53 protein-coding genes (1 of these 53 running past the window's edge) are annotated in these 57671 nt (G+C 45.8%); 43 read left to right on the forward strand and 10 right to left on the reverse strand.

All coding sequences use genetic code 11. The features are described from left to right. From ACQEXT_RS12255 to purF, 7 genes are all read left to right on the forward strand, one after another. A partial coding sequence (locus tag ACQEXT_RS12255; protein WP_426952265.1) for a FimV/HubP family polar landmark protein occupies nucleotides 1-1596 on the forward strand: 1596 nt, incomplete at its 5' end. A 97-nt stretch (nucleotides 1597-1693) separates the two neighbouring features. Beyond that, entirely contained in the window at nucleotides 1694-2488 is a 795-nt protein-coding gene (truA, locus tag ACQEXT_RS12260; RefSeq protein WP_331427545.1) for a tRNA pseudouridine(38-40) synthase TruA, read from the forward strand. A 175-nt stretch (nucleotides 2489-2663) separates the two neighbouring features. Further along, the gene (gene accD / locus ACQEXT_RS12265; RefSeq protein ID WP_138973769.1) at nucleotides 2664-3590 is read left to right on the forward strand and encodes an acetyl-CoA carboxylase, carboxyltransferase subunit beta; all 927 of its coding nucleotides are present in this window, start codon (nucleotides 2664-2666) and stop codon (nucleotides 3588-3590) included. Between the two features lie 44 nt (nucleotides 3591-3634). Next, nucleotides 3635-4900 carry a bifunctional tetrahydrofolate synthase/dihydrofolate synthase gene (gene folC / locus ACQEXT_RS12270; protein ID WP_426952266.1) on the forward strand — a complete coding sequence of 422 codons (1266 nt, stop codon included), beginning with the start codon at nucleotides 3635-3637 and terminating at the stop codon, nucleotides 4898-4900. After that, nucleotides 4901-5440, forward strand: a complete 540-nt coding sequence (locus tag ACQEXT_RS12275; RefSeq protein WP_138973771.1) for an SPOR domain-containing protein — start codon at nucleotides 4901-4903, stop codon at nucleotides 5438-5440. A gap of 63 nt (nucleotides 5441-5503) precedes the next feature. After that, nucleotides 5504-5995, forward strand: coding sequence for a CvpA family protein (locus tag ACQEXT_RS12280; RefSeq protein WP_138973772.1), 492 nt, complete (start codon nucleotides 5504-5506; stop codon nucleotides 5993-5995). Nucleotides 5996-6030: 35 nt separating this feature from the next. Continuing rightward, entirely contained in the window at nucleotides 6031-7545 is a 1515-nt protein-coding gene (purF, locus tag ACQEXT_RS12285) for an amidophosphoribosyltransferase (RefSeq protein WP_331416403.1), read from the forward strand. A 129-nt stretch (nucleotides 7546-7674) separates the two neighbouring features. On the opposite strand, the gene znuB is transcribed toward purF, so the two are convergent. Continuing rightward, entirely contained in the window at nucleotides 7675-8460 is a 786-nt protein-coding gene (gene znuB / locus ACQEXT_RS12290) for a zinc ABC transporter permease subunit ZnuB (protein WP_138973774.1), read from the reverse strand. After that, nucleotides 8453-9238 carry a zinc ABC transporter ATP-binding protein ZnuC gene (znuC, locus tag ACQEXT_RS12295; protein WP_426952267.1) on the reverse strand — a complete coding sequence of 262 codons (786 nt, stop codon included), beginning with the start codon at nucleotides 9236-9238 and terminating at the stop codon, nucleotides 8453-8455. Before znuC ends, znuB begins: the two co-directional genes overlap by 8 nt. A gap of 81 nt (nucleotides 9239-9319) precedes the next feature. Between znuC and znuA the strand changes: the two genes are divergently transcribed. From znuA to ACQEXT_RS12320, 5 genes are all read left to right on the forward strand, one after another. Beyond that, the gene (gene znuA, locus ACQEXT_RS12300; RefSeq protein ID WP_426952268.1) at nucleotides 9320-10198 is read left to right on the forward strand and encodes a zinc ABC transporter substrate-binding protein ZnuA; all 879 of its coding nucleotides are present in this window, start codon (nucleotides 9320-9322) and stop codon (nucleotides 10196-10198) included. 205 nt (nucleotides 10199-10403) lie between these two features. Continuing rightward, entirely contained in the window at nucleotides 10404-13718 is a 3315-nt protein-coding gene (locus ACQEXT_RS12305; protein WP_426952269.1) for a helix-turn-helix domain-containing protein, read from the forward strand. Nucleotides 13719-14231: 513 nt separating this feature from the next. Then, nucleotides 14232-14459, forward strand: a complete 228-nt coding sequence (locus ACQEXT_RS12310; RefSeq protein WP_269377836.1) for a FeoA family protein — start codon at nucleotides 14232-14234, stop codon at nucleotides 14457-14459. Then, nucleotides 14459-16735, forward strand: coding sequence for a Fe(2+) transporter permease subunit FeoB (gene feoB, locus ACQEXT_RS12315; RefSeq protein WP_426952333.1), 2277 nt, complete (start codon nucleotides 14459-14461; stop codon nucleotides 16733-16735). Before ACQEXT_RS12310 ends, feoB begins: the two co-directional genes overlap by 1 nt. Beyond that, nucleotides 16732-16962: a FeoC-like transcriptional regulator gene (locus ACQEXT_RS12320; protein WP_138973778.1), complete on the forward strand. Its 231-nt coding sequence runs from the start codon at nucleotides 16732-16734 to the stop codon at nucleotides 16960-16962. Before feoB ends, ACQEXT_RS12320 begins: the two co-directional genes overlap by 4 nt. A gap of 70 nt (nucleotides 16963-17032) precedes the next feature. On the opposite strand, the gene ACQEXT_RS12325 is transcribed toward ACQEXT_RS12320, so the two are convergent. After that, a complete protein-coding gene (locus tag ACQEXT_RS12325) occupies nucleotides 17033-17461 on the reverse strand; it encodes an HIT family protein (RefSeq protein ID WP_426952270.1) in 429 nt (142 codons plus the stop codon). Between the two features lie 125 nt (nucleotides 17462-17586). Next, complete coding sequence (gene argS / locus ACQEXT_RS12330) at nucleotides 17587-19320, reverse strand: arginine--tRNA ligase (RefSeq protein WP_426952271.1); 1734 nt, start codon at nucleotides 19318-19320, stop codon at nucleotides 17587-17589. A 245-nt stretch (nucleotides 19321-19565) separates the two neighbouring features. On the opposite strand from argS, the gene ACQEXT_RS12335 reads away from it, so the two are divergent. Further along, complete coding sequence (locus tag ACQEXT_RS12335) at nucleotides 19566-20165, forward strand: VOC family protein (RefSeq protein ID WP_138973781.1); 600 nt, start codon at nucleotides 19566-19568, stop codon at nucleotides 20163-20165. Here the strand turns inward: ACQEXT_RS12335 and ACQEXT_RS12340 are convergent. Beyond that, nucleotides 20157-22931, reverse strand: a complete 2775-nt coding sequence (locus ACQEXT_RS12340; protein WP_426952272.1) for an insulinase family protein — start codon at nucleotides 22929-22931, stop codon at nucleotides 20157-20159. The two genes, ACQEXT_RS12335 and ACQEXT_RS12340, sit on opposite strands and share 9 nt — an antisense overlap. 312 nt (nucleotides 22932-23243) lie before the next feature. Between ACQEXT_RS12340 and sixA the strand changes: the two genes are divergently transcribed. The 23 genes from sixA to ACQEXT_RS12455 all read left to right on the forward strand — a co-directional run bounded on the left by sixA (nucleotide 23244) and on the right by ACQEXT_RS12455 (nucleotide 44528). Further along, nucleotides 23244-23708: a phosphohistidine phosphatase SixA gene (sixA, locus tag ACQEXT_RS12345; protein WP_426952273.1), complete on the forward strand. Its 465-nt coding sequence runs from the start codon at nucleotides 23244-23246 to the stop codon at nucleotides 23706-23708. Nucleotides 23709-23898: 190 nt separating this feature from the next. After that, entirely contained in the window at nucleotides 23899-25992 is a 2094-nt protein-coding gene (gene flhA / locus ACQEXT_RS12350) for a flagellar biosynthesis protein FlhA (protein ID WP_426952274.1), read from the forward strand. Between the two features lie 29 nt (nucleotides 25993-26021). After that, the gene (gene flhF, locus ACQEXT_RS12355; RefSeq protein WP_426952275.1) at nucleotides 26022-27497 is read left to right on the forward strand and encodes a flagellar biosynthesis protein FlhF; all 1476 of its coding nucleotides are present in this window, start codon (nucleotides 26022-26024) and stop codon (nucleotides 27495-27497) included. Nucleotides 27498-27510: 13 nt separating this feature from the next. After that, nucleotides 27511-28398, forward strand: a complete 888-nt coding sequence (locus tag ACQEXT_RS12360) for a MinD/ParA family protein (protein ID WP_171052268.1) — start codon at nucleotides 27511-27513, stop codon at nucleotides 28396-28398. Then, complete coding sequence (locus ACQEXT_RS12365) at nucleotides 28391-29125, forward strand: RNA polymerase sigma factor FliA (RefSeq protein ID WP_138973786.1); 735 nt, start codon at nucleotides 28391-28393, stop codon at nucleotides 29123-29125. Before ACQEXT_RS12360 ends, ACQEXT_RS12365 begins: the two co-directional genes overlap by 8 nt. Nucleotides 29126-29170: 45 nt before the next feature. Continuing rightward, nucleotides 29171-29539 (forward strand): chemotaxis response regulator CheY, encoded by a 369-nt coding sequence (gene cheY, locus ACQEXT_RS12370; RefSeq protein WP_006879571.1) that lies wholly within the window; start codon nucleotides 29171-29173, stop codon nucleotides 29537-29539. A 39-nt stretch (nucleotides 29540-29578) separates the two neighbouring features. Next, nucleotides 29579-30298: a protein phosphatase CheZ gene (locus tag ACQEXT_RS12375; RefSeq protein WP_269377825.1), complete on the forward strand. Its 720-nt coding sequence runs from the start codon at nucleotides 29579-29581 to the stop codon at nucleotides 30296-30298. A gap of 9 nt (nucleotides 30299-30307) precedes the next feature. Then, entirely contained in the window at nucleotides 30308-32509 is a 2202-nt protein-coding gene (locus tag ACQEXT_RS12380) for a chemotaxis protein CheA (protein ID WP_426952276.1), read from the forward strand. Between the two features lie 24 nt (nucleotides 32510-32533). Next, complete coding sequence (locus tag ACQEXT_RS12385) at nucleotides 32534-33652, forward strand: protein-glutamate methylesterase/protein-glutamine glutaminase (protein ID WP_426952277.1); 1119 nt, start codon at nucleotides 32534-32536, stop codon at nucleotides 33650-33652. Nucleotides 33653-33661: 9 nt separating this feature from the next. Continuing rightward, the gene (locus ACQEXT_RS12390; RefSeq protein ID WP_138973790.1) at nucleotides 33662-34438 is read left to right on the forward strand and encodes a ParA family protein; all 777 of its coding nucleotides are present in this window, start codon (nucleotides 33662-33664) and stop codon (nucleotides 34436-34438) included. Then, on the forward strand, nucleotides 34431-35438 hold the full coding sequence (locus tag ACQEXT_RS12395; RefSeq protein ID WP_426952278.1) for a chemotaxis protein CheW: 1008 nt from the start codon (nucleotides 34431-34433) through the stop codon (nucleotides 35436-35438). Before ACQEXT_RS12390 ends, ACQEXT_RS12395 begins: the two co-directional genes overlap by 8 nt. Before the next feature lie 37 nt (nucleotides 35439-35475). After that, nucleotides 35476-35970 carry a chemotaxis protein CheW gene (locus ACQEXT_RS12400; protein WP_004413313.1) on the forward strand — a complete coding sequence of 165 codons (495 nt, stop codon included), beginning with the start codon at nucleotides 35476-35478 and terminating at the stop codon, nucleotides 35968-35970. Further along, entirely contained in the window at nucleotides 35970-36464 is a 495-nt protein-coding gene (locus ACQEXT_RS12405; RefSeq protein ID WP_331416386.1) for a DUF2802 domain-containing protein, read from the forward strand. Before ACQEXT_RS12400 ends, ACQEXT_RS12405 begins: the two co-directional genes overlap by 1 nt. Before the next feature lie 193 nt (nucleotides 36465-36657). Further along, nucleotides 36658-37278 carry a cytochrome c biogenesis heme-transporting ATPase CcmA gene (gene ccmA, locus ACQEXT_RS12410; protein WP_426952279.1) on the forward strand — a complete coding sequence of 207 codons (621 nt, stop codon included), beginning with the start codon at nucleotides 36658-36660 and terminating at the stop codon, nucleotides 37276-37278. Nucleotides 37279-37280: 2 nt separating this feature from the next. Beyond that, a complete protein-coding gene (gene ccmB, locus ACQEXT_RS12415) occupies nucleotides 37281-37949 on the forward strand; it encodes a heme exporter protein CcmB (protein WP_138973794.1) in 669 nt (222 codons plus the stop codon). A gap of 102 nt (nucleotides 37950-38051) precedes the next feature. Continuing rightward, the gene (locus ACQEXT_RS12420) at nucleotides 38052-38804 is read left to right on the forward strand and encodes a heme ABC transporter permease (protein ID WP_138973795.1); all 753 of its coding nucleotides are present in this window, start codon (nucleotides 38052-38054) and stop codon (nucleotides 38802-38804) included. A 2-nt stretch (nucleotides 38805-38806) separates the two neighbouring features. Next, on the forward strand, nucleotides 38807-39013 hold the full coding sequence (gene ccmD / locus ACQEXT_RS12425; protein ID WP_426952280.1) for a heme exporter protein CcmD: 207 nt from the start codon (nucleotides 38807-38809) through the stop codon (nucleotides 39011-39013). After that, the gene (gene ccmE, locus ACQEXT_RS12430; RefSeq protein WP_138973797.1) at nucleotides 39010-39495 is read left to right on the forward strand and encodes a cytochrome c maturation protein CcmE; all 486 of its coding nucleotides are present in this window, start codon (nucleotides 39010-39012) and stop codon (nucleotides 39493-39495) included. The genes ccmD and ccmE overlap by 4 nt, the downstream gene beginning before the upstream one ends. Continuing rightward, nucleotides 39492-41450 (forward strand): heme lyase CcmF/NrfE family subunit, encoded by a 1959-nt coding sequence (locus ACQEXT_RS12435; protein WP_426952281.1) that lies wholly within the window; start codon nucleotides 39492-39494, stop codon nucleotides 41448-41450. Before ccmE ends, ACQEXT_RS12435 begins: the two co-directional genes overlap by 4 nt. Continuing rightward, complete coding sequence (locus tag ACQEXT_RS12440) at nucleotides 41450-42004, forward strand: DsbE family thiol:disulfide interchange protein (protein ID WP_426952282.1); 555 nt, start codon at nucleotides 41450-41452, stop codon at nucleotides 42002-42004. Before ACQEXT_RS12435 ends, ACQEXT_RS12440 begins: the two co-directional genes overlap by 1 nt. After that, nucleotides 42001-42483, forward strand: coding sequence for a cytochrome c-type biogenesis protein (locus ACQEXT_RS12445; RefSeq protein WP_269377806.1), 483 nt, complete (start codon nucleotides 42001-42003; stop codon nucleotides 42481-42483). Before ACQEXT_RS12440 ends, ACQEXT_RS12445 begins: the two co-directional genes overlap by 4 nt. After that, nucleotides 42483-43700: a c-type cytochrome biogenesis protein CcmI gene (gene ccmI, locus ACQEXT_RS12450; protein WP_138973801.1), complete on the forward strand. Its 1218-nt coding sequence runs from the start codon at nucleotides 42483-42485 to the stop codon at nucleotides 43698-43700. The genes ACQEXT_RS12445 and ccmI overlap by 1 nt, the downstream gene beginning before the upstream one ends. Nucleotides 43701-43766: 66 nt before the next feature. Beyond that, nucleotides 43767-44528 carry an MlaA family lipoprotein gene (locus ACQEXT_RS12455; RefSeq protein ID WP_426952283.1) on the forward strand — a complete coding sequence of 254 codons (762 nt, stop codon included), beginning with the start codon at nucleotides 43767-43769 and terminating at the stop codon, nucleotides 44526-44528. A 71-nt stretch (nucleotides 44529-44599) separates the two neighbouring features. On the opposite strand, the gene ACQEXT_RS12460 is transcribed toward ACQEXT_RS12455, so the two are convergent. The 4 genes from ACQEXT_RS12460 to ACQEXT_RS12475 form a co-directional block, all read right to left on the reverse strand. Next, entirely contained in the window at nucleotides 44600-45871 is a 1272-nt protein-coding gene (locus ACQEXT_RS12460) for an outer membrane protein transport protein (RefSeq protein WP_426952284.1), read from the reverse strand. 318 nt (nucleotides 45872-46189) lie between these two features. Continuing rightward, on the reverse strand, nucleotides 46190-47509 hold the full coding sequence (locus ACQEXT_RS12465) for an outer membrane protein transport protein (RefSeq protein WP_426952285.1): 1320 nt from the start codon (nucleotides 47507-47509) through the stop codon (nucleotides 46190-46192). Nucleotides 47510-47774: 265 nt separating this feature from the next. Then, nucleotides 47775-48503 (reverse strand): DUF3379 domain-containing protein, encoded by a 729-nt coding sequence (locus tag ACQEXT_RS12470; protein ID WP_426952286.1) that lies wholly within the window; start codon nucleotides 48501-48503, stop codon nucleotides 47775-47777. Beyond that, entirely contained in the window at nucleotides 48496-49071 is a 576-nt protein-coding gene (locus tag ACQEXT_RS12475) for a sigma-70 family RNA polymerase sigma factor (protein WP_269377902.1), read from the reverse strand. The genes ACQEXT_RS12470 and ACQEXT_RS12475 overlap by 8 nt, the downstream gene beginning before the upstream one ends. Before the next feature lie 600 nt (nucleotides 49072-49671). On the opposite strand from ACQEXT_RS12475, the gene fadI reads away from it, so the two are divergent. From fadI to ACQEXT_RS12490, 3 genes are all read left to right on the forward strand, one after another. Then, a complete protein-coding gene (gene fadI / locus ACQEXT_RS12480; protein ID WP_426952287.1) occupies nucleotides 49672-50979 on the forward strand; it encodes an acetyl-CoA C-acyltransferase FadI in 1308 nt (435 codons plus the stop codon). Continuing rightward, nucleotides 50979-53099: a fatty acid oxidation complex subunit alpha FadJ gene (gene fadJ / locus ACQEXT_RS12485; protein ID WP_426952288.1), complete on the forward strand. Its 2121-nt coding sequence runs from the start codon at nucleotides 50979-50981 to the stop codon at nucleotides 53097-53099. The genes fadI and fadJ overlap by 1 nt, the downstream gene beginning before the upstream one ends. Nucleotides 53100-53200: 101 nt before the next feature. Further along, nucleotides 53201-53749 carry an NAD(P)H nitroreductase gene (locus ACQEXT_RS12490; protein WP_426952290.1) on the forward strand — a complete coding sequence of 183 codons (549 nt, stop codon included), beginning with the start codon at nucleotides 53201-53203 and terminating at the stop codon, nucleotides 53747-53749. Between the two features lie 42 nt (nucleotides 53750-53791). Here the strand turns inward: ACQEXT_RS12490 and ACQEXT_RS12495 are convergent, their stop codons facing one another. Continuing rightward, the gene (locus ACQEXT_RS12495; protein ID WP_426952292.1) at nucleotides 53792-54667 is read right to left on the reverse strand and encodes a LysR family transcriptional regulator; all 876 of its coding nucleotides are present in this window, start codon (nucleotides 54665-54667) and stop codon (nucleotides 53792-53794) included. A gap of 245 nt (nucleotides 54668-54912) precedes the next feature. Between ACQEXT_RS12495 and ACQEXT_RS12500 the strand changes: the two genes are divergently transcribed. The 4 genes from ACQEXT_RS12500 to dnaX all read left to right on the forward strand — a co-directional run. After that, complete coding sequence (locus tag ACQEXT_RS12500) at nucleotides 54913-56013, forward strand: response regulator (protein ID WP_426952294.1); 1101 nt, start codon at nucleotides 54913-54915, stop codon at nucleotides 56011-56013. Between the two features lie 346 nt (nucleotides 56014-56359). Then, nucleotides 56360-56716, forward strand: a complete 357-nt coding sequence (locus ACQEXT_RS12505) for a YbaN family protein (RefSeq protein ID WP_138971003.1) — start codon at nucleotides 56360-56362, stop codon at nucleotides 56714-56716. A 174-nt stretch (nucleotides 56717-56890) separates the two neighbouring features. Beyond that, nucleotides 56891-57436 carry an adenine phosphoribosyltransferase gene (gene apt / locus ACQEXT_RS12510; protein ID WP_426952296.1) on the forward strand — a complete coding sequence of 182 codons (546 nt, stop codon included), beginning with the start codon at nucleotides 56891-56893 and terminating at the stop codon, nucleotides 57434-57436. 29 nt (nucleotides 57437-57465) lie between these two features. Next, nucleotides 57466-57671, forward strand: the 5' end (the start) of a protein-coding gene (gene dnaX, locus ACQEXT_RS12515) for a DNA polymerase III subunit gamma/tau (protein ID WP_426952298.1). 1912 nt of this gene lie beyond the right edge of the window; only the first 206 of its 2118 coding nucleotides appear in the window; its start codon is at nucleotides 57466-57468; its stop codon lies beyond the right edge, outside the window.

Below are 57671 nucleotides of genomic sequence, written 5' to 3' on the forward strand. Positions count from 1 at the left end.
CTTGAGCTGCCGGAATACAGTGAAGAAGACGCATTAGCGGATGCAGAACTTGAACCTGCACAACAGCTCACAGAGCCTCAAGCAGAAGATGAAGCGTTTGAGTTGGATGACCTAGACTTGCCAGAGTTTGGTGAGGAAGAGGCATTGGCTGATGGGGCAGAAGCCCCAGCTCTCGAACCTGAAGCGCTTGTTGCTGAGTCAGTTGAAGAGCCGTCGCTGGAAGAGCCAGCCATGGTGTTCGATGAGCTTGAGCTGCCGGAATACAGTGAAGAAGACGCATTAGCGGATGCAGAGCTTGAACCTGTACAAGAGCTTGCAGAGCCACAAGCAGAAGATGAAACGTTCGAGTTGGATGACCTAGATTTACCAGAGTTTGGTGAGGAAGAGGCATTAGCGGACTCAGAACTTGCATCAGAGAAGCTTTATCAATCACCACAAGTGGATGATGAAAACATCGAACTGGACGACTTTGAATTGCCAGAATTTGGCGAGGAAGAAGCGTTAGCTGAGATGAGTGAATCGCACGGTCTGGCAAGCGAAGAACAACTTCAACAGCCTGCTGAAGAGCAAGAGATTGATTCCCTTGAGCGACCAGAATTCGGTGAAGAACAAGCCATTGCTGATGTTGAACTCGAATCGGAAAGTGTTCATCAAGCTCCGCAAGTAGATGATGAAAACATTGATCTGGATGATTTCGATTTACCTCAGTTTGGAGAGGAAGAAGCGCTTGCTGCACTGAATGTGTCGGAAGCACCAGTGAGTGAACCGCCATTTGAAGAGCCTGTTGGCGAGCAAGCGATTGAGTTTGATGCACTTGATTTGCCTGAGTATGGTGAAGAAGAGGCGTTAGCGGATCTGGATTCATCGGCTGAAGATCTCTCAGAGCAGCATGATGACTTTGCACTTGAACCCGTTGAACTGCCAGATCTCGAAGAAATACCAGCAGAAAGCGCTGCACGTGTTGATGCACAGGATATGGCACATCAGCAGTTCGATGAAAAAGCCTTTGATGAGCTGCTGGCGGAAGATGATCAGCCACACGGTGGATTCTCATTTGACAAGCCGATTGATGCGGTGACTTCTGACAGTGCAGGCATGGATATCGACGCGATGCTTGAAATTGGTGAAGACTGGAATGGTTTTAGTCTTTCTCCAGAGCAGCAGGCTACGATTTCGGACGAAATCCCTGATGATGAAAAAGATATCTGGTCTGTCGACAATACCCTTGAGCAGGCACTGGACGAGGATTGGGAAGATCAACCAGACCTTGACGAGTTTAATCCTCAGGAGCATACATTCCGCACCATCGACGAATTGATGGCGGAAGTCGAGTCAGAAGAGCAGCAAGAGATCGATGACGAACTCAAACTTGATGTTGGTCTACATGATTTTCCTGATGTTATTGGTGATATCGGCGATCACACTGATGTTGATGCGAACTCCGAGGCCGCGGGTAAACTCGATTTAGCCAAAATCTACATCGAAATGAGTGATTCACAGGGCGCAATTAAATTGCTTGAAGAAGCAATAGTTGACGGCAGTGATGAAATTCGACGTGAAGCGAAGAGTTTGATTGATGCGATAAACAATCGCTAATTGGTGAAATGACTAAGGGGGCAGTTTAGCCCCCTTATTTTTTGGTATATACTTCCCGCCCCATTCTTAGGTCAATCAATCCTGTGAGAACATCCCGATGAGAATTGCTTTAGGCATCGAATACAATGGTACTCAATACTATGGCTGGCAACGCCAAAGAGAAGTGAATAGTGTTCAAGAGAAGTTAGAACACGCATTAAGTATCGTTGCTAACCATCCAATTGAAGTCCAGTGTGCAGGACGGACCGATGCAGGTGTTCATGGGACAGGTCAAGTTGTCCATTTTGATACAACCGCAACACGTAAAATGGTGGCTTGGACAATGGGAGCCAACGCTAACTTACCCGATGATATCGCAGTACGTTGGGCTAAAGAGGTACCGGACGAGTTTCATGCCCGTTTTTCCGCTACAGCACGCCGCTACCGCTATATCATTTTCAACAGCGCACTGCGTCCGGGTATATTGTCTTCGGGTGTGAGCCACTATCACGGTGAGCTTGATGAAAAGAAGATGCATCAAGCCGCACAGTATCTGTTAGGCGAAAACGACTTTACCTCCTTTAGAGCGACACATTGCCAATCTCGCAGCCCATGGCGAAACATGATGCACATTAATGTGTCGCGTCATGGTCAGTATGTTGTTATTGACATCAAAGCGAACGCATTTGTTCATCATATGGTGCGCAATATCACTGGTAGTTTGATTTGTGTTGGTCGAGGAGAGCAGGAGCCGCAGTGGATCGAGTGGTTGCTTGCAGCCAAGGATCGCAAGTTGGCGGGAGCGACGGCGAAAGCGGAAGGCCTGTACCTCGTTGACGTTGATTACCCTGATGGGTTTGAATTACCAAGAGTGCCGATTGGGCCACTATTTTTGCCTGATAATCTGAACTAATTCGTGATAAATTGTCGAATGAATCAGGTCTTTAGTGTGTGAGAAATTGAGTCAGGAAATAGGTACAACCAGTTTTTTGTCTACACTTGGCATTTAATATGCTTTAATCCTCACGCGTAAATTCAGAATTTGTATCCTTCGCATTGAGCGCAGGAGTAGAGAGAAAAGGTCTTCCATGAGTTGGCTTGAAAAGATTTTAGAAAAAAGCAACATTGTTAGTTCACGTAAAGCGTCTATTCCTGAAGGGGTTTGGACCAAATGTACTTCATGTGAGCAGGTGCTTTACCACGCTGAACTAGAGCGTAACCTAGAAGTATGTCCGAAATGTGATCATCACATGCGTATGAGAGCACGTCGTCGCCTTGAAACATTCCTAGACGAAAATAATCGTGTAGAGATTGCTGACGAGCTTGAGCCGCAAGATAAACTGAAGTTCAAAGACTCGAAAAAGTATAAAGATCGCATTTCAGCAGCTCAGAAGAGCAGCGGTGAGAAAGACGCGCTGGTTGTAATGAAAGGCGAACTATTAGGTCAGCCTATCGTAGCTTGTGCATTTGACTTCTCATTCATGGGCGGTTCAATGGGTTCAGTGGTTGGTGCTCGTTTTGTTCGTGCAGCTGAAGCGGCAATGGAGAACAACTGTGGTTTAGTTTGTTTTTCTGCCAGTGGCGGCGCGCGCATGCAAGAGGCATTAATGTCTCTAATGCAAATGGCGAAAACCAGTGCTGCGCTAGAGCGTCTGTCAGCGAAAGGTCTTCCATTCGTATCGGTAATGACTGACCCAACTATGGGTGGCGTTTCGGCAAGTTTAGCGATGCTTGGTGATATCAATATTGGTGAGCCAAAAGCATTGATCGGTTTTGCTGGCCGTCGAGTTATTGAGCAAACGGTACGTGAAGACCTACCAGAAGGTTTCCAGCGTAGTGAGTTCCTGCTTGATCACGGTGCAATTGATATGATCGTTGATCGCCGCGAAATGCGTCAGCGTATCGGTGGCTTAATGGCGAAGATGAACAATAAACCATCACCATTGGTGGTTTCTGTTAACGATTCACCAAATGAAGCTGCTTATTCTGTACCAGAAGCGGACGAAAAAGGGTAAAGTAACTCACTAACAAGCAACCACAATTTATTGGTTAAAGTTAGATGAGTCTAAGCCAAATTCCTCAAGCCACATCTCCACTATCGATGTGGCTTGATTATTTATCAAACATTCACACCTCTGCGATCGACCTCGGTCTGGACCGTGTCCAAACTGTTGCCAAAGCAGCAAATCTTACCAAACCTGCACCGACCGTGATTACGGTTGCCGGAACTAACGGCAAGGGATCAACCTGCGCATTGATGGAAGCGATTCTATTAGATGCGGGTTATTCTGTTGGCGTGTATAGCTCTCCACATCTTATTCGTTACAACGAACGCGTTCGTATCAATGGTCAGGATCTATCCGATGAAAAACATGCTCAAGCATTTGATTTCATCGAGAAGCAGCGTGGTGAAGTGAGCTTAAGCCTATTTGAGTATGGGACGCTTGCAGCTTTGCGTCTGTTCCAAACTGAGAAAGTCGATATTGTGTTACTTGAAGTTGGGCTAGGCGGGCGTTTAGACGCCACCAACGTGGTTGATCATGATGTATCGATTATCACCAGCTTGGCCATTGACCATGTAGATTGGCTGGGTGACGACATCAATGTTATCGGTTACGAAAAAGCAGGCATCTATCGCAGCGGAAAGCCCGCTATCTGTGGGCAACCAAAAGCACCTGCCACCGTTGCAGCGCATGCAGATGATATCGGCGCTGAGTTGTATCAGGTTGGGATTCAGTACGACTACCAGTTGACGGATCTAAACACATGGCGCTGGGTACATGGCTCTTATCAGTTAGATGATCTACCAGTACCGGGTTTACCACTACAAAACGCCGCTACAGCACTAATGGCACTTGCAACAGCAAACCTTGAGCTGAGTGATGTAAACATCGTCAATGGTCTGCAAAACGCTCAATTGCCTGGTCGAATGCAAATTCTAAGTGATGAGCCAACCATACTGCTTGATGTAGCGCATAACCCGCATTCGGCACAATATCTCGTTTCTCGTGTTGCAGAGCAATATCAGAATAAGACGATTCACACTGTGGTAGCGATGCTGCATGATAAGGATATTAAAGCGACTCTAGAAGCGTTGATGCCGGTTGCCTCTTATTGGTACCCTGCGTCACTGACGGGGCCTCGTGCTGCTTCGGCGCAGGAGCTATGCCAGTACCTACCAAAGGGGATTGCCTATTTTGATGCGCCAGTTGCAGCATTTGAATCTGCACTGACAAAAGCAAAGGCGCAAGATGTCATCCTAGTTGTGGGCTCTTTCCATACGGTTGGAGAAGTCCTCGAGCATTGGCAGAACAAAGGAGAATAAATGGCAAGCAAGTTTCAAAATCGTCTAGTCGGTACCATCATCTTAGTCGCTGTTGGTGTCATCGTTTTGCCGGATGTACTAGACGGCAAGAAAACCCATTACAAGGAAGAGATAGCAAGTATTCCTCTCAAGCCCGAGTTGGATAGTGAGCTTGAAAGCTTCGAAATCCTTGATCCTGTTGATGATTCGCAAAGCCTTCCTCAAACCCCTGTCGAGGTCGTCGAAACGGGCTCTGATGGTGTCGCTGAAGATAAGCCATTACCCGTTGTCGTGAAAGAAATACCTGAGCGCAATGAGTATCAAGATACGGCATGGATTGTTCAACTTATGGCGCTCAAAAATGCCGACAATGCGAACAACTTGGTTAAGGACCTACAGAAGCGAGGCTACCAAGCGCATACTAAGCCGGAAAATGGTTTTACACGAATTATTATCGGCCCAGATGTGTCTAAGAGTAAATTGGAGCGTCAGATCCTAGAACTGGAAAAAATTACCGGTTCAAAAGGTCAATTGCTCAAATTTAAACCGCTAAACCCATAAGAAAACGTTTGCGTCAGCGTTTTTTCTGTTAAAATGCGCGCGAACTTAAGATGTAAGTACAGAATGAATCCGTTAGATATTGTCATTTTAGGTGTGGTCGGCCTGTCGGCTTTGATCAGTTTAGTGCGTGGTTTCGCTAAAGAAGCACTCTCATTGGTTATTTGGTTTGGCGCTTTTTTTATCGCCAGTCAGTATTACGCCAAGTTGGCGGTGTACTTCACCAATATTCAAGATGAGATGATTCGAAATGGAGCCGCAATCGCAGCCTTGTTTATTGCTACGCTAGTGGTTGGTGCAATCGTTAACTATGTGATTGCTCAGCTAGTGCAGAAAACAGGGTTGTCGGGTACAGACAGAGTGTTAGGTGTCGTTTTTGGCGGTCTACGTGGCGTTCTGATTGTGTCAGCAGCACTATTTTTTATGGATGCGTTTACATCGTTTCCAGACTCTGAGTGGTGGAAAGGATCTCAATTGGTGCCGGAATTTAGCCGCGTCATTGCCCCTTTCTTTGAACACTTGCAAGCAACGTCTAGTTTCTTATCTGGCGCGGTATAACGCGCCAGCCATTGTCGAAAATCGAGGGTTAAGACATGTGTGGTATTGTTGGAATCGTGGGCACTACGCCTGTAAACCAGTCTATCTATGATGCATTGACGGTATTGCAGCACCGTGGCCAAGATGCCGCGGGTATTTGTACCATAGAAAGCAATCGTTTTCGTCTGCGTAAGGCGAACGGTTTAGTTAAGGATGTGTTTGAAGCCAAACATATGCAAAGACTGCAAGGTAGCGTGGGTATTGGCCATGTTCGTTATCCAACGGCGGGTAGTTCGAGCGCGTCAGAAGCACAGCCTTTCTACGTGAATTCGCCATTTGGTATCACTCTGGCACACAATGGTAACTTGACCAATGCAGCAGAAATACGTGAGAAATTGTTTGAGAAAGATCGTCGTCATGTGAACACGACTTCCGACTCAGAAGTGTTGCTCAACGTGCTTGCACACGAGATTGATACCGTAAAAGGAAATGTTGCAGCGGAAGATGTGTTCCGTGCAGTGACCAATGTGCACCGTGCTATTCGTGGTGCGTACGCGGTAACAGCAATGATTATCGGTCATGGTATGGTGGCATTTCGTGATCCAAACGGCATTCGCCCTCTATGCCTTGGAAAACGTGAAATCGGTGGTAGTACAGAATACATGGTTGCCTCTGAGTCAGTGGCGTTGGATGCGGTTGGGTTTGACTTCATCCGCGATATCGCACCGGGTGAAGCAATCTATGTTACTTTCGATGGTCAACTTCATACTAAGCAATGTGCTGACAACCCAGTCCTTAACCCATGTATTTTTGAATTTGTTTACTTTGCTCGACCAGATTCGTTTATCGATAAAATCTCGGTATATAGCGCGCGCGTTGAAATGGGTAAGAAATTGGGTGAGCGTATCCGCGATGAATACAGCCATCTGGATATTGATGTGGTTATCCCTATCCCAGAAACTTCTTGTGATATCGCGCTGCAAATCGCACAAGCGATCGACATTCCTTACCGCCAAGGCTTTGTGAAGAACCGTTACGTCGGCCGTACCTTTATCATGCCTGGTCAACAGCAGCGTAAGAAATCTGTGCGTCGTAAGCTCAACGCAATCCGCTCAGAATTTAAAGATAAGAATGTATTGCTGGTTGATGACTCTATCGTACGTGGTACCACATCAGAGCAGATTATCGAGATGGCGCGTGATTCCGGTGCGAAGAAAGTCTTTATGGTTTCAGCTGCACCAGAAATCCGTTTCCCGAATGTTTACGGCATCGATATGCCGAGTGCAAGCGAACTCATCGCACATGGTCGTGACAACGATTCAATCTGTAAACAGATTGGTGCTGATGAACTGATTTTCCAAACACTGGAGGATCTTGTCGCAGCAGTTGGTATGGGTAACAGCGACATCGCTAAGTTTGAAACGTCAGTATTTAATGGTGAATACGTGACGGGTGATATCGATCAGAACTACCTTGATTTCCTTGAATCACTGCGTGGTGATGATGCAAAGACTCAGCGTGAGATTCAGCTAGATTTAGCGAACCTAGAACTGCATAACGAAGGCGCTTAAGAGGGCGCTACGCCCTAAGGGAGAGCTTGCATGTTGCGTAAGCAACTCAAGTTTTCTCGTTCTTTACTCAAAATAAAAAGGGTTGGCGCCAAGCGCCAACCCTTTTTATTTCTTGAATGCTTCAAGCGTTTAACTTCTCACGCGCATTAGTTGGCTTAACATAAACATCGCGGTAGCGCTGATCACGACAGAAGGGCCTGCTGGAGTGTCGTAGTGCCATGATAGAGTTAGACCAAGTAAAACAGCAATAGAGCCAATCAGTGATGCGAACAAGGCCATCTGTTCTGGTGCTTTGGCAAATCGACGAGCCGTCGCCGCTGGGATGATCAACAGTGAAGTCATGATCAGGGCGCCAACAAACTTCATACCAATTGCGATCACTAAACCGACCATTAACATCAGAATCAAACGCATTAGATCGACGTTGTGTCCCTCGACAGCGGCAAGGTCCTCATTGACGGTGGTTGAGAGTAACGAGCGCCAGAAAAAGCCCAATACAGTAGCAACGACGATAACGCCGAGATAAATATATGCGAGGTCTTGCGCTGTTACCGCTAACAGATCACCAAAGAGATAGCTCATTAAATCAATTCGGACGTTATCCAAGAAACTTACAGCAACCAGACCAAGTGATAACGAACTGTGGGCGAGAATGCCCAGCAAAGTGTCAGTAGCGACTTGCTGTTGACGCTGAAGTGTTACCAACAGGATTGCCAAGGCAAGGCAGCAAACCGTTAAGGCTAAGTAGAGATTGACGTCCAGTAAAAAGCCCAAGGCAAGCCCCATCAAGGAGGCGTGAGCGAGCGTGTCACCGAAATAAGCCATGCGACGCCAAACAACAAATGAACCTAGCGGGCCTGCGATCGCAGCGATCCCTAAGCCTGCAAGTATGGAAGGTAGCAAAAACTCAATCATGATGATGGCCGTGTGTATGATGGGAACATTGAGCGCCTTCACCGGCTACGGGTTGACCTGCTAAGTCATGATGATGGTGGTCATGCTGATGGTGATAGAACGCAAGAGATTGTTGCTGGGTATGTCCAAACAGCGCAATATAGCTTGGGTGCTGAGCGATGTCTGCGGGTGCGCCAGAACAGCAAATATGATGATGTAAACAGATAACATCATCGGTTTTTGCCATGACTAGGTGCAGGTCATGGGAGACCATAAACACGGCACAGTTAAAGCGGTGGCGAATAGTATCGATCAAATCATACAAATCGATCTGACCCTGAACATCAACACCTTGGGCTGGTTCGTCGAGAACCAACAAATCAGGTCTTTGTAGCAATGCTCGCGCAAGCAAGACGCGTTGATTCTCTCCGCCAGACAACGAATGCATATTACTCTTCGCCAAATGCTCAGCGCCGACTAATTTAAGGGCATCATTGAGCTCTTGTCGGCTGTACTTGCCAGCCAAACGCAGAAAACGTTCTACGGTAAGTGGCAGGGTGTCATTGAGTTTAAGTTTTTGTGGTACGTAGCCAATTTTGATTCCCTTGGCTTTGGATAAAGTACCGCTATATCGGCGCTGTAGTCCGAGTAAGACTTTTACCAGTGTCGACTTTCCCGCGCCATTAGGTCCGATAAGTGTAGTGATTTCGCCTCTGTTGAGGCGTAGACTTACCTTGTCGAGGACGGTTCGGTCTTCGAATTGAACGCAGATATCAGTAAGTTCGACCAATGTCGGCATGAATGGAACTCATTTGCAATTGTTTATTGTTATAATGTAACATTTGTCATTCCTTTAAACCAGTCTGTAATCTCGCTAGCTATGAAACGTTTTCTAATCGCCTGTACACTTTGGTTTGCAAGCCACTCTGTGGCTAACGCAACACAAGTGTTAACTAGTATTAAACCCATTCAACTGATTGCCATTGAAATCATGCAAAATACCTCATCTCCAGAGGTTATCTTGGCGTCTAATACTTCACCACATGACTATGCTCTGCGTCCGTCAGACGTGAAGCGCATTCGCAATGCTGATGTGATTATTTGGTTCGGAAAGGATCTAGAACCCTTTCTGAGTAAGGTGGTAGAAGGGCAGAGCAATGTCCTCACACTGAGCAAAATTGAAGGTCTAGAACTGAGAGAATATCAAGGTGATCATCATGATCATGATGGTCACGACCACGGCAGTCATGACCCCCATTTTTGGCTGGGTTATAAACCCACGATGCAAGTGGCAAAGGCTATGGCGGATATGTTAGCAGGGATGGATGCTGCTAACGCTCAAGTCTACGCTGATAATCTAAAAGTATTTGAAGACAAACTGGCTGCTCAGCAGCAAGCGATCGCAAAGCAACTTACTCCTATCAAACAGGATGGGTATTTTGTTTTCCACGATGCCTATGGTTACTTTGAACAAGATTTTGGTCTCAATCAGTTGGGTTTTTTTACGGTCAGCCCTGATCGCAAGCCGGGCGCCAAAACGTTGATCTCAATTCGTAAAGCATTAGCCAGTGAGCAGGCGAAATGTGTATTTTCTGAACCTCAGTTCACACCCGCAGTGGTAGAGTCTGTGACCAGAGGCAGCAACGCAAAAGTAGGTGTCCTTGATCCCATTGGCAGCGATGTTCAAGCCGTTTCTGGTGGCTACTTTGTCTTAAAACAGAACTTGGCGGATAGCTTCAGCCACTGCTTGCAGCGTTAACTTTATCGAAAGCCAAAGAGAGCGATTCTCTTTGGCTTGATTGGCATCTGTGAACTGATTGGAAAAGTCACGAGTTTTTTGCCATACGCGCTTGTTAATCTTGATAAATTTCCGATAATTATTGGCACAAAATAAATCAAAGTTCATGCCTTGTGCTGAACGTCCAATGTTAGCCTATTGATTCTTGCTGCTAGGGATAAGCCAATTGAATAAACTCTCGTCGATACTGTTGCTACTACTGCTGTTTTCGGGAGTTTCGCTAGCATCCAATTTCTCTCCCACGGTTTTCTATCCGTTGCCTATGCAGACTCAGGGAAAAGTGTTTGCGGCGAAACAGCTATTCACAGCTCACGGCGGAGGGATATGGCTGCAAGATGTGCGAAATCAAATCTTATTTTTTGATGGTCAGGCGATTACCCCTGAGATGGGCTCAGCACTTGACGAGGATACCGAGCAGGTCGCTTTCGTTGACAATGCCTTCTGGACATTTTTTCAGAATGAAATCTATCGCACCGTACCCAATCGAGAAAAAGAGCTGGTTTTCAGCTTAACCCCAGGAACCGAAATACTTCGAATTGGTGCCACAAAACGCTACATCTGGTTAGCTGATGAGAGCCACTTTTACACCTACCATGTTGATAGCGGTGAGTTTCAAACCTTTTCGTTGATGCAGTTGTACCAATACAACCAGTCAGCGAAAATCACGATTAACGATGCGGCGTTTATTAAGTCTCGTTGGGTGATTGCGACCAATGCGGGGGTTTACTTGTCGAATGGAGACGTTTACGAACACATATCAAGCTCTGCTAGCCATTACGTAGAGAAGCTGCACTATTCAGAAGTACGCGATGAGCTGGTGATCGGCTCGCTAGACGGCATTTTGATTTTTGATCCTGACCAGCCCCAGCAGCCGATCCAGCGGATTGCAGGGAATCACGTATTAAGTATCGCAGAGACGGCGCAAGAGTACTGGATAGGTACCGAAAAAGGGCTGTTTGTCTATGACTTTGTAACAGGTGAAATTCGTCGTTTTGAGCAGGGAGTGTGGGCAGGAAATGGGTTAGCGGGGGAAAAAATTTATTCTCTTCTTAATGACAATGCTGGTGGTATTTGGATTGCGACTGATAGGGGAGTCCGTTATTTCTCCCAATTTTCGGACAATTTTGAGCGTTACCCACACCAATATCTGTCGTTCAGTGACAGCAAAGAAAAGGTAACCAAGCTCCTGCGCAGTAAGAGCCGTGATGGTTACTGGATGTTAACCAATAAAAACGTCTATCGTGTTGAGCTTTCTAGCGCAGGGACACGCGACCTACTATATCAAGGCGTCGTCTATGATCTCGAAGAGAGAAATGGCGTCTTATGGCTTGCGACGGATAAAGGCATTGTTTGTATCGATGCAGGAAGTGGAGAGGTCATTGTTGACAACTTACCTCCGTTCCTAAAACAAACGAGTGTTCGCTTCATCGAAATGGGTCGAGACAATACCGTTTGGGGAGCAAGCAGCAACCAGTTGTGGAGCTATAACACCGCTAGTGAGCAATTGATCCAGTTTGGTTCTGAGTGGATGATCGAAAAGTTTCTGCCTGCTCAGCTCACACACATTTATGAGACATCTCAAGGTTATCTGAGCCTAGGTACTGAGCATGGCATCTACCTTCTAAAAGATGGTCAGGTTCGTTTTGTTGGGGAAAGTATTCCCTATGGCGAGGTCATTGATGTTGAGCAAGTCGAGGATAATCAATTATGGGTCGCGGGTCGATATGGCCTGTATCGCTTGAACTTATATAAAGAGCAAGTTCAGCCAATTACAATGGTTGATGGCCATGTAACTCCCAAGTGTTTGTTAAAAACCGAGCAAGGTATTTGGCTCACTTCATCGGGCGGGCTATCAAAATACGCGAACAATGGCAGCTTAATGCAGCATTACGGTGAGCCGTTTGGCTTGATCAGCAATGAGTTCCTTCCTGGATTTTGTAGCTACAGCACGGATAGTGAGCGTGTACTTCTGCTTGGCTCACGAACCAGTTTGGTCAAAGTGGACACCAACCAGCTTATCGCCAGTAAGCTGCCGGAAATCCAGGTGGTATTTAGTCAAATCAAGCGCAATCAAAAACTCTATTCGTTGGCGAATACGGAAAGTGCTCCGCTCCAGTTGAGTTACAGTGAGTCGGTGTTTTTTCAATTTGGTGTGATGCCGAGAGCCAATGATGTCACGCTTGAATATCGTCTCAATGATGATTCAGATTGGCAGATGCTCGATGGCAGTACCTTAACCATGGAACATATGATGCCCGGAAGCTATCAGTTGGAGGTAAGGGCATTGCATAACGGCACATTACAAAGTCGCAGTGCCCGCTACCAGTTTACGGTGGAACCACCATGGTTTTTGAGCGTGTATGCCATCGTAGGCTATATAGTGCTCGGCATTTTATTGTTGGCATCAACTGCGTATTGGCGTTCAAGAGTGATGTCAAAAGCAAACCGAGCACTAAAAGCTCAGGTCGCACTCAAAACCAATCAAATGCGCCATCAAAGTCGTATCTTGCTCAGTAACAACCAACAGCTACGTAAGCAGTTGCAGGTAAGAAAACTGATTTTTACTCAATCAGTGAGTACGTTAAAAGATAGACTCGAAGCGCAGGCAAAAAATGACAACAGCGATCCTCGATTGCTTGCTTTCTTGAATAGAGAATTAGAACTGCTGGTCAATGTGCGCTCGACTAATGGACAAGCACTTCCAGTTTATAACCTGACACTTATCGTTGAATCGGTGCTGCGCGGCTGGCAAGACGAGTTGCTAAAGGCGGGAGTTACCGTTCAGATTGAGGCGGATACAGATCTGTACGTTAGCGTCGATACTTTTAATCTTGATGAAATCTTTAACTTGTTGTTCGATGGTATTGTTCAGCGTTGCTACCGAAACCAAACAGTGATGATTCAGTTAATGTTGAGGAAAGGTCAGGTGGCATTTTCTATGCTAGACCAAGGCAAAGCGATAGAGGGCAGTAATACCACTTCAACAATGATGCAGAATATTCACTCTCTGGTCGAAAAGAGTGGCGGTAAGTTGGTTATCCACTCTTCTGAGGAGCGTAATCTGCTTGAAATGACGTGGAGCGCTAGTGAAGCCTTCGCAGAAAACTCAATCGTTACTGACGATGATAGTGACGATGATATCGAATTTCAGGATAACGATCCTTGGTTTGAAAAGGTCATTCTCCTCGTGAGTACCCACTATGCTGATCCTGATTTCAGCACTTCATCCGCAGCTAAAATGCTGTTTTTATCCGAGCGTAGCCTACAGAGACGCTTTAAATCCACTTTAGAAAAAACGTTTACAGAATATCTGACCGAAGTTCGATTGGACAATGCATGCCGTCGCTTACTTGCTGGTGAAAAGGTATCTGATGTCGCTTTTGAATGTGGTTTTAATGACCCTTCTTACTTTAGCCAAAGATTTAAACATCGATTTGGCATGTCTCCAACTCAGTTTATTGAAGAGCAAGAACGCTTTTAAACCATCAGATTAACATTGGTGAAAGTACGAGTAGCTGGTAGTGGTGGAATGCGGGCTAGAAGAAGCCGAAGAAAAAAAATATCGTGGCATAGCCGGGGGACTATACCACGGGTGTCAATGACACCTTCGCTTGCTGCCGGAGTGACGCTTTATGCGTCACCTCTGGAATTCAATGTTGTCTTTGGGATGGCCCCTCGACATGAGTAACTATATCCACTCCGACTTATTTTACTTATAAAATTAACGCCATCTTCCATGATAAAAACGACAGCTTTGTTAAGCTATTGTTTATCAATGTTTTATATGCCGTTCGGTATGTGTGGGAGGAATGATTTAAGTCGTGGCGGTGTAGAAAATGGTGAGTTTTGACGAAATTAACGTTAGGCTTTTTGACGTTTTGAACATCGCTATACTTGAAAACATTGATTTCAGACAAGATCTGTTACATGTATGAGAGATAGTATTGAGATCGGTAATAAAAATATTTCTCATTTATATATAGACGGCCTGTTTATGAAACTCTCACAATTACAACAAGGGCAAAAAGCAACCATCAAAGGTTTTTCTGAGCTTTCCAACGACGTAAGAAAAAAGCTGATGGTTATGGGGTTACTTCCGAATACAGAGATTACCTTAATACGTAAGGCGCCAATGGGTGACCCACTGCAAGTTGAAGTCCGTGGTGTCTCTCTAGCGGTACGCACCAAGATTGCAGACGCAATCGCAGTGGAGGTGGAATGATGGAGTATAAAATTCTAACGGTCGGTAACCCAAATAGCGGAAAAACCACCCTGTTTAATGGATTGACTGGTGCCAAGCAGCAAGTGGGTAACTGGGCAGGTGTAACTGTCGAGAAAAAAACAGGTAAGTATTCCCATTCTAGCGACGATTTTCTTCTCACGGACTTGCCAGGTATATATGCGCTTGATAGTGGTAATGATGGCAACAGTATTGATGAGTCAATTGCGTCTCGCGCGGTTCTAACCCACCCAGCCGACCTGATTATTAACGTCGTTGATGCGACTAGCCTCGAACGTAGTCTGTATATGACATTGCAGCTGCGCGAGTTGGGTCGCCCGATGATTGTTGTGCTAAATAAAATGGATGCGTTAAAGCGTGAACGACAAACGATAGATTTGAAAGCGCTAGAAAAAGTGCTCGGTTGTCCGGTGTTTGCGATTTCTGCCAACAATAAATCACAAGTTCAGTCTCTCAAAGAACGTCTCCACAAAGCGCTCATCCAGGGCGTCGCCCTTGACGAACTTCGCCTTAACTACGGCGAAGCATTTGAAGCGTCCATTGCAAGTCTAGAGTCGATGTTTGCAGACCAACCAGAAGTCTCTGCTCGAGCGTTGGCCATTCGAGCGCTTGAAAACGATCTGTTGGTGCTCAACTCATTACCGCAACTTAGCCGCGAGACCATCGTTGCAGAGCAGCGCAAAGCTGAGCTGGATATCGACTTGTTGGTGGCGGACGTAAAATATACGTTTCTTCATCAGCAATGTCAGAAGGTGCGCCGAAGTGAAGGTAAATTAAGTCATAGCTTCACTGAGCGAGTCGACAAGGTTATTTTGAATAAATGGATCGGCGTTCCTTTCTTCTTTGTTGTTATGTACTTAATGTTCATGTTCTCGATCAACATTGGTAGTGCTTTCATTGATTTCTTTGATATTGGTGTTGGCGCACTACTGGTTGATGGTGGGCATTACTTGCTTGATGATCACTTGCCGGTTTGGTTAGTGACGTTGATTGCTGACGGCGTAGGTGGCGGTGTGCAAACCGTAGCGACCTTTGTCCCAGTGATCGCCTGTCTCTATCTGTTCCTCGCTGTGCTAGAGAGCTCGGGCTACATGTCTCGAGCAGCATTCGTACTTGATAAAGTGATGCAAAAAATAGGTTTGCCGGGTAAGGCATTTGTGCCTTTGGTGCTTGGCTTCGGCTGTAATGTACCGTCTATTATGGCAACCCGTACCCTCGATCAGGAACGTGAGCGTAAGCTAGCGGCTTCAATGGCGCCGTTTATGTCATGTGGTGCTCGTCTGCCCGTATATGCACTTTTTGCCGCGGCATTCTTCCCTGAAAGCGGTCAAAACGTGGTGTTTTCACTATATCTATTAGGTATTGTCGCGGCAGTTATTACCGGACTTGTGCTTAAAAACACCCTCTACCCAGGTTCGAGTGACAGCTTGGTGATGGAAATGCCTGATTACGAATTGCCAACAATACGTAATGTGGTGATTAAAACGTGGCAGAAGTTGAAGCGTTTCGTTATGGGGGCGGGGAAAACCATCGTGGTTGTTGTCACAATTCTAAGCTTCCTAAACTCCGTTGGTACGGATGGAAGCTTCGGCAACCAAGACAGTGAAAATTCGGTGCTATCTACCGTATCAAAAGTAGTCACGCCAGTCTTTGCGCCAATTGGTATCGAACAAGACAACTGGCCTGCAACCGTTGGTATCATTACTGGCATTTTTGCAAAAGAGGCCGTGGTCGGTACGCTGAACAGCCTATATGCGCCAAGTAATGAAGAAGCGGGTGAATACGACTTGATGGCTAGCCTTGAGGAAGCCGTGATGTCGATTCCCGAAAATCTTGCAGGACTGAGCTTCTCAGACCCATTAGGTATTGAAGTTGGCGATTTGTCTGACAGCAATGCAGTTGCAGAAGAACAAGAGGTGGATGTGTCTATCTTTGGTAACTTAAAAGGACACTTTGTGTCCGGTAATGCAGCGTTTGCTTATCTTATCTTTATCCTGCTTTACACTCCATGTGTTGCTGCCATGGGCGCATACGTTCGTGAGTTTGGGGTCAAGTATGCTCGTTTTATTGCTGTTTGGACCATGGGACTTGCTTATGGTAGCGCTGCTCTTTATTACCAAGTGACACACTTTGGCGATCATCCAGTCATGAGCGCAGCATGGATCTCAGCGATTATTTTGGCTGGCTTTGTTACCTACCGAGCGCTAAAAGTTGTGGGTAACAAGCAAGTAGAACAGTTAGAGGCGCAAATTGCATGATACTGGCAGAGTTAAAGCAGTTTATTGATCAGCAGGGCAGTGTCTCCCAACGCGAACTGGCAAAAAAGTTCGGATTAAGTGAAGATGGTGTTGACGCCATGCTATCCGTTTGGATTCGTAAAGGGGTGATTTCTCGCCTTGTTGATACTAACGCCGCGAAGCACGTTATGAGGGTTAGGTATACCAAAGTGGATCCTAATGCGCTCGCTTTGACTGTGACCATGTAGACGACACTGAGTGACAATAAAAAACCGTTCATAGCGAACGGTTTTTTTGTATTCGAAACGATTTGAATGTTTAACCGCGCTGGAACAAGCTACTTAGTGATAATACATTGCCGATGCGTGTTTGCAGCTCTGCTTGCTCTTCTTCGCTGCGGAACTGACCAGAAGTGTTCCCCCAAAGCGGGCCAGGCCAAGCAACATCCTGTTTAAAACGGGCGATATGATGGATATGCAGTTGAGGTACCATGTTTCCCAATGCACCCAAGTTGAGTTTATCCGGCTGAAACGTGGCCTCCAAAGCTTGGCTAACGGCTTGAGATTCTAATAGAAACTGCTGTTGTTCTTGCATCGGGAGGTGATGCAGTTCTTTGAGATTGGCGCGTTTAGGCACCAAAATGACCCAAGGTACGGCATTGTCGCGATGTAAAAGTGCCACACACAGAGGAAAGTGACCAATGACTGTGGTGTCCTTTGCCAGTTGAGGATGAAGTTCGAAGCTCATTGTTGTTGTCCGATATTGTGTTAACGACATCAGTATACGTCAGATAAAACAAAAGGTTGACGCTTTCACGTCAACCTTTCAAATTTATTCGAAACTCGAAACTCGAAACTCGAAACTCGAAACTCTTACATACGTTCTAGAGTTTCGATACCTAGTAGCGATAGACCTTGCTTAATCGTCTTAGCCGTTAATGCGGCTAGCTTGAGACGGCTCTGTTTAACAGATTCGTCTTCAGTGTTAAGAATTGGACATGCCTCGTAGAAACTAGAGAACTGACCCGCTAGTTCGAACAGGTAGCTACACATGATATGTGGTTGACCTTCTCGAGCAACTGACTGCACCGCTTCATCAAACTGGAGGAGTTTCGCGATCAGGGCTTTCTCTTTCTCGTCGGTGACTTTGATTTCGCCGCCTAGGTCATCCATAGAGATGCCTGCTTTAGCGAAGATCGAAGATACACGAGTGTAAGCATATTGCATGTAAGGCGCAGTGTTGCCTTCAAACGCTAGCATGTTGTCCCAGTCAAACACGTAGTCTGTAGTACGGTGCTTAGAAAGATCTGCATACTTAACCGCCGCCATTGCAACAGTCGTAGAAATTTTTTGCTTCTCTTCAGATGCTAGGTCAGGGTTTTTCGATTCAATCAGGTTCGCTGCACGCTCTTCTGCTTCATCAAGGAGGTCAGCAAGGCGAACAGTACCACCTGCACGAGTCTTAAATGGCTTACCATCTTTACCCAGCATCATGCCAAACGCGTGGTGCTCTAGAGTGACCTCTTCAGGTACGTAACCGGCTTTGCGAACGATCGTCCAAGCTTGCATTAGGTGCTGATGCTGACGAGAGTCGATGAAGTAAAGCACGCGGTCCGCACCAAGCTCTTCGTAGCGGTATTTAGCACATGCAATGTCGGTAGTGGTATATAGGAAGCCGCCATCGCGTTTTTGGATGATAACGCCCATTGGGTCGCCATCTTTGTTCTTGTACTCTTCTAGGAATACAACTTGTGCGCCGTCATCTTCGACAGCCAAACCTTTTTCTTTTAGGTCTGCAACGATGCCAGGAAGCATGTCGTTGTACATACTTTCACCCATTACGTCATCACGAGTCAGTGATACGTTTAGGCGGTCGTAGTTACGCTGGTTCTGAATCATTGTGATATCAACCAGTTTCTTCCACATTTCGCCGCAGAATTCATCACCACTTTGTAGTTTAACTACGTAGTTACGAGCCTTAACTGCGAACTCTTCGTCTTCATCGTACAGTTTCTTAGATTCACGGTAGAACGCTTCTAGGTCAGCAAGTTCCATTGACACTTCGCCCGCGTCTTTCTGAACACGCTCAAGGTTAGCGATAAGCATACCGAACTGAGTACCCCAGTCACCGATATGGTTAGCGCGAATAACTTTGTGACCTAGGAATTCTAGTGTACGAACAACAGCATCACCGATGATGGTTGAACGTAGGTGGCCAACGTGCATCTCTTTAGCAACGTTAGGCGCTGAGTAGTCGGCAACAATAGTCTGTTGCGCTTCAGCAGCCACACCAAGACGGCTATCCGCTAGTGCTGCGTCAGCTTGCTTAGCCAGAAAATCTTCGCTTAGGAAAATGTTAATAAAACCAGGACCAGCGATTTCAGTCTTGCTCGCGATACCTTCAAGATCCAGAACATCCAATACTTTCTGTGCAAACTCGCGTGGGTTAGTACCAAGTTTTTTTGCAACGCCCATTACGCCGTTTGCTTGGTAATCACCAAACTGAGGTTTTGCAGATTGGCGAACCGCCGCAGGACTTCCTGCAGGTGCGCCAGCGGCTTCAAGAGCCTGAGATACTTTGTCATTAATAAGTGCTTGGATATTCACACGCGCTTCCTTCAATTCTGGGAATTGGTTGGCTATGCATTCTTAGTTATCCGGATGCTTAACGCACAATCACTGGATAATATCCACTGAGTGGAATGAATGCATATCTCGATCTAGTTCATAAATTTGGCGCACATAATACCAACTTTATTGCTGCGCTTATAGGGAGTGAACTGGGAAATTTTCTACTTTTCCTGACGATCTTGTTAGTATTGGGGGAAAATCAACGCATTGGATACCCCAAAATGTCACAGCAGCTGAAAAACGCGCAATTAATGCCTGCGCAGATGAAACTGAACCTCGAACAATTTATGCATAAAATTCAGAGTTTAAGCGATATCTTGCATATAAATCTTGCGCCTTTCCAAGCGGATCATATCGCGTTACGTATTAACGACCGCGAGTTAGCCGAATTAGCACATCAAGAGTGGCAAAAAGAGGGAAAAGTTATCTCTGAAGCTGAGATTAATGGTCGTCCGATCATCGTGATTCAGTTTGATACACCTGTGAAAGGTTTAGATTGGACGATTGAGTGTTTGGAACTGCCATATCCTGCTGAGGGTAAGACGTATCCTGAGCAGAGCTGGGAACATGTAGAGTTTGTGATTCCGTCACAAGCAACGACAGCGGAAGAGTACTTAGCTGATATTCAGCAACAATTTCCTCAACTAAGTCTTGCTTGGGACAGCCTTGCAGATAAGGGCGTGAAAGTAAAACTCTCAAGCCCGAAAGGCGAGGGGGAGCGCTTAAATAACCCAACAGTAGCATTCAAATATCAAGGGGTGTGCATCAAGTTACACCCGCACTCATTAAAGAGCATTGTTGAGTCTGAACAATCAGCCTAACTCGACATCTTTAGGCCTGAGTTGAAACTCTTCGATCGAACCAATCTCTAGGCCTAAGTCTAGCTTCTCGGACTCATGATGCGCATTACCTTGTGTGTGCATTATGAGCCTATTTGCGGTTCTTGGTTTGAGTTCATTGACCACGAACCGAATCATGTCTGTTCTGGTTAGTCTCTTCAACTCATCAAGGACTAAGTCTCTTTGATTGAATTCAATATCTTTATTGCCAATCGCTACCCATAGTCGCTGAGCGCGACCGCGCAGTGTTGTGTCAGGCATGGCTATCTGGTTCCATAAGCCTCGCTTGCTGCTATGCCATTGATATTCATTGAGTTCTAACAATACCATGTAAAATGCATTGAGGAACTCATCAATGGAACGAATCAGTTCCGCAGGCGCTGCATTGGGTGATTGTACATATAGCGCGATACCTGGATGGCGATTAAGTGGCAGGTTGCCCGTCCCAACCATATATCCTAGCTGCTGCTTCGTGCGAATTTCATGGAAGAAGGTCGCAGACATCAAGTGATTTGCAAGTGAATAAAGTGCAATGCTGCGAGGGCTGGTGTCGTCGCATTGGTAGTAAAGAACGGTGGCTGAATCCTCTTGGTCACAAAACACTTCTCGTTGGAATGAGCCATTCTTGCCTAACATGACCAATGGTCTCAGCGCTTCTTCATACTGCTGATTTTGCACTCTCAAAGCATCTTTTAACGTCGTGCCGAGAGACAAAGCGTCTGCCTTGGTCCAATCCCCATAGACAAACATTTCAACATGCAGCTCAGCCAGAATCGAATCAACGAAACTAGACAGTTCATCGACATTGATGGTTTCCAACGCCTCTACCAGAACAGCATAGGGGGGATTGTTTGGCTGCAAAATGCCAGTTAATGCATTGAACAGTTGCGATATAGGGCGATCTTGAGCCGAATTCAACCAGTTTCTTAAAAGCTGTTGTTTTATGTTGTCAAAGCGAGTTTCGCTAAAGTCCCGTTGAGCGAAGCGACTGAGGATCAATCTCATCAATTCAGGCTGCTTTTGACTAAAACCAGAAATGGTGAGGGTTACGCCACCTTGATGGGCATACATGTTGTAGCCCATACCCGCGATCTCAGCTTGGTATGTGTTGGTTGCTAGGCTATCGAGGAACATCTCGACGCAAAGGCGCGTTTTAACAATGTTACGTGGATTGGCGACCGCATGAGGGCTGTCTATCGCAATGTAGATGACCCCTTTAGGCACACGAAATTCCGTGTCTTGCAGGTGCCAGAGTTTGAATCCGGGTAGCTCTTCCAGCACCTGTGGCGTTTCGTGCGGTGTCTCTAACGGCTTCGGATCTAAATCAAAGCAAATAAATGGGTTTTTATCCGGTAGAGCAAAGCTTAGGCTGCTGTTTTCTCTGAAAAACGCTTTTTGTTCGGCTGAGAGTGGCGTAACACCGTAGGGCGTAAAATACCATTTTGCTCTATTTGGGTAGTCATAACCCTTTGCGACGAGAGTCGCTCGTAAATTTTCAGGCGTAAAATAGTCTAATAGTGAGGTCAGAAGCTCAGGATCATAGTGATTCATCATGAAGTCACCATAGATCACATCCTGCTCACGATAGTGCTGCATGTTTATCACTAAATGGCTGACTAAATCGAGCGGTCGAGTCGGTTCTTGGAAACGGAAGGCGGACTCAAGAACGGCCTGTTTCTCAAGGTAGCGCCACTCTGCCATCCCATGTTCCTTAATCAGTGCAAGGTAACTGAATACCGCTTGGATAATGTCGTCGGTATGATCGAGTCCTTTTGGCGTTAACGCACAACTCACTGAAAACTCGCGATAGTTACTACCACTGGTACCGCCTCCGGCTGATAAAGAGGTAATCCAACCTTGCTCTTTGAGAGCCATCATTAGGCTACCACTGCCTTCGTAACCCAATAAATGAGCGAAATAGGTGAGGGGTTTAGATTGGTAATACTGATCCATGCTTGGCATTGGGAACGTCAGTATGAGTTTGCGTATCTCTTTTATCGGTTCAATGTTAACCAAGATGCCCGTCGAATCCTCTTGGCAATAAGGAGCGGTAATCTCTTTATTGACGAGTTTATGATTCGGAATGGCTGTGAATTTTTCAATACACCAAGATTCGAGTTGGTCGAGACCTTGAGGCCCTGTGATGGCTAGCGTCATCAAATCGGCTGAATACTGCTCGAAATGAAAAGCGACGATCTCATCTCGAATTGATTTGCCCTCTCTATCCCCCAGAGTTTCGAGGTTACCCACCGAAAATTTACTAAAGGGATGCTCGGGATTGACCAGCTCCTTTTGAACTTGATAAAGACGGCGAGAATCGTCATTTAATTTGAGTTTGTACTCTGATTCAACGGCTTGGCGCTCTTTGTCCAAGGCTTCCGGATTAAATAGCGGGGCGGTAAAAAATTGACTGAACCTATCGAGACCGGTTGCAAAGGCATTGGGTGAAACGTCAAAAAAGAAACACGTATGTTCTGTTCCCGTCCAAGCATTGTTGCTGCCGCCATGCTGGTTAATATAACTTTGGAATTCGCCAACTTTCGGGTATTTTTCTGTGCCGAGAAATAGCATGTGTTCGAGATAATGCGCCAACCCTTCTCGTTCGACGGGGTCGTCGAAGTGACCAACATTGACTGCTAATGCCGCTGCGGATTTCTGCGCACTGTTATCGTGGATCAATAATACTCGAATGCCATTAGTCAGAGTTAAGTAACGGTATTGATTGGTATCATTTGGACTAATGTGCACGATACATTCTCCGGAAATTAAGCGATGCTACTATGAGCGATAGGGTAATTATGACTCGGATACCGCTGACTGCAAACTATCTGTTTGAGAAATATGAGCAAAATGAGTGATAGAAATAGAATGATCTGACTTTAAAGAGTGTTAAGAAAGTCAGAGTCTTTCATCTTGGAGTTGATATAATTATTCATAGCTCAACAAACTATCGTGGCTAAGAAACATCGTCACACAATAATAAATCAAGCTGCCATACAAGCAGCCACATAACAATAACCGCATCGATGTGTAATGCGGGGATAGCATTAGGAATAAGCCATGAAAATTTTCATTATGCGTCATGGAGAAGCGGAACATTTTGCTGAAAGTGATGAGCAACGAGAGCTGACGGAGCGCGGCAGAAGTGCATCGCTAGCGGTAGCCCGAGTCTGTGCGGATAAAGGTTGCGCTCACTTTGACCGAGTACTTGTAAGCCCTTACATTAGAGCGCAGCAAACTTGGCAAGAAATCTCAGCTTGCTTCACAACTGATCATGTAGAGACATGCCCTGACATCACCCCTTACGGTGATTCTGAACAGGTAGCCGATTACGTTGCTGCATTGGTTGATCTACACAAATTGGAGAGTGTTCTGATTGTTTCGCACCTTCCTCTCGTTGGTTATCTAACCGCTGAGTTTGTTACGGATATGATTCCGCCAATGTTTCCGACATCGGGTCTCGTGTCTATTGACTACTCGCCACAGAAATTAACTGGCGAGTTGATGTTTAATATCCACCCATAGTTCGTTTGTGGCGTACTTCAGCCCAGTTTTTTTGAATTTGGTCGCTGTGTATGCCTAACGTCTCTTCGCGTCAACCTGGTGGGTGTTTGGTTGCCCATCCCTCAGCCATAAATTTGACAGGATTAATGGACTGGATATTGCATAGTCAAACCAAATTGTTCTTTTTATCCAATATTGTAGCTACCTAACTATGAAGTTTTCCCTGCCGTTTGCTGACAAGCTGCCTTCGATTCCACAACGTGCTATGCCAGCGATTGGTGCACCAGTCATGGTTTTGGCTACGTTGGCGATGGTTATATTGCCAATTCCTGCCTTCCTGCTCGACTTGTTTTTCACCTTCAATATCGCGTTGGCCATGGTGGTACTACTGGTAACGGTTTACACCCGAAGACCGCTCGATTTTGCTGCTTTTCCTACCGTGCTGCTGATTGCAACCCTCTTGAGGCTTGCTCTTAACGTTGCTTCTACCCGTGTTGTTCTACTCTATGGTCACGAGGGTGCTGGCGCCGCAGGTAGCGTCATTGAAGCGTTTGGTAGTGTCGTTATCGGTGGTAACTATGCGGTCGGTTTGGTGGTGTTCCTCATTTTGATGATCATTAACTTTATGGTTGTTACTAAAGGTGCGGGACGTATTTCAGAAGTTAGTGCTCGCTTTACCTTGGACGCGTTACCGGGTAAACAAATGGCAATCGACGCCGATCTTAATGCAGGCCTGATTGACCAAGACCAAGCAAGAACAAGACGTCAGGAAGTCACCAAAGAAGCAGACTTTTATGGTTCGATGGACGGTGCGTCAAAATTTGTTAAAGGTGATGCGATAGCGGGTATCTTGATCTTATTCATCAACATCATCGGCGGTTTGTCGATTGGTATGGTGCAATACGGACTTGGCTTTGGTGAAGCGATAGAAATCTATACGCTACTGACGATCGGTGATGGTTTGGTTGCTCAAATACCGTCGCTATTGCTCTCTATCGGAGCGGCGATTATGGTGACGCGCCAAAATACCGATGAAGACATGGGCCAACAGGTCGTGTTCCAGATGTTCGACAACCCTAAAGCACTAATGATCACCGCTGGTATTCTGGGTGTTATGGGGATTGTACCGGGAATGCCGCACTTTGCTTTCCTGTTATTGGCATCGTTGGCTGCGGGCGGCGCATACTGGATTAATTACAAGCAGAAACGCGCTGCGGAAAAAACATCACTTCCAACCACGACCGAACAAGATTCGCCAACGCCTAAGGAACTGTCATGGGATGATGTTCAGCCCGTCGATATTGTTGGGCTTGAAGTTGGCTATCGTTTGATCCCGCTTGTTGACCGAGACCAAGGTGGTGAGCTGTTAGAACGAGTGAAAGGGGTAAGAAAAAAACTCTCTCAAGATTTTGGTTTCTTAATCCCAGCAGTACATATTCGTGACAACCTTGAGCTGACACCGAACAGCTATCGAATTACCCTTATGGGTGTCGCGGTAGGTGAAGCAGAAATCAGACCGGATATGGAACTGGCAATCAACCCAGGTCAAGTCTATGGAATGATTGACGGAGAGCCGACGATTGACCCAGCGTTCGGCCTCGAAGCGGTTTGGATTCGTGAAGAGCAACGAGAGCATGCACAGGCGCTCGGATATACCGTTGTCGATTCGTCAACCGTACTGGCGACTCACTTGAGTCAACTGCTCACCAACAATGCATCTCAGCTCATTGGTCACGAAGAAGTGCAGAATCTTCTCGAAATGCTCGGACGCAGCACGCCTAAGCTGGTGGAGAGTTTTGTACCAGACCAGCTTCAATTGGGTGTTGTCGTAAAAGTGCTGCAAAATCTACTCAATGAGGCGGTACCGATCAGGGACATCCGAACCATAGTTCAAACCTTGTCCGAATACTCCAGTAAGAGTCAAGAACCTGACATCCTGACCGCCGCTGTTCGTATTGCACTTAAGCGACTAATTGTTCAGGAAATCAATGGTATAGAGCCTGAGTTGCCCGTGATTACCCTTATTCCTGAGCTGGAACAAATCTTGCATCAGACCATGCAGGCGTCTGGAGGAGAATCCGCAGGAATTGAACCAGGTCTCGCAGAACGACTACAATCTTCTTTAAGTCATGCAACACAAGAGCAAGAACTTAAAGGCGAGCCAGCAGTCCTTCTGACATCAGGTGTACTACGCTCTACATTAGCCAAATTTGTCAAAAACACGATTCCTTCGTTAAGAGTACTCTCTTATCAAGAAATCCCTGACGAGAAACAAATTCGCATTGTTCAAGCTGTCGGCAACTAGTTCTAATGCGTTGATATACGGAACATAATTTGAAAATTAAACGATTTTTTGCCAAAGACATGCGCACAGCCCTGCTCCAAGTCAAAGGAGAACTTGGTGATGATGCGGTAATCATGTCGAACAAAAAAGTCGCGGGTGGAGTAGAAATCGTCGCCGCGGTTGATGGCGATGGAGCGAATCGTTCTAGTAACAGCTACAACTCGAATCCACGACATGCACCCGTTCGTCAGGCTCCGGCGAGTTTGCCTGCTTCGAATAGAACGTTAGATGAAGATCGAGTCAGTCTCCAATCGCAAGCAGATTCGGGTCGATCCATGACCAAGCGTTTTGCCAGCATGCTTAAACAGTACAGCAATGGTAAATCGGCAACGGATGGTCGTGATGAGGAGAGCAATCCAGACTCCCTATCGGCGCTGCTACAACGGCAAAATGCAGCACGTTATGGTGATCGCGAAAATGTTCAAATTCAGCAAGATTCGCCTTTAGCGAGATTGATTGCCGAAGACCGCAGAATTCAAAAGCCAGCGGCAAAGCTCGATCCAACTCGTTATGAGCGTTCCCGACAGCCTGAAAACGTCGTCGCCAACGAAGACCTAGAAGAGATGAAAGAAGAGATGACCTCTATTCGTCGTCTTTTGGAACATCAGGTTTCGGGACTTATGTGGCAAGAGGTCGAACGTAGAGAACCTTTGCGTGCTATGTTGATCAAACGTCTTGAGCGCATGGGCGTGTCATCTGATCTTGCTGACCAGTTAGCTTGCTATATCCCAGAAGATACGCCACCAACCAAGGCATGGAAGGCGTTACTGGGGCTAGTGTCCGATCAAATTCCTATTGCTAAGCAAGATATCCTTAAACGAGGAGGCGTTGTTGCTCTGTTAGGTCCAACAGGTGTGGGCAAAACAACCACAGTGGCCAAGCTAGCGGCGCGAGCCGCGATGGAATACGGCGCAGATAACGTTGCGTTGGTTTCAACCGATACTTACCGTATTGGTGCGCATGAGCAACTTGCGATTTATGGACGAATTATGGGATGTCCAGTAAAAGTCGCTAAAGATTCCAAAGAGTTAGCCGATGTAATATATCAGTTAAGAAATCGTCGCCTAATTCTTGTTGATACGGCGGGTATGGGTCAGCGTGATGTAAGACTGTCGGAACAATTAGACACCTTGATGCATGAGAGTGGAGAGATGATCCACAGCTACCTAGTTTTACCTGCTACTGCACAGCGAAAAGTACTGCAGGAAACGATTGATCACTTTAAACGTATCCCGTTGTCTGGATGCATTATGACTAAGCTAGATGAGTCACTGAGTTTAGGTGAGTTTGTCAGTGTCACAGTGCAAAACGCGCTGCCAGTGGCTTATATCGCGAATGGACAACGAGTTCCTGAAGACATTGTTATAGCGCAACCAAAATATATGGTCGCTAAAGCAAATGAATTACTTGAGAAGTCGACAGATGATGAACCTCACTACTGGAATAGTGAAGCGGAGAGGTTCTAGGCGGCGGACGATTATGACGAAAATTATGATACAAGACCAAGCTAGCGGATTGCGCCGTTTAACGCAGCCTTCTTTAACAAAGGTCATTTCAGTGACGGGTGGTAAAGGCGGTGTTGGTAAATCAAATGTAACGTTGGGAATGGCTATTTCGATGGCTCGCCAAGGTAAGAAAGTCATGGTACTCGATGCGGACCTTGGTCTGGCTAATGTCGACGTAATGCTTGGCATTCGACCTAAGAAAAACCTTGGCCACGTGCTTGCTGGTGAATGCGAACTCAAAGATGCGATTGTAGAAGGGCCGCATGGAATTAAAATTATTCCAGCAACCTCCGGTACTCAATCGATGACAGAGTTGTCGCACGCACAACATATTGGACTGATCCGAGCATTTGGTAGCTTGGAAGATGAAATGGACGTGCTGCTCATTGACACCGCAGCAGGTATTTCCGATATGGTTGTCAGCTTTTCTCGTGCAGCGCAAGATGTGGTTGTGGTTGTTTGTGATGAACCCACATCGATCACTGATGCTTATGCTTTAATTAAACTATTGAGCAAAGACCATCAGGTACAACGATTTAAAATTGTTGCAAATATGGTCAGAAGCTACCGAGAAGGAAGAGAATTGTTCGCAAAGTTGACCTTGGTCACAGAGCGATTCTTGAATGTGAGCCTTGAGCTCGTAGCATGTATTCCGTTGGATGATAAAGTTAGACAAGCAGTGAAAAAGCAAAAGATTGTTGTCGACGCATTTCCAAGATCTCCAGCGGCATTAGCAATCGGCTCATTGGCAAGCAAAGCACTAACTTGGCCAATTCCGAAAACACCGAGTGGACATCTTGAGTTTTTTGTCGAACGCTTACTGAATAGACCAGAGATGTTAGAGGAACCATTTGGTGAATAAGGCGTTGACCTATGAACAGTACGCAAACCAAAACAGCCAGCGGGTATTTTTAGAGAAATACTCGGTGTTGGTGAAACGTATTGCTCATCATTTGCTAGGGCGATTACCGCCAAGTGTGCAAGTAGAAGACCTTATTCAAGCGGGGATGATCGGATTGCTCGAAGCCCAGAAAAACTACGACGGTAGTAAAGGGGCGAGCTTTGAAACTTATGCGGGTATCCGAATTCGCGGTGCGATGCTCGACGATATTCGCCGTGGAGACTGGGTTCCTCGGTCAGTGCATAAGCACAACCGAGAAGTAAGCCAAGCCATTTCAGAGTTAGAAGGGCAATTAAACCGTGACCCCAGCGATACAGAAGTCGCTCAGCACATGGGCATTAGCCTAGAGCAATACCATACGATATTAACGGATATTAACTGTTCACGTTTGGTCGGGATTGAAGACCTCGGAGTTTCAGAAGACGTCATTACATCCGATGATAGTGACGAAGAGAATGCACCTTTTCAGGGTGTCGCTGATGAATATTTCCGCAAGGCCTTGATAGACTCGATTAAATCTCTACCAGAGAGAGAAGCTTTAGTACTTTCGCTTTATTACGATGAAGAGTTAAACTTAAAAGAAATCGGTGAAGTAATTGGTGTTAGCGAGTCACGCGTTAGCCAAATACTAAGCCAATCAATGCAGCGTCTACGCACAAAGTTGAGTGCATGGACAAATAATGAGTAAAAATCACTGATCTCGAACTCAGTGGAGGCAATTTTGAATAAAAACATGAAGATCCTTATTGTTGATGACTTCTCAACAATGCGCCGTATCGTTAAGAACTTACTTCGTGATTTGGGTTTCAATAATACCCAAGAAGCGGATGACGGCTTAACGGCGTTACCTATGTTAAAAAAAGGTGAGTTCGACTTTGTCGTGACAGACTGGAATATGCCAGGTATGCAAGGTATTGACCTTCTAAAGCATATTCGAGCTGACGATGAGCTAAAACACTTACCAGTGTTGATGATCACGGCTGAAGCTAAACGTGAGCAAATCATTGAAGCTGCTCAAGCGGGTGTTAACGGCTACATCGTTAAACCGTTTACTGCTGCTACATTAAAAGAAAAACTAGATAAGATTTTTGAGCGCTTATAGTCAAGGTATTGACTGAATAGCGTGAAAGGCCAATTCAGAATGATTTCATTAGAACAGGCAAAGCAGCTCGTCGAGCTATTAGAAGATGGTCAACAACAAGAAGCGGATCTTCTTGTTAAAGACATATACGAAAACATCTCAAATCCGATGCTACAAGAAATTGGGGAATTGACTCGTGACTTACATGAGTCAATTAAACACTTTAGCGTTGATGAGCGAATGAGCGAGATCGCCAATGACGAAATCCCAGATGCAAGGGATCGCCTCCAGTACGTCATTGATAAGACCGAAGTCGCCGCGAATAAAACCATGGATGCAGTAGACCGTTGTCTACCCATTGCGGACAACCTGCATAATGGGCTTTTGCAAGTTCGTCCTCAATGGAATGAACTGATGCATGGTCGAATAGAGCTCGCCGAATTTAAAGCTCTGTGTCACCGAATCGACGACCTGTTAGGGGAAGTGGAAGGTGATAGCTCTGAACTTAGGGGACAGCTAACAGAGATTCTAATGGCTCAAGACTTTCAAGATCTAACCGGGCAGATCATTCGACGTGTGATTACCTTAGTCAACGAAGTTGAAGGTAGATTAGTCGAAATTCTGACTGCGTTTGGTTCTAGTCAGTTGGAACAAAGTGCACATAACAAGAACAAAGCATCGACAGACCCTGAGGGACCTATCCTTAATCCTCAAGAAAGGGATGATGCGGTTTCATCACAAGACGAAGTCGACGACTTACTCTCAAGTCTTGGGTTTTAGAGGTAACATATGAGCTACGATTTAGACGAAGACATTCTTCAGGACTTTTTAGTCGAAGCGGGAGAAATTCTAGAACTACTCTCAGAGCAGTTGGTTGAACTAGAAAATAATCCTGAAGATAAAGATCTATTAAATGCCATTTTCCGTGGTTTCCATACTGTTAAAGGTGGTGCAGGGTTCCTGTCGTTGACTGAACTCGTTGATACTTGTCACGGTGCAGAAAACGTGTTCGATATCCTGCGTAATGGCCAGCGTCACGTTGATGCTAGCCTTATGGATACAATGCTTAAAGCGCTGGATACGGTCAATGAACAGTTCCGAGCTGTACAAGATAGAGAACCGTTGCCACGTGCAGAACAAGATCTGTTGGATGAATTGCATCGCTTAAGCAAGCCTGCATCCGCTGATGAAGCAGTCTCCGCTCCCCCTGTTATTGAAGAAACCGTTCAAGCCGAGCCTGTTATCCCTGAGCCCGTCATTGAAACACCGGCACCTAAAGCTGACGTCTCTGCGGGATCTATCGATGAAATTACTCAAGACGAATTCGAAAGACTGTTAGATGAGCTTCACGGTGCAGGAAGTGCTCCTGGCACATCTGCCAGCAAACCAGCTGCACCAGCGACACCACCTCCTGCGGTGAGTGCAGAGATGAGTGGTGATATCACCGATGATGAATTTGAGAAACTGCTCGATGAATTACACGGTGTAGGTAAAGCGCCAGGAGAGAGTGATGCTCCGACCCCGCCGCCTGCGCCTGCACCAGCAGCCCCATCTATGGCTGGCGATAGCGATCTAATGACCGATGAAGAGTTTGAGAGACTTCTTGACGATCTTCATGGTTCAGGCAAAGGCCCGTCAATTGAAGAGCTAGATGCGGCGACTAAGCCTGCTGCCTCTAACCCTGCACCGGCTGCCCCAGTCAAACCAGCTGCGGCGCCACAACCAGCGGTAGCGACTGCGCCAAAAGAACAACCTAAACCGCCAGCGAAGAAAGAAGCCCCAGTTCCGGCGACTCAAGCTAAAAAGCCTCAGGCAGAAGCGACCGTTCGTGTTGATACCTCGACACTAGACATCATCATGAACATGGTGGGTGAATTGGTATTGGTACGTAACCGACTGCTGAGTTTGGGCTTGAATAGCAACGACGAAGAGATGTCTAAAGCGGTAGCAAACCTAGACGTAGTGACTGCTGACCTACAGGGCGCGGTCATGAAAACGCGTATGCAGCCAATCAAAAAAGTATTTGGCCGTTTTCCACGCGTTGTCCGCGACTTAGCACGTAGCTTGAACAAAGACATCACGTTAGAGATGCGTGGAGAAGAGACGGATCTTGATAAAAACCTTGTTGAAGCGCTAGCGGACCCATTGATTCACTTGGTGAGAAACTCAGTTGACCACGGCATTGAAATGCCAGAGGCGCGCGTTGCTTCAGGAAAACCAAGAACAGGTAAAGTGATCCTATCTGCATCTCAAGAAGGTGACCATATTGAACTGGCTATCGTTGACGATGGTAGTGGTATGGACCCTGATAAACTTCGTGGCATCGCCGTTAAACGCGGAATGATGGACGAAGACGCAGCATCACGATTGACGGATAAAGAGTGTTTCAACCTCATCTTTATGCCTGGTTTCTCAAGTAAGGAGCAAATCTCCGATATCTCGGGTCGTGGTGTAGGTATGGACGTAGTGAAAACGGCGATCAATACCCTCAATGGCTCTATCGATATTGACTCAGAAATGGGCAAAGGCACCAAGATCACTATCAAGGTACCGTTAACACTGGCGATTCTACCAACTCTAATGGTAGGCGTTGCGGGTCACCCGTTTGCACTACCGTTAGCGAGTGTGAATGAAATTTTCCATTTAGACCTGAGCCGTACAAACGTTGTTGATGGTCAGTTGACAATCATCGTTCGTGAGAAATCTATTCCACTGTTCTATCTACAAAATTGGCTGGCACCTCGAGCGGGTAAAGTTGAACTGCGTAAAGGCCATGGTCATGTGGTTATTGTGCAAATTGGTAGCCAGCGTGTTGGTTTTGTCGTCGACACCTTGATAGGTCAAGAAGAGGTCGTGATTAAACCTCTAGATAATCTTCTACAAGGAACGCCGGGTATGGCGGGTGCGACAATCACTAGTGACGGTCACATTGCACTTATTCTAGATGTACCAGATTTGCTTAAGCAGTATGCCGCTGCTTCGCGAATCTAAATCGCGAGATATAGAAGGACAAATATGGCGATCAAAGTATTAGTAGTTGATGATTCGAGTTTCTTCCGTCGTCGCGTGAGTGAAATAATTAACGCTGAGGCAAGGTTGGAGGTCATCGATGTTGCCACTAACGGTAAGGAAGCGGTTGAAAAAGCGTTAACTATCAAGCCAGATGTCATAACGATGGATATAGAGATGCCGGTCATGGACGGCATCACCGCCGTTCGAGAGATTATGGCTAAGTGTCCTGTACCTATCTTAATGTTTTCATCGCTGACTCATGACGGTGCGAAGGCAACGTTAGATGCGCTTGAAGCGGGAGCGTTGGACTTTTTACCTAAAAAGTTTGAAGACATTGCGCGTAACCGTGACGAAGCCGTCTCCTTGCTACAACAGCGCGTTATTCAGATTGCTTCTAAACGTGCTTCAATGCGACGTGCGGTTGTTAGACCAGCGGTGACGAAGCCGACAGCTCCTGCTCCGGCAACAGGACGTACACCACTTCGTCCAGCTCCGACGCCAGCGGCAAGACCATCGGTTGCAACCCGATTTAAAGCGAGCGGTAAGAAGTATCAATTGACTGCGATAGGCACCTCTACGGGTGGCCCTGTCGCGCTACAAAAAATATTGACACAATTACCTGGCAATTATCCTCATCCCATTGTTCTCATTCAGCATATGCCAGCGACATTTACGGCCGCTTTTGCTAGCCGATTGAACTCGCTATGTAAGATTCAAGTGAAAGAAGCGGAAGATGGCGATGTATTAAAACCGGGTGTCGCTTATTTGGCGCCAGGTGGTAAGCAGATGATGATTGAAGGTCGTCCTGGATCCGCCAAGTTACGTGTCATTGATGGTGGTGACCGCATGAACTACAAACCATGTGTGGACGTCACCTTTGGTAGCGCAGCTAAGATTTACTCTAACCAAGTTCTGTCAATGGTGTTGACTGGGATGGGTGCGGATGGTCGAGAAGGTGCACGAATGCTGAAAAGTGCAGGCGCGACAATCTGGGCTCAAGATGAAGAAAGCTGTGTTGTTTATGGCATGCCACAAGCCGTTGCAAAAGCGGGGATCTCTACCGAAGATTTACCGCTGGATCGAATTGCTGAGCGTATGTTAGTCGAAGTCGGTCTAGCATAGAGGTCATTCATGATTGTATGGAGTATAGCAAACCAAAAAGGCGGGGTTGGTAAAACGACGACCACCATTACGCTGGCTGGTTTGCTTAGTAAACAAGGTAAGCGAGTTCTCTTAGTTGATACAGACCCTCATGGGTCTTTGACCACTTACCTTGGTTACGATTCAGACACCGTTGCCTCAAGCTTGTTTGATCTGTTTCAGCTAAAAGAGTACACCGAGCAAAGTGTGATGCCATTAGTGATGAGATCCGATATTGAAGGTATCGATTTGATCCCTGCGCACATGTCTTTGGCGACATTAGATCGTGTGATGGGCAACAGAAGTGGTATGGGATTGATTCTCAAGCGTGCGTTATTGGCAATCAGAGGACACTATGACTATGTGTTGATCGATTGCCCACCGATTCTTGGCGTTATGATGGTCAATGCGCTTGCGGCAAGTGATCGTATTTTGATCCCGGTGCAAACTGAATTCCTAGCGATGAAAGGGCTAGAGCGCATGGTACGTACGCTGGCGATTATGCAAAAGTCACGCAATAAGTCATTCAAGGTCACCATAGTTCCGACCATGTATGACAAACGTACCCGCGCCTCACTTCAGACGCTACAGCAGTTGAAGAAAGATTACCCAAGTCAGGTTTGGTCATCGGCAGTACCGATAGACACTAAGTTCAGAGATGCCAGTTTAAAACACTTACCGGTGTCGCACTTTGCTTCAGGTAGCCGTGGCGTGTTTGCTTACAAGCAGTTGCTCATTCATCTAGAGAGGTTGGCCATCGATGACTAACCACTCATCGCTCTCAAGCGAACAAGCGCTAGATGATTACTTCTCTGCTCTCCTTGAAGAGAGTATGGAAGGCGACGAGCAACAAATTGATACGCAGGAATCAATACTATCCGTTGTCCCTGAACCTGATTTAGAGCCAATCGAGTTAGAACCGTTAGTTCAGTCTGTGGAAGAAAAGAGTTACTACCGTCTTCCAACAGAGGAAATTGAAGTACCAAAGTTAGATGATGTCGAGCGTCTGCTTAAACAGCTTGAATCGACCAACCCTGTCGCTGAGTTAGAACTTGAAGAAGTGATGGAGCAAAATACGCTCAACATCGCTCAAGTACAAACCAAGCCACAGATCGAAGAAGTTCAAGAGTGGGACATCGAAGAGATTGCGGTTGAAACTGTTGCCGAGCCCGACATTGTTGTTGAGCAAGAGTTTGACGCTCCTCAAGTAGAAATTGAACAGCCACAAGTGGATGTTGAAACCGTCGCTGACGTTGAACCTCAACTTGAAACACAGTCTGGCAATCGTGGATTAGGTACTTGGCATTCGACTCAGCGGGAAAGCGATTTTCAGGTTCTGTATTTTGACGTGAATAATGTCACTTTTGCCGTTCCACTTGATGAACTTGGCGGTATCCACCGCATTGCTGAACTGAACCATCTTATCGGTCGCCCAGACTGGTATTTAGGCCTTCAGACCAGTCGTGAAGCTCAGCTGGATGTTGTGGATACAGCAAAATGGGTGATGGCTGAAAAGCTCAAAGACGATAGTCACAAAGAAAAGTATCAGTACATAGTCATGCTCGGTGAGAGCATGTGGGGCTTGGCATCCACTGAGTTGATGGGTACCGAGTCATTGAACCCTGAAATGGTACGCTGGCGAGAAACGGCGGGTAAACGCCCATGGCTTGCTGGAATGGTTAAAGAAAAAATGTGTGCTTTGGTCCATGTTGAAGCATTGATAGCTATGCTTAATGCAGGGCTTGATGTCAAAGCACTAGATAGTTAGAACATTTATGCCGATTTAGGCTTAGAGAGGATAAGGTATGTCTCAAACTAATGAAGTAGAAGTAAGAAAAGAGCAGTCTAACGACGAAGTGCTTCAGTGGGTGACGTTCCAACTAGAAGAAGAAACCTACGGCATCAATGTAATGCAAGTACGTGAAGTACTGCGTTACACTGAAATCGCGCCAGTACCAGGTGCACCTGATTACGTGTTAGGTATTATTAATCTACGTGGTAACGTTGTAACAGTTATTGATACCCGCTCACGCTTTGGTTTGATGGAAGGCGAGATCACGGATAATACTCGTATTATCGTTATCGAATCTGAGCATCAAGTCATCGGTATTCTGGTTGATAGCGTGGCTGAAGTTGTTTACTTGCGTTCATCTGAAATTGACACTACGCCAAGCGTTGGTACAGATGAAAGTGCTAAATTCATCCAAGGTGTCAGCAACCGTGATGGCAAGCTGCTTATCCTAGTAGACCTTAACAAGCTACTGACCGATGAAGAATGGGATGAGATGGCTCACCTATAATGGATACGAGTTGGATGACCAGTGCTCCGGTGATTGCCGGAGCGATAGCCTTAATATTGTTGTTTTTAGGCTTAGCGTTATTACGACTAAAGCGTGGACAAACGCGCTCGTCTGAGCATCTTCGTCAACAAAACCGCCATTTAGATAAAGAGCTGCAAAAAACCAATAAACAGTTGTTGGAAGTAAGATCCGTTGTGGTAGGACTTGGGCAACGTGTCAGTGAGCAGCAGGATATCATTCAGCATTTAAACGAGCGTATTACCGAACTAGAGCAAGCGGACAATGATGGTCGCCTGTATTCTCGGGCGAGTAAGATGGTTCAACTCGGTGCTGACGTCAACGAGTTGATTGAAGAGTGTGAACTGCCGAAAGCCGAAGCGGAACTTATGATGTCGTTACAAAATAAAATCGCCGGCAAGGAAAAGGTACCACCGCTAGAAAGCAGTCCCGAAAGACGAAAAACAGCGGAACGAAAGCGCAGTAGCAGACGATAACAAAAAACGAAAAAGTGCCTAAGGGCACTTTTTTTATGTGTGTTTGTAACCATTTAGTGGTATTTACTAAGAGTTATGCTTAATTATTAACAGATTCTTACTTAGTTTCGTGATTCGTATAGGTCTAATTCTGTTTTGAGATGAAAAGGGTGTGGTAAGATACACCTTCGTAGTTTATCTAGTGATCCCACAAATGTTAGAAGTATCTCAATTGACAGCGATAAGAGACGAAAGAGTCCTCTTTGAATCTTTGTCTTTTACGATTAATTCCGGAGAGTTAGTTCAAATTGAAGGAAGAAATGGTACAGGCAAAACCACGCTGCTTCGTATTATTACCGGACTTGGTGATCGCGATAACGGCAGCATAAGCTGGAATGGTGAAGAGATTGAATCGAGTCGGGATCTATTTCACCAAGATTTACTCTTTCTCGGTCACCAGACTGGGGTGAAACGCGAGCTTACTGCTTACGAAAATCTACGTTTTTATCTAAGCATTCATTCACGTCAACCTTATGACAAACACACAATTTATAACGCGTTAACAAAAGTGGGCCTGGCTGGGCGTGAAGATGTTCCTGTCGGTCAGCTTTCTGCCGGACAACAACGACGCGTAGCGTTAGCAAGATTGTGGTTAAGCGATCATAAACTTTGGATTCTGGATGAACCACTCACTGCAATAGACAAGCAGGGCGTAAAGGTGCTTGAATCACTGTTTTTGCAGCATGCGGAAAGTGGCGGCATTGTTATGCTTACCACCCACCAAGACATGTTCGCAGACAACCCAAAACTTAGAAAAATTAAATTGGGTGATTAACCATGTTTGGCACTATTAATAGCATTATCAGACGTGAGCTTCTTATCGCTTTTCGCCGACAAGCCGATATTTTTAACCCGCTGTGGTTTTTTATTATCGTGATTACTCTATTTCCTCTCAGTATTGGTCCTGAGCCAAATTTATTAGCCCGCATAGCCGCAGGTATTGTTTGGGTTGCAGCCTTACTTTCTGCTCTTCTTTCACTCGAGCGATTATTCCGTGATGATTTCCAAGACGGTGCATTGGAACAAATGATGCTAATGCCTGTCCCATTGCCTATCGTAGTGATATCTAAAGTGATCGCCCATTGGCTATTGACAGGGTTGCCTCTGATATTGATTAGCCCGTTGTTGTCTGTTCTCTTGTCGTTGGATTTCAACACTTGGTCAGCGGTTGTTTTAACCTTGTTGGTCGGTACACCAACATTGAGCTTTATCGGCGCGATTGGTGTGGCGCTAACGGTGGGGTTACAAAAAGGAGGGGTTTTGTTGAGCTTATTGGTTCTTCCTCTCTATATTCCGATCCTTATTTTTGCGACATCAGCGATTGATGCCGCTTCATTGGGAATGGCGTACAACGGTCAATTAGCAATATTAGGCGCGATGTTTATCGGAGCAATGACGCTAACCCCGTTTGCAATCAGTGCCGCACTTCGAGTAAGTGTAAATTAGATGATTTCGATCAAGCACGAGTTTTCCCCTTTATATAAATTACAAAACTAATAATTGTTTAACAAATAGTTAGACAAACCTGAAGTAAGAGTGAGATCAACAATGTGGAAATGGCTCCATCCTTATGCCAAGCCTGAGTCAGCTTATCAGTTATGCGGTAAGCTCTTGCCATGGTTCTCTGTACTAGCACTGCTATGTTTATCTGTCGGTACTGTATGGGGGCTTGCCTACGCACCTTCTGATTACCAGCAAGGTGATAGTTTCCGAATTATTTATATTCACGTACCAGCCGCGATTTGGTCTATGGGGGTCTACATGTCGATGGCGATAGCCGCATTCATCGGCATTGTTTGGCAAGTACGTTTATCGGATATGGCAGCATCGGCCATGGCACCAATCGGTGCAGTGTATACCTTCATTGCTCTGATCACTGGTGCAATTTGGGGTAAGCCGATGTGGGGGACTTGGTGGGTATGGGATGCACGACTTACCGCTGAACTGATCCTGCTATTTTTGTACCTAGGTGTGATTGCTCTTTACCATGCATTCGATGACCAGAAAACAGCGGCTAAGGCTGCGGGCATTCTTGCCATCGTTGGTGTCGTCAATCTGCCTATCATTCACTTCTCAGTAGAATGGTGGAACACGCTTCACCAAGGCGCAACGATTACAAAATTTGAAAAGCCATCGATTTCTAACGATATGCTTTGGCCGCTATTACTGAACATTTTCGGTTTTGCCTTCTTCTTTGGTTCACTGGCTATGATCCGCTTACGCAACGAGATCATAAGCAAAGAGAGCCACCGTCCTTGGGTGGTGAAGCTGGCGGCGGATAAATCTCAGAGAGGGAGTTAAACATGCATTTTGAATCTTTGAGTGACTTCTTGGCTATGGGTGGCTATGCAGGATATGTGTGGACAGCGTTTGGTGTGACGTTTGGTGCCATGCTGATTTTACTGGTTGTCAGCCTGCATCGTGGCCGTTCGCTACTTAATGAAGTTCAAGCAAAAGTGGATAGACAAGCTCGTATAGATGCAGCTAAAAATTTGGAGAACACACTATGAACCCAAGACGTAAAAAGAGACTCGGCATTGTTGTCGCGATCTTTGTTGGTATCAGTGCAACCATAGGTTTGATGCTGTACGCACTTAATCAGAATATGGATCTTTTCTATACACCGACTGAACTTGTTAATGGTAAACCCGACGGCACTAAACCTGAAGTAGGCCAGCGTCTTCGTATTGGCGGCATGGTTGTCGTAGGGTCAGTGAAACGTGATACAGAATCTCTGCGTGTTTCATTCGACTTGCATGACGTAGGGCCTAAGGTAACGATTCTGTACGACGGTATCCTGCCAGATCTATTCCGTGAAGGGCAGGGTATTGTTGCACAAGGTGTACTGAAAGATGCGACGACTATCGAAGCATTTGAAGTTCTCGCTAAGCACGACGAAGAGTACATGCCACCTGAAATTGCGGAAGCAATGAAGAAAACGCATGAGCCACTTCAATACACTGAACAACAAAAACAAGGAAGCGATCAATGATTGCTGAAATTGGACATTTTGCCCTAATTGTCTCGTTGGCATTAGCTGTCTTGCTAAGTATTTTGCCAGCGGTTGGGGCATCACGTAACAACATTCTATTGATGAACAGCGCCAGACCTCTGTCTTGGGGCATGTTCTTACTTCTCTTCGTTTCATTTGGTGCATTGCTGTGGGCATTTTATACCAATGACTTTACGCTTAACTATGTAGCCAGCAACTCCAACAGCCAGCTTCCATGGTACTACCGTCTGACGGCAGTATGGGGTGCTCATGAAGGCTCGCTTCTACTTTGGGTGTTAATTCAAGCTGGTTGGACAGTCGCTGTGGCTTCGTTCAGTCGTGGGATGCCTCAAGAATCAGTGGCGCGCGTTTTAGCGGTGATGGGAATGATTACTGTGGGTTTCCTACTGTTTGTTATTCTGACGTCTAACCCGTTCTTGCGTACATTGCCATTCTTCCCAGTGGATGGCCGTGACCTGAACCCACTTCTTCAAGACCCTGGCTTAATCATTCACCCACCAATGCTATACATGGGTTATGTAGGCTTCTCGGTTGCCTTCTCATTTGCAATTGCATCGTTAATGACAGGTCGTCTCGACACGGCTTGGGCACGTTGGTCTCGTCCTTGGACTACAGCCGCATGGCTATTTTTGACGCTAGGCATCGCACTAGGTTCTTGGTGGGCGTACTACGAACTTGGTTGGGGCGGCTGGTGGTTCTGGGATCCAGTAGAAAATGCGTCATTTATGCCATGGCTAGCGGGCACGGCGTTAATGCACTCACTGGCGGTGACAGAGAAACGCGGTACCTTTAAAGCGTGGACTGTACTGCTTGCTATCTCAGCGTTTTCATTGAGTCTGCTTGGCACCTTCTTAGTTCGTTCGGGCATCTTGGTTTCGGTACATGCGTTTGCATCCGATCCCGCTCGCGGTATGTTTATTCTAGGCTTCTTAGTGTTTGTGATTGGCGGTTCGCTGCTACTGTTCGCAGTGAAAGGGGCATCAGTGCGTGTCCGTGGTAACTTTGAACTTGTATCTCGCGAGAATGCTCTACTAGCGAATAATGTGCTGCTTATTGCGGCGCTAGTTGTCGTACTTGTTGGTACGTTACTACCACTCGTTCACAAACAGCTTGGATTAGGTTCAGTATCGATCGGTGCGCCATTCTTTGACATGTTGTTTGCTTGGTTAATGATTCCATTTGCGTTCCTGTTAGGTATCGGTCCTCTGATCCGCTGGAAGCGTGACAATTTGTCTGGCCTAGTTAAACCAATGCTCGTGTCGGGTGTGGTATCTCTGGTCTTTGCTGCTGTGTTTGTTGTTCTTCTATCAGAACATTTCCAGTTTATGGCTTACCTAGGTTGGGTCATGTCTTTGTGGATCCTGTGTCTACATGGTTATGAACTTCATCAACGCGCGACGCATCGTCATTCGTTTGTCGAAGGTGTGAAGAAACTGCAACGCAGCCACTGGGCGATGATGCTTGGTCACCTCGGTTTAGCCGTTACTGTGATTGGTATTGCGATGGTGCAAAACTACAGCATCGAGCGTGACGTAAGGCTTGCGCCAGGCGAACATTTTGAAATCCAAGGTTATGACTTCTACTTCCAAGGTCTACGCGACAAAGATGGTCCTAACTACGATGGTTACATTGCTGACTTTGAAATTACTCGCGACGGCAAGTACATCAACACCTTACATGCTGAGAAACGATTCTATACCACCGCACGCTCTATGATGACTGAAGCGGCGATTGATCGTGGAATCACGCGAGATCTTTACATAGCGATGGGTGAACGTTTAGACGATAACAAGTCTTGGGCGGTACGTATTTACTACAAACCGTTTGTTCGCTGGATTTGGGCTGGTTCGTTATTGATGGCTCTTGGTGGAGCAATTGCGATCAGTGATAAACGTTACCGCTTTAGAAAGAGTGCGAAGAAGCAGGAGGCATAATGAATAAGAAGTTTCTGTTTATTCCCCTAGTGGCGTTCTTGGGCTTGGTGGCAGTCTTTGCCACCCAGCTAGTAAAAAACCAACATGGTGATGACCCAACTAAATTGGAATCTGTGTTAGTTGGCAAAGAGGTGCCTAAGTTCATGTTAGAAGACCTAGCTGAGCCAGGTAAACTCTATGATCAGGCAATTTTTAAAGGCGAGCCGCTACTACTTAACGTATGGGCGACTTGGTGCCCTACTTGTTATGCAGAGCACCAATACCTGAATGAACTGGCGTCTCAAGGCGTCAAGATTATTGGTATGAACTATAAAGATGATCGAGAAAAAGCGGTCGGTTGGCTGAATGATTTAGGCAATCCGTATTTGATCAGCTTGTTCGATGGCAACGGTATGCTTGGGTTGGATCTTGGAGTTTACGGTGCTCCTGAAACATTCCTAATTGATGCGAACGGCATTATTCGCTACCGCCATGTTGGCGATGTGAATACGCGAAACTGGAATGAGAAGCTTAAGCCAATGTATGAGGCAATGTTGGCGGAGGCGAAGCAATGAAAAAGTGGATTCTCGCTATCGCGACCAGTTTGTTGTTTGCGCTGACTGCTCATGCTGCAATTGAAGTGTATGAGTTTGATACATTGGAACAAGAGCAGCAATTTAAAGAGCTTGGCGGCACGCTTCGTTGTCCTAAATGCCAAAACAATACCATCGCGGATTCAAATGCCGAATTGGCTGTCGATTTACGTCAAAAAGTCTATGAAATGACCAAAGAAGGTAAATCAAAGCAAGACATCATCGATTATATGATTGCTCGCTATGGTAATTTCGTCACTTACAATCCGCCGTTTACAATCGCGACTTCAATCTTGTGGTTAGGTCCCATTGCCGTGGTAATGTTTGGTTTTGGTTTCATTCTTATTAGAAGCCGCAAAACCAAGACCAACACAAAAGCCGACAGCCAGCAGTGGGATGCCGATAAAGAAGCACGCCTAAAGGCTCTGCTTAATGAAAAGAATGATGGAGACAAGCAGTAATGACACTATTTTGGATAGCTTCAGTCATTCTTATTGCAATCAGTATTGTCATGATTGCCATGCCTTTCATTAAAAGAAAGAACAACAACGATGCTGAATTGCGTGATGAACTCAACAAAGCGTTTTATAAAGATCGTCTTGAAGAGCTGGAAGAAGAAACTGATGAAGGTTTGGTCGACAACCAGCAAGACTTGATTGAAGATCTTAAGCAATCATTGTTGGACGATATTCCAGCAGATAACGCCAAACAGCAGGAGAGTAACACCTCTGCGCTGGCCGTTATTGTGCCTTCAGCCTTATTGGTTATCGGTCTCTCTTATGGCCTTTACTTTAAGTTCGGTGCTTCGCAAGACGTTATGCAGTGGCAGCAAGTTAGTGCTAACTTACCCGCCTTGTCTAAGAAACTGATGTCTCCTGAAGGCGCAGCGTTAAGTGATGACGAGATGGCTGATTTGACGTTAGCATTGCGTACCCGCCTACATTACCAACCAGATGATTCTACTGGCTGGCTACTGTTGGGACGTATCGCATTGGCGAACCGAGATATCGATACGGCGATCGGTGCGATGAAAAAAGCGTACAACCTCGAAGCTCAGAATACCGACATCATGCTCGGTTACGCGCAAGCGTTGATGCTTTCACAGGATGATGTCGATCAGGATAAAGCACGCAATATACTCGGTAAGCTTGTTCAGCAAGATTACGTCGATTTGCGCGTCTTCTCCTTACTGGCGTTTGACTCATTCGAGCGTAAAGATTTTGCTGCTGCGGTTCGTTACTGGAGCATTATGCAACAGATGATTGGTCCTGAAGACAGCCGTTATGAAATGCTAAGCAGAAGTATCGAAAATGCACAAAAGCAGATGGGTCAACAAGTTGGTACTGGCAAGTCTGTCGCGGTAAGCATTTCGCTTGGTGCTGGTGTGAACGCTGATCCGAACTCATCATTGATTGTATCTGTGCATTCTGCCGATGGTTCACCAATGCCGGTCGCCGCTGCTCGTTACCCATTAGGCACTTTCCCAAGAACGGTAGTGTTGGACGATGGTAACAGTATGCTCCAAGACAGAAAGCTCTCTTCCCTTGATTCTTTAATGGTTCGTGTGCGCATCGATAGTGATGGAAACGTTGCAACGAAAGAAGGGGACTGGTTTGGTGAGAGCGAAGCCGTTAAAATGGGTGAACCAGTTGAAGTTATGATTAATAATCAGTATTAATAACTGTAGGTTATTCATTGCAGTAGGCCGGTGTTTTCACCGGCCTTTTTTATGGAAATTATAATAATGAAGAGTATCAACTCGCGGTTAGGGATTTTACTATGCGCAGTGTTAGCATTGTCTGGATGTGCCAGCACGCCTCCCGATGATGAGCAAGGCTTAAGCCAGCAACAAGCCTATGATCCTATTGAAGGTTTCAACCGTTCAATGTGGACCATTAACTATGATTATCTAGACCCATATTTCGTACGACCTGTCTCTTTGGCCTACGTAAATTACGTGCCAACTCCGATTCGCAGTGGCATCCGTAACTTTTTAGGCAACCTCGATGAACCCTCTAGCATGATTAACAATCTGTTGATGGGCAATGGCAGCAAAGCGCTTGACCACTTTAACCGCTTTTGGATTAACACCACGTTTGGCTTAGCGGGTTTAATCGATATCGCATCAGAGGCGGGCATCACTGACCATAATGAAAAAGCGTTCAGTGACGCAGTGGGTCATTACGGGGTAGGGAATGGCCCTTACGTTATGGTTCCGGGTTACGGCCCATGGACTGTCCGTGAAGCGACAGATGTTGTCGATGGTATGTATGTACCGTTGTCCTTTCTTAATATCTGGGCAGGGCTAGGTAAATGGGCATTAGAAGGAATGGAGACTCGTGCAGTGCTCGTTAACCAAGAAGTGCTGCTTGACAACTCGCCTGACCCGTATGCATTGACTCGTGATGCTTATATCCAGCGTCAGAACTTCAAAGCTGAAGTCGTTACAGATGACTACGATGAGGATCAAGAAGCGTTTTTGGATGAGTATCTCGAAGAGTTCTAAAGCGCTGGATATTGTTGATAAAAAAGGGCTTGGTCATCGACCAAGCCCTTTTTACTAGATATTTCTAATGATTAGAACGTGTAGTTAGCTTGTACACCGATTAGCCATACATCGCCTGAAATCTCACCCTCAAAGTTACCACCAGTAAATGCAGCAAATTCATCTGATTTATCACGTGGTTCTTTAATTGGCGCATCTTTGGCTAGGATATAAGTAAAGCCACCGTCTAGTGAGAATTGGTCAGTGAACTGGTAGCTAGCTCCTAGACTTAACCATGTGCGGTCAGTTTCAGGAATTGTTGTGGTACGGTTTTTATCATCAACAGCTGAAGTGTCATAAGCCACACCAGTTCGTAATGCTAGCTTAGCATCGTATTGATAAGTTGCACCTACAGCAAAGCGGTAGTTGTCTTTCCAGTTTTCCGTTTTTATCGTATCTGGACCAGTCGCGAATTGCGCTTGAAGCTCCTTAAATTTGCTCCAATCTGTCCAGTTGACGCTTGCATGAATCGATACTGTATCCGTTAGTTGGTGGAAGCTTGCAACTTCTAATGTTGCGGGTAGCGGAATTGAAAGTGTTCCTGGCTTCGATGGTGTGTAAGAAACCCCAGATGCAGTACCTTCAAAGTCCATCGTTACTTCTGATTTATAAGCTACGCCTATTCGGTTGTGTTCATTGATATCCCATGCGGCACCTAGTTGGTAACCCCATGATGTATCTTCCCCTTCCATATATTTAAGGGTTGTCACTGAACCATCTACCACGCTTTTAAGACTTGCACCAAAGTGTCCTTCGCCTGTCACATAACGAACACCTGCGCCAACACTGAAGCTGTCAACAACTTGGTAGCCAAGGCTAGCAACTGCTTCTACCGTCTTAACACTGGCTTTGTCACCGAAATGAAGAGCTGTGAAGCTTGATTCTAGTTCAGTTTCCATACCGTAATTAGTGCCAAGAGCAAAGCCAATAGCTAACTTGTCGTTATATTTGTGCGAGAGGTACAGATTAGGGATAACCGCACTATGAGCAATATCTTTTGAGGAGGTTGCACCGCGGCGATCACCCGTAGCAGAATTCGTTGTTACTTCACCGCTGATGTCGATGTTTGGATCAACATAAATCGCACCAGTAGAGATCTGTGTGCCTTCAAGGTAAGTCAGCATAGCAGGGTTGCGCCATTGTGCGCTTGCATTGTCTGCCATTGCTGCTTCGCCAGCGTATGCGCGACCAAGGCCTGTCGCTGAGTATTCTGCTAACTGGAAGCCTGCTGCGTTTACTGCCGCTGATGTTGATAATAGGCTACCCGCCACTGCGATAGATAGGAGAGTCTTATTCATTTTCATTGTAATGTTCGCTGAGTTGATTTGATATCAGTCGAGCGATCATAGGGTTAGAGTTATTACTTTAAAAATTAAAAACAATGTACAGATGGATTTTAGAGTTAAATGCTAACTATAATGCGTAGGTAGATGAAAATGCTGGATGTTAAGAGTGTGTTTCCAAAACTCAGCGAACACATGTGTTGTAGACAAACGTTTTTCGGATACAGGTGTAAGCTTAAATCGGCGTGGTTAATTGATAAAGTATTGCTGGAAGGGGAGTTTAACGCAATAAAAAGGGCCAGTAATTACTGACCCTTGGTATTAGTGCGTTAGCTTAAATTAGAATCTATGTGTGTACTGAACACCGAATAGCATTGCTGTGGCTTTAGTTGTTGTATCAAGTACTAGTAGGCCGTTGCTTAGAGTATCTTGCACTTTCTTTTCTTCACCCACTAGGTAAGTAAAGCCCACATCAATCGCCTGATCTTGGTTGAAGTGGTAAGTTGCACCAGCAGAGAACCATTGGCGGTCAGAATCAGGTACTGACACTGATGTGATTTCATCTTGAACGCCTTCATCAAACATATAACCTACGCGTGCTTCCCAGTTCTCGTTGATGTAGTAAGTACCACCGATTGAGTAGTGGAAGGTATCTTTCCACTTATACTCTTTGATTTCAGTACCATCAGTAGTCACTAGGCGATCAAATGCACTCCAACCGATCCACTGAACGCTGTAGTGAACTGCGAATGGTGTTTCATTGATACGGTGGTAACCAGAGAACTCAAACATATCAGGTAGTGGGATCTTTAGATCGCCAATGCTCGAATCGCCTTGGTAAGAAACAGTACCACTTACTTCTTTTTCTGGGCTGTAATGGTAGCTCAGACCAAAGCGGTTGTTTTCATCTAGTTCGAAAACAGTACCCACGTTGAAGCCCAATGCCCAACCGTCTGCGTCAACATTAACTAGGTCATCAGTCAGTGGTAAGCTCGGAACAACTGAAGAAGTGCCTGGAGATTGACGTTTAAGTTCACCTTCGCCATAGATAATATCTAGGCCGCCACCAACGCTCCATTGCTCGTTGATACGGTACGAAGCTGCAAGTAGGAAGTTCATTGTGGATACATTCGTTACACCACCAAAGGCATCTGCGCCTGGTGTAACAACAGCACCACCAAGGTGGCTAACGTTTGAGCCAGCACCCCAGCTACTATCAAACTCATTGGTAGTACCAAAGTTAGAATACAGACCTAAGCCCAAAGCAAGTTTTTCATTTACTGGGTGAACTAAGTAAAAGTTAGGAACAACAGATGTAGCATCGTTAGTTGTGTCTTGAATGCTTGATTGAGCGTTGCTACCGCCGATTGCAGCACCGTTAGTAGTAAAAGTGGAGTCTTTTACTTCTACTTCAGAATCGATAACGTTAAAACCTACTGAAACTTCAGTACGGTCAAATAGAGACATAGCAGCAGCGTTGCGTGACATAACCGAAGCGTTATCAGCAATTACTGCGTCACCAGCAAATGCACGGCCTAGACCAGTTGCAGATTGAGAGTTAAGTTGGAAGCCTGCAGCGAGAGCGTGTTGCGAAGCTAGAGTTGCGGTTGTGATAGTCACTGCTAAAAGTGATTTTTTAAACAGACGCGTCTTGTTCATTTTTGCTTTTCCTTTTTGGTTCGTCTCTAGTGGACGATATTATTTGAGCAAAAGCTCAGTGGTGGCTGATACTAGACTCAAGTATATGATATAGAAATCCGACCATTAGGTACTTTGGCAATAAAATTGTGTAAATGATGGCTATCTGGCAGGAAAATACTGACAAATGCACCTTTTTAGAGTTAGTGCTCTACTTTTATGCTAAAAAAATGGCCTGAGCGCGTTGCTCAAGCCATGATGTAGGTCACAAAATGTTACCAGTTTGTTAATTTTGAGGTTTAATGATATTTGACAGACTTTCAGCGATCTTAGCCACGTTTTCACCCTCTTCACCGACGAGGATTAAACTGTTTTTTCCCATAGGTTCGACAACCCCAGCCATACCATCTTTTTCAAAGTTGATTGCTTTATCTGATGCGATGCCTGTTAAGAACATCGTGACTTTGCCTTTTTCACCTTGAAATACCATGTGCACTGCGTTTGATTTACCGAACCCACAGTGATTAAGGTAATAAACGTGATAAGGGAAGGTGTCAGACAGTTGATGGTCAAAAGGTATCATCTTGGCGTTGATCTGTGAGGACTCGACGCGTTCATCCAACTTAGAGACAAACGGCTTTTCATCGATCACGTGTTTAATCGCTGTATTGGCCAGACTAGCTTGCGCTGGTGTGATGATAAGATTACCCCAGTTTAGTTGTCCCACGAGCAGGCCTGCAACAAAGGCGACTGAAGCGGCCATTGCCATCGCTTTGCGAGCGAAATTCGGTCTAACAATCTTGTCTTCCAGTGCAGAGCTTTGGTTGAACAAAATTCTATCAGCCAAATCTTCAGGAACTTCAACCGCCATTGCTTTTGCAATGCGTTTATCAAGATCAAGAATCTCATCAGCAAATTGGCGGTTTTGATCGCTTGCTGAGATAGCCGCATTAATTGACTCATCTCGCTGTTTAGGGTCGGACATAATGCGTCGACGGAATTCGAGTTCATCCATTTTGCTGCCCCCTTTGTGTATTGTCTGAATCTAATAACTCTTTCAGTTGATTGCGTGCCCTAAAGAGGCGTGTCATAACGGTATTCTTATTAAGGCCAAGAATGTCACCGATTTCTTCGCCACTAAATCCGCCAACAACTTGAAGAAACAGTGGTTCGCGGTACTCTTCTTCAAGCTTCATTATCTGTGCTTGAACCCATTGAGTTTGATGATGAGGATCATCAGAGGTCTTGGCATCATTACCATGATCTTCGATATCAACCAGATCAAATTGTTTACGTTCGAAGCGGCGTGCATTCTCTCGTCTCAAAATCGTAATGAGCCAAGACTTAGCGGCTTTTTCATCTTGTAAGCTATCGAGTGACTTCCAGGCTCTTAAGCAAGTCTCCTGAACCAAATCTTCAGAAATAGTGGGATCTTTACACAGCCAATATGCGTATCGATATAAGTCACGGTGATAGGCTCTTACAAGAGCTTCATATTTTCTTTGCTTGTCCATATCCGAGTTGACCGGATCTTTGGACTTTTTCTTTCCAAAAAATTGAATAATTGACACATGTGCCTCCATTGTTGCCATGTGATTTCTTATTTTTGTTTTATCCATGCCACAATCATGTCCAATGAGCGGTTACTGGCCACTGCGTTTTTACCGTAATTGCGCATGTTTGGTGTTATTCATCGCCGGATTAGACGTGACCTCACAACTATATTGGGAGATATATAAGTCCAACGACATAGAAATCGAACTAAAATTGATCTACTTCAAAATCTAGCTAACTCTAACGGTTATAGTAACACCTGTCATCTAGTCGGTGTTTACATCGACAAGTTGAGCAAGATGACACTTCCTTTTGAAGGCTGACTTTACTTTCTCCTAATCAGGAAACTGATTATTTCAATTGGCGTAAGTTAATTGCTTTTTTATATATTCCAACCACACAGTTTTGTGTGGTTTTTTTTTGCCTAAAATCTTAGTCAGAGATGGCTGTTAGCTTTGATTTCACTTGGCCCTGACTTATCGACCTACCTATGCTGTATTAATTGTCTCATCTAAACACGGTGAATGTGGAATCTGGCTTGAGTCACGTTTATTCAAACGAGCGTTTGATTGAATTAACAATCTCGTTACAATGATTCTGGTCAGACCTCTATCTATTAAGGAGCAACAATGGGCAAGCAGGAAGTGAAAACTCGCTCAGGAGAACGCGTGGCGATTGTCGCAGGATTGCGAACGCCTTTTGCACGTCAAAGTACAGAATTTAGCCAAGTTCCAGCGGTGGACCTAGGCAAAATGGTGGTGAGCGAAATGCTGGCCCGCACTGAAATCGATCCTAAGCTGATTGAGCAAGTGGTGTTTGGCCAAGTGGTGCAAATGCCAGAAGCGCCAAATATCGCTCGTGAAATTGTATTGGGTACCGGTATGCACATCCATACCGATGCTTACAGTGTCACTCGAGCATGTGCGACAAGCTTTCAGTCTGCGGTGAATGTTGCCGAAAGCATTATGGCTGGCACAATCGATGTAGGTATTGCTGGTGGTGCCGACTCTTCATCTGTCTTGCCAATTGGTGTGTCTAAGAAGCTAGCTGCAAATCTACTTGCTCTGAGCAAAACCAAAACGCTTAGCCAGAAGCTCAATATCCTAAAAACACTTTCTCTTAAAGACTTGATGCCAGTACCGCCTGCCGTTGCTGAATATTCGACGGGTTTGTCTATGGGCCAGACTGCCGAACAAATGGCAAAATCTCATGGTATTACCCGTCAGGCACAGGATGAGCTTGCCCATCGCTCTCATACCTTAGCTGCGCAAGCTTGGAATGAAGGAAAAATTGCCGGTGAAGTGATGACCGCTTTCCCTGAACCTTATAAAAAGTGGATCGCGAAAGATAACAATATCCGTGAAGATTCTACGATTGAAGGCTACGCGAAGCTTCGTCCCGCTTTTGACCGCCAATACGGTAGTGTTACAGCGGCGAACAGTACCCCTCTGACGGACGGTGCTGCCGCCATCATGTTGATGCGTGAAGGCAAAGCGAAGGAACTTGGCTTAGACATCATGGGTTATATTCGCTCATATGCTTTCTCTGCAATTGGAGTTGAAAGCGACATGCTGATGGGGCCATCTTATGCGACGCCAATGGCACTCGATAGAGCAGGAATTCAGCTCTCTGATCTCACCCTAATTGATATGCATGAAGCATTTGCAGCTCAAGCGCTATCCAATGTGAAGATGTTTGCCAGCGATAAATTTGCTCAACAAAAGCTAGGTCGATCTAAAGCAATCGGTGAGATTGATATGGATAAGTTCAACGTACTTGGCGGTTCAATTGCTTATGGTCACCCATTTGCTGCAACAGGCGCACGTATGATTACTCAAACTTTGAGAGAACTGCAACGTCGTGGTGGAGGTCTTGCTCTTAACACCGCTTGTGCTGCAGGTGGTTTGGGCGCGGCAATGGTATTGGAGGTAGAATAATGAGTGAACAAACCGCATTTAACTTATCAATTGATGAACAAAACATTGCTTGGTTAGCTATCGACGTACCGGGCGAAAAAATGAATACACTTCAAGCGGCGTTTGCTGAAGAAATGGAGTCAATATTCACGCAGTTGGCTGAAAAACAGTCGTCACTGAAAGGTCTGATTGTTCACTCCCTCAAGCCAGACAACTTTATCGCGGGTGCCGATGTCCGCATGTTGGACGCGTGCACCAGTGCGGCCGAGGCGCAAGCGTTGGCTGAAAAAGGTCAGCAAATGTTTCAGCAGCTCGCAGATCTACCTTATCCGGTAGTGGCGGCGATTCATGGCCCGTGTTTGGGGGGGGGTTTGGAACTTGCGTTGGCGTGTGATTATCGCGTCTGTACCGATTCTGATAAAACGCGCCTTGGTCTACCCGAAGTACAACTTGGCTTGCTACCAGGTTCTGGTGGTACTCAGCGTTTACCTCGCCTGATTGGTTTGCTGCCTTCATTAGACTTGATCTTAACGGGTAAGCAGTTAAGAGCGAAAAAGGCGAAGAAGCTAGGTGTCGCTGATGCCGTTGTGCCGAAGACGGTTCTGTTAGACGTTGCAAAAAGCTTTGTTGAGAAACATACAGGCAAAAGCAAGACAAAACGTAAAGCGTCGACCAAAGAGAAGTTGATGGCAAATACGGGTCTTGGCCGTAAAGTGATCTTTGAGCAGGCAGCAAAGAAAACACGCGCGAAGACTCGTGGCAACTACCCAGCTGCTGACGCCATCCTAGAAGTCATTCGTTTTGGCCTAGAAAATGGCTTTGAGAAAGGTCAGAAGAAAGAAGCTGAGCGTTTTGGTGAACTGGTTATGACTCCAGAGTCAAAAGCACTGCGCTCAATATTCTTTGCCACAACAGAGATGAAAAAAGAGCACGGTAGTGACGCTGAACCGAAAAAACTACAACGTGCGGCGGTACTCGGTGGTGGCTTAATGGGGGCTGGTATTAGCCATGTAAGCGTAGCCAAAGCAAAAGTACCGGTACGTATTAAAGATGTGTCTAACGACGGTGTATTGAACGCGCTAAAATACAACTACAACTTGTTTGAAAAGCAGAGAAAACGCAAGATTTTGTCGAAAGCTCAGCTTCAGGACAAGATGCTACAGTTGTCTGGTGGTACAGATTTCACCACATTCAACCATACTGACATTGTTATTGAAGCAGTATTCGAAGATTTGCAACTTAAGCAGCAGATGGTTGCTGATGTTGAAGAGAACGCGAAAGATAGCACCATTTTCGCCACTAATACTTCTTCGTTGCCGATCCATCAAATTGCTGAGAAGGCGGCGCGACCTGAAAATGTTGTTGGTCTCCACTACTTTAGCCCAGTAGAGAAGATGCCTTTGGTAGAGGTTATCCCTCATCAAGGGACGTCGGATGAAACCATCTCCAGCGTGGTTGAGTTCGCTCGTAAGCAAGGTAAAACGCCGATCGTTGTTAAGGACTGCGCAGGGTTCTATGTAAACCGCATTCTCGCTCCTTACATGAACGAAGCTGCACAAGTTCTAATGGCTGGTGAGCCTATTGAACAGCTTGATACAGCACTGCTTAATTTCGGCTTCCCAGTTGGTCCAATCACACTTCTTGACGAAGTTGGTGTCGATATTGGCGCTAAAATCATGCCTATATTGGTCAAAGAGCTGGGTGAACGCTTCCAAGGGCCTGATGTGTTTGACAAGCTACTGAATGATGGCCGTAAAGGACGTAAGAGTGGTAAAGGCTTCTACACCTATAAAGGTAAGAAGAAAGACGTCGATAAATCGGTGTATAAATTGCTCGCACTCAAGCCAGAATCCAAACTGGCTGAAAGAGAGATAGCTCTACGCTGCGTGTTACCAATGCTCAATGAAGCGGTGCGCTGTCTTGATGAAGGCATCATCCGTAGTCCAAGAGATGGCGATATCGGCGCGATCTTCGGCATTGGTTTCCCTCCATTCTTAGGTGGTCCATTCCGTTACATGGATCAAGTCGGCATTAAGAAGCTGGTTGAAATTATGAACGAACACGCGCAGAAATACGGCGACCGTTTTGCACCGTGTGATGGGCTGCTCACACGAGCGGGTCTTGACCAAGCATTCTACTGATTATCAAGAAATTTACGCTAGGCGAACCGAGAGGTTCGCCTTTTTTATTTGTGAGAGTTATTATCAAGAAGAAAAAACAAAAACGCTAAAAAGGATGTCAAATGGATGCTCTAGATTTACTGCTCAACCGTCGCTCAATTGCCAAGTTGTCAGAGCCCGCTCCAGAAGGTAAAGCACTAGAAAACATTATTCGCGCTGGTTTACGTGCCCCTGATCATGCAGGGTTGACACCATGGCGCTTTATTATTGCCCAAGGTGAAGGGCTTGGAAAGCTGTCCGAAATTCTGCTCAAAGCGGCGCAAGCAGAGCAAAGCGATCAAGCGGTGATCGACAAAGTAAAGAACGCACCTTTTCGCGCACCTATGGTGATCACTGTTATTGCGAAAGTAACAGAGCATGACAAAGTCCCAGCTTTTGAACAGCATCTATCAGCGGGTTGTGCAGTACAGGCGATGCAAATGGCGGCAGTCGCGCAAGGTTTCCAAGGTTTCTGGCGCTCTGGCGAATGGATGTTCCACCAAGAGGTGCGTAATGCGTTTGCTGTTGAGGGTGAAGATCAAATAGTCGGATTCCTTTATCTAGGAACCGCAGGCTGTACACCAATGAAGGTGCCTGACAGAGATTTGAGTAAGTTTGTTGAATACCTTTAACCGATAAAGAGAGAGCTTGGTTTATGCCAAGCTCTTTTCTTTTTAATGGATGTTGTAAGCAATAACAAAATCGATAAACAGACGTACTTTCTCAGGGAGGTGATCTTTGTGGTTGTACAACATATAGATGTCACGAGGGTTCGCACTCCAATCTTGAAGCACACGAACCAAGCTCCCATCTTCAATATATTCACGCAGCATAACATCTGGCATCAGAGTGATGCCTAAGCCTTCCGAACAAGCACTTCTAACCACGTTCAGCGTGTTCGCTTGAAAACGTCCTTTATCGTTATTGATGACGGTTTCGCCACTGTTATTCGACAATTGCCATTTGAGCAGTGGTGACCCTTTTAGAAGCGAGTGCTGATGCAGTTCCTCCGCATGCTTCGGCGCAGGATGGGCTTTGAGATATTTGGGGCTCGCCACCAAAATATCCGCCACTGAGCTGATTTTACGCGCGATAAGGCTTGAGTCACGTTGAGGGCCGACTCGGAAAATAACGTCCCACTCGGTTGGGTCAAGTTGCTCTGAGTGATTGCTGGTGGTGAGCTCGATGTTAATGTCCGGGTACTGGCACATAAACGCGTTAAACATCGGCATCATCATTCGTTTGGTCAAGTTCGACGGTGCAGTGATGCGAATTTTACCCGCGGCACCGCGGCACTCATCGGTGATTTCTTCCGCAGCGAGTGTTAGACGGTTGAGTAGAGGTGAACACTCTGCATAAAAACGTTCGCCAGCTTCTGTTAACGAGAGTTTACGCGCGTGGCGGTTAAGCAAACGAAGGTTTAAAGATTCTTCTAATGCCTGAATACGTCGCGTAATTGTTGCAACAGGAATCATTGTTTTACGCGAAGTTGCTGTATAGCTCCCATTTTCGACTACTAGTCTAAACAGGTTTAGGTCATCTAATTTCATTGTACCAGACACATATTTTTACGAATTCGATTAATTTATATCTATATCAAATGCTAAAGCTTGAGTCATATCAACAACTACAGCGAAATTTGATATCCCATACATATAGTATGCAACTCAGGTCAAAAGTGGAAGATTTGTATAAACAGCCTTTCGCGACTACTTTTTAAAGAGTGTTTGAAACAACTGACAACAATAAAAATAACGAAACGTTGTACCCCATGCAGTTTGTGAGGCGAAGGTTTATGCATAAGACAATCGAAGTTGGGACCAATGCGACAGTACCAGTCTCTGGTGGACAAAAAGTGATTATGCTGGTGGATGACGACCCGATTTTTCGTCGCATCACCTCAGGTTTTTTGCTTGCCCAAGGATACAAGGTCATTGAAGCAGAAGATGGTCTAGATGGCTTACAAAAATTACGTACTGGTGAACCAGATTTAATACTCTGCGACCTCTCTATGCCGATTCTTGACGGAATAGAGTTCGTTGAAGAGGTGAGTTTGGAATATCCATCACTCCCTTTAATCGTCGTTTCTGCAACGGATGAGATATCGGATGTGGCCAAAGCGCTCCGGTTTGGCATCAAAGATTTCCTCGCCAAGCCGATCAGTAATCACGCCCACCTTGCTTGTGCGATCGAGAACACGCTAGATGACTCAGACAACCATTTGAGTGACCAACGGGATTTTTCAAGCCAGTGGTTCAGAGTGGATAGTGGTGATATGCCGGAAGAACAAGAGTTACACTGGCATTTAGAGTATTTGGAAGACAACCCAAGTGCTGCGAAAGACCTGCTTCATGCGCTGTTGCCGGATAAAGATACTTCCCAAGGTGATTGGAAATGCAGCTACCGACTGCTTCAGTCCACAGATGTGATGCCGCTGGTTTTTGACTATGCGTGGTTGATGAACGGTCAGTTCGCCTTTTATATAGTGGATTCTGACAGCGAAGGTCAGCATGGTGCGGCAACCACCCTGATGATCAGAGCTCTTTTCCACGATTATCTACGTAACTTGAAGTGCTTTAATGCTGACTTGAAGGATATCGCATCTCTATTGGAGAAGGGCATTAAATGTACGGGATGCAGCACGCCAGTTCGGGCGCTATTTGGTATCGCTGACTTATCTGAAGGGGCACTCTCTTTGCTGCCTGCGGGGTTAGATGCCCAATGGTCAAATGGATATTTCAATCAGCATATTGCGGCCGGAGCTTTGTTAGGGCAGAACTGTGGTAAGAATTTTATCACTTCAGATTTACCCATTCAGTCTGCCTGTCAGTTGACGTTAAATTGCCTCGGTTCAAGCAGTTTTAGTCTCGATATTTATCAAGGAGCGAAAGCGTAGCGCAGAGCATCACAGTTTCCAAAAACCCTAATCTTAGTCAGTGTTTGTCACCGTCTGATTAGGGTATAGTCCGCCATAAACAAAAATAGCCTATTTCATTAACATTCAGTTAATGGTTTGGGCAATAAGTCGTCACCTACAATTTGAGAAGTGAGCTCATGGCAGACAAAGATTTTAAAGAACCATATAATATTTTTTACTTTCTAGGATTTATAGCAGTACTACTTATCCCGACGCTTCCAGCGACTCTTACCTGGATTCGCGTGTTAAATGGATACGCGGGCTTCTAAACCAGACTTCGGAGCATGCCATCAATATTCGTAAACTCTTTCTCAAATTTGTTGGTATGCTCAGCCTAGTTTTAGGCATCATCGGTATATTCCTTCCTCTATTACCTACCACCCCTTTTATTCTGCTGGCTAGTGCGTGTTTTATGCGCAGCAGTCCGCGTTTCCACTATTGGCTAAGGCACCATAAAACGTTTGGGCCGATGCTAACTAACTGGCACAAAAATCGCGCTGTTACCGCGAAAGTTAAAAAGCGTGGAGCGGTATGCATCTTGCTGAGTTTTGCGTTTTCAATCTGGGTAGTACCGCATTTCTGGTTAAAGATTATGCTAGTTTTGATGCTGATAGTTTTGCTGAGTTGGTTTATTCGTTTGCCTGTGATGGAGCACCTTGCCGACAGCGAAGAAAATCACTAAGATTGCTAGGAAGTGTGCCCGCTTTTAGAGTGGGCGTTTGTTTTTTAGGCACAATAAACTTGGTGACTGTTTCGGTTATAGCCTTAGTTTAGATTGTGCTGAGAACCATGCTAATCGTTGGTTATCGTTACCTGTAACTTGGTCAACCAACCTAGCCAATCTAAGTAAAGAGTTATGACAACTGAAACAATTGCGCAGATCAAATCTAGCATCAAGAGCATTGCTGACTACCCAAAACCAGGCATTCTTTTCCGTGATGTAACCAGTCTTATGGAAGACGCAAGTGCTTACCAAGCGACGATTCAACTACTGGTTGAAAAGTACAAAGATATGGGTTTTACCAAAATCGTTGGTACAGAAGCACGCGGTTTTCTATTTGGAGCGCCTTTAGCTCTTGAGCTTGGTGTCGGTTTTGTACCAGTGCGTAAGCCAGGTAAACTGCCTCGTGCGACCGTTGCTCAATCATACGAGCTTGAATACGGTACAGATACCCTAGAAATTCATACTGATGCAATCAAACAAGGTGACAAGGTACTGGTTGTTGATGACCTTTTGGCAACTGGCGGCACTATCGAAGCGACAACGAAGCTAATCCGTCAACTCGGCGGTGTTGTTGAGCACGCTGCATTTGTGATTAACCTTCCTGAAATCGGTGGTGACAAACGTCTTGAAGGCCTTGGCCTTAACGTTTACAGCATTTGTGAGTTTGAAGGACATTAATCGGGTAGGTTATTAGTGAGTATAGTTTCATGAGTTATCTTGCCTTAGCGCGAAAGTGGCGACCAACTAAGTTTAATGAAGTGGTTGGTCAGGCCCACGTTTTAACTGCATTAGAGAATGCTTTAGCACAGAATCGTCTCCACCACGCTTATCTATTTAGTGGAACGCGAGGCGTCGGTAAAACGACGATTGGACGTCTGTTTGCTAAAGGTCTGAACTGCGAAACAGGCATTAC

This window comes from Vibrio sp. TRT 29B02 (assembly GCF_050113655.1).
In the GTDB taxonomy this organism is placed as follows: Bacteria; Pseudomonadota; Gammaproteobacteria; order Enterobacterales; family Vibrionaceae; genus Vibrio.

Bases quoted from the DNA above. Each gene is read 5' to 3' on its own strand.
- truA (WP_331427545.1), top strand. From the start codon at position 1,694: ATGAGAATTGCTTTAGGCATCGAATACAATGGTACTCAATACTATGGC.
- accD (WP_138973769.1), top strand. From the start codon at position 2,664: ATGAGTTGGCTTGAAAAGATTTTAGAAAAAAGCAACATTGTTAGTTCA.
- folC (WP_426952266.1), top strand. From the start codon at position 3,635: ATGAGTCTAAGCCAAATTCCTCAAGCCACATCTCCACTATCGATGTGG.
- ACQEXT_RS12275 (WP_138973771.1), top strand. From the start codon at position 4,901: ATGGCAAGCAAGTTTCAAAATCGTCTAGTCGGTACCATCATCTTAGTC.
- ACQEXT_RS12280 (WP_138973772.1), top strand. From the start codon at position 5,504: ATGAATCCGTTAGATATTGTCATTTTAGGTGTGGTCGGCCTGTCGGCT.
- purF (WP_331416403.1), top strand. From the start codon at position 6,031: ATGTGTGGTATTGTTGGAATCGTGGGCACTACGCCTGTAAACCAGTCT.
- znuB (WP_138973774.1), bottom strand. From the start codon at position 8,460: ATGATTGAGTTTTTGCTACCTTCCATACTTGCAGGCTTAGGGATCGCT.
- znuC (WP_426952267.1), bottom strand. From the start codon at position 9,238: ATGCCGACATTGGTCGAACTTACTGATATCTGCGTTCAATTCGAAGAC.
- znuA (WP_426952268.1), top strand. From the start codon at position 9,320: ATGAAACGTTTTCTAATCGCCTGTACACTTTGGTTTGCAAGCCACTCT.
- ACQEXT_RS12310 (WP_269377836.1), top strand. From the start codon at position 14,232: ATGAAACTCTCACAATTACAACAAGGGCAAAAAGCAACCATCAAAGGT.
- feoB (WP_426952333.1), top strand. From the start codon at position 14,459: ATGGAGTATAAAATTCTAACGGTCGGTAACCCAAATAGCGGAAAAACC.
- ACQEXT_RS12320 (WP_138973778.1), top strand. From the start codon at position 16,732: ATGATACTGGCAGAGTTAAAGCAGTTTATTGATCAGCAGGGCAGTGTC.
- ACQEXT_RS12325 (WP_426952270.1), bottom strand. From the start codon at position 17,461: ATGAGCTTCGAACTTCATCCTCAACTGGCAAAGGACACCACAGTCATT.
- ACQEXT_RS12335 (WP_138973781.1), top strand. From the start codon at position 19,566: ATGTCACAGCAGCTGAAAAACGCGCAATTAATGCCTGCGCAGATGAAA.
- sixA (WP_426952273.1), top strand. From the start codon at position 23,244: ATGAAAATTTTCATTATGCGTCATGGAGAAGCGGAACATTTTGCTGAA.
- flhA (WP_426952274.1), top strand. From the start codon at position 23,899: ATGAAGTTTTCCCTGCCGTTTGCTGACAAGCTGCCTTCGATTCCACAA.
- ACQEXT_RS12360 (WP_171052268.1), top strand. From the start codon at position 27,511: ATGACGAAAATTATGATACAAGACCAAGCTAGCGGATTGCGCCGTTTA.
- cheY (WP_006879571.1), top strand. From the start codon at position 29,171: ATGAAGATCCTTATTGTTGATGACTTCTCAACAATGCGCCGTATCGTT.
- ACQEXT_RS12375 (WP_269377825.1), top strand. From the start codon at position 29,579: ATGATTTCATTAGAACAGGCAAAGCAGCTCGTCGAGCTATTAGAAGAT.
- ACQEXT_RS12380 (WP_426952276.1), top strand. From the start codon at position 30,308: ATGAGCTACGATTTAGACGAAGACATTCTTCAGGACTTTTTAGTCGAA.
- ACQEXT_RS12385 (WP_426952277.1), top strand. From the start codon at position 32,534: ATGGCGATCAAAGTATTAGTAGTTGATGATTCGAGTTTCTTCCGTCGT.
- ACQEXT_RS12390 (WP_138973790.1), top strand. From the start codon at position 33,662: ATGATTGTATGGAGTATAGCAAACCAAAAAGGCGGGGTTGGTAAAACG.
- ACQEXT_RS12395 (WP_426952278.1), top strand. From the start codon at position 34,431: ATGACTAACCACTCATCGCTCTCAAGCGAACAAGCGCTAGATGATTAC.
- ACQEXT_RS12400 (WP_004413313.1), top strand. From the start codon at position 35,476: ATGTCTCAAACTAATGAAGTAGAAGTAAGAAAAGAGCAGTCTAACGAC.
- ACQEXT_RS12405 (WP_331416386.1), top strand. From the start codon at position 35,970: ATGGATACGAGTTGGATGACCAGTGCTCCGGTGATTGCCGGAGCGATA.
- ccmA (WP_426952279.1), top strand. From the start codon at position 36,658: ATGTTAGAAGTATCTCAATTGACAGCGATAAGAGACGAAAGAGTCCTC.
- ccmB (WP_138973794.1), top strand. From the start codon at position 37,281: ATGTTTGGCACTATTAATAGCATTATCAGACGTGAGCTTCTTATCGCT.
- ACQEXT_RS12420 (WP_138973795.1), top strand. From the start codon at position 38,052: ATGTGGAAATGGCTCCATCCTTATGCCAAGCCTGAGTCAGCTTATCAG.
- ccmD (WP_426952280.1), top strand. From the start codon at position 38,807: ATGCATTTTGAATCTTTGAGTGACTTCTTGGCTATGGGTGGCTATGCA.
- ccmE (WP_138973797.1), top strand. From the start codon at position 39,010: ATGAACCCAAGACGTAAAAAGAGACTCGGCATTGTTGTCGCGATCTTT.
- ACQEXT_RS12435 (WP_426952281.1), top strand. From the start codon at position 39,492: ATGATTGCTGAAATTGGACATTTTGCCCTAATTGTCTCGTTGGCATTA.
- ACQEXT_RS12440 (WP_426952282.1), top strand. From the start codon at position 41,450: ATGAATAAGAAGTTTCTGTTTATTCCCCTAGTGGCGTTCTTGGGCTTG.
- ACQEXT_RS12445 (WP_269377806.1), top strand. From the start codon at position 42,001: ATGAAAAAGTGGATTCTCGCTATCGCGACCAGTTTGTTGTTTGCGCTG.
- ccmI (WP_138973801.1), top strand. From the start codon at position 42,483: ATGACACTATTTTGGATAGCTTCAGTCATTCTTATTGCAATCAGTATT.
- ACQEXT_RS12455 (WP_426952283.1), top strand. From the start codon at position 43,767: ATGAAGAGTATCAACTCGCGGTTAGGGATTTTACTATGCGCAGTGTTA.
- ACQEXT_RS12460 (WP_426952284.1), bottom strand. From the start codon at position 45,871: ATGAAAATGAATAAGACTCTCCTATCTATCGCAGTGGCGGGTAGCCTA.
- ACQEXT_RS12465 (WP_426952285.1), bottom strand. From the start codon at position 47,509: ATGAACAAGACGCGTCTGTTTAAAAAATCACTTTTAGCAGTGACTATC.
- ACQEXT_RS12470 (WP_426952286.1), bottom strand. From the start codon at position 48,503: ATGGATGAACTCGAATTCCGTCGACGCATTATGTCCGACCCTAAACAG.
- ACQEXT_RS12475 (WP_269377902.1), bottom strand. From the start codon at position 49,071: ATGGAGGCACATGTGTCAATTATTCAATTTTTTGGAAAGAAAAAGTCC.
- fadI (WP_426952287.1), top strand. From the start codon at position 49,672: ATGGGCAAGCAGGAAGTGAAAACTCGCTCAGGAGAACGCGTGGCGATT.
- fadJ (WP_426952288.1), top strand. From the start codon at position 50,979: ATGAGTGAACAAACCGCATTTAACTTATCAATTGATGAACAAAACATT.
- ACQEXT_RS12490 (WP_426952290.1), top strand. From the start codon at position 53,201: ATGGATGCTCTAGATTTACTGCTCAACCGTCGCTCAATTGCCAAGTTG.
- ACQEXT_RS12495 (WP_426952292.1), bottom strand. From the start codon at position 54,667: ATGAAATTAGATGACCTAAACCTGTTTAGACTAGTAGTCGAAAATGGG.
- ACQEXT_RS12500 (WP_426952294.1), top strand. From the start codon at position 54,913: ATGCATAAGACAATCGAAGTTGGGACCAATGCGACAGTACCAGTCTCT.
- ACQEXT_RS12505 (WP_138971003.1), top strand. From the start codon at position 56,360: ATGCTCAGCCTAGTTTTAGGCATCATCGGTATATTCCTTCCTCTATTA.
- apt (WP_426952296.1), top strand. From the start codon at position 56,891: ATGACAACTGAAACAATTGCGCAGATCAAATCTAGCATCAAGAGCATT.